Raw genomic sequence first — 57,671 nt, 5'->3', positions numbered from 1 at the left:
GGCGATACCGCATGGGTGGCCAGCGTTGCCGCACCGGCACTGACCGATGAAGTGATGCGCGTGCTGCGTGAGCGTTTCGCACAGGTAAAGATGGCGCGCACGCTATCGCAATGCGCGGGTGTCACGGTTGCCTACGCACGGCCGGAGAAGTTCGGGGTGGACCGTTTTCTTGGCTTGCTTGCGGCAGTGGAATCACGGCAACCGGTGTTGGTGGTGGGGGTGGGCACGGCGTTGACCATCGACCTGATGGATGCGGACGGGCTGCATCGCGGTGGCCGCATCGCTGCATCGCCGACGGTGATGCGCGAGGCGCTGCACGCGCGCGCAGTGCAGCTGCCCGCAATTGGCGGCGACTACACCGAATTTGCCAATGACACCGCCGATGCATTGGCATCGGGCTGCGATGGCGCAGCGGTTGCGCTGGTCGAGCGCAGCCTGCGTCAGGCCGGCGAACTGCTCGCTGCGGTGCCCCAGTTGCTGGTGCATGGCGGTGGCGCGGCACCGTTGCTGCCGCTGTTGCCGCAGGCCGAGCACCGACCCACGCTGGTGCTCGATGGCCTGGCGCGCTGGGCGGTGCACCATTGCAGCGCAGAGCGGTAGGATCACCCCATGCTGACCCGTTTCCTGATCGTCATCCTTGCCGTCCTCAACGTTGGTGTTGCGCTGTGGTGGATGACATCCCGCCCGTCCGAGCCGGCTGTTTCAGCCAAGGCCGAGCCGGGCGTGGCCACACTGGAATTGCTGCCGCCGTCGCCGGGCAAGCCTGCACCCGCCATTGCCGCCGCTACTGCGCCGGTAGCACCGCCTGAAGCACCGCCTGAAGCGCCGCTGGTTGCGGTGGATATGGACCAGAAGGCCGTGGCCGTCGTTGCGCCGCCAGAAGCGCAGCCGGAGCCGTCGCCAGCTGCTGCAGCGGTTACCCCGCCGCTGCCTGAGCAATGCAGCAGCCTGGGCCCGTATGCCGACCAGGCCAAGGCGCAGGCCGCGCTCGCGGCATTGGGCCGCGACGTGCGGCGCCAGCATCTGCGCGAAGTGCCGGGCAAGCCCGCCAGCAGTTACCGCGTGCTGATTCCACCGGCAGCCTCGCGCGAAGAGGCGCAGGCCACGGCCAAGCGCATCGTCGATGCCGGGTTCAGTGATTACTTCATCGTCCCGCAGGGCGAGGAAGCCCATGCCGTGGCGCTGGGCCAGTACCGCAATCGCGAAGGCGCCGAGCGCCGGCTGTCGACGTTGGTGGCGGCCGGCTTCCCGGCCAAGCTGGTAACCAATGGCAGCGAGACCCCGGCCAGCTGGTGGCTGGACGTCGCCAGCAGTGCCGATCCGGCCGCGCTGAAGCAGCGTGCCAGTGCCGCACAGCAACAATCGCTGAATTGCGTGCGTCTGCGCTAGAATATCCCCCGCATCGCGCGCCGCACCACCGGCCCGATGCCGGCGAGCCCAGGGCTCAGCCCGCAATACCCATGCCGCTTTAGCTCAGTTGGTAGAGCAACTGTCTTGTAAACAGTAGGTCATCCGTTCGATTCGGATAAGCGGCACCAATAACTCACTGAATTTGAATTACTTTTTGGCAACGTAGTGTCGCCAGAGGGCGGAATTTCCGGGAAAATTCCGGGGAAATTCATTCCAGAGTTCATGTTCCACGGAGCGTTGAACGCTAGCGGCATCAAGGCTTTTAGGACTTCTGGTGACTAGAAGACCAACTGTTTTTCATCGCAGCTATCGGGCATCGGGCATCGGGGATATGCGCTGGCGATTTCCCTGCGACTGCTATCGGCCAGAAGCGGAAGTTCAACTACGGAATTAAGCCGAGCCGCGAAGCGGCTTCGGCTTGAATGAACTGTTAGGCTGACTTCGGCGGGAGGGTGAGCCAAACATCCCCAACATCAGGGTCGCGTCCCAGTGCTTGCCAATACTCTACGAGGAGTTCCACTCCGCGCTCACCAGGAGCCGCCAAATCTTGCCGTGGCACCCAGCGCATAGGGAGATCCGTCCCTTGGACGGGAATTGCACCCGCCTCAATTAGCGCTCTGATGGTTGCACGGACAGCTTGCACCAATGCATCTCCAGTCAGCCCAAAATCTTGCCGCAAAGCGGGCACCACCTGCCAAAGACCAACGGCGTCGAAGGGAAGTTCCGCAGGTACCCGCACAATCCACTGACTCAACGGAGTGCTGAAGTGCCTATGTGTGGGTTCGCTTGAAGCTTGCATAAGCGGCCTAACGCCAGAATTAAGCCGCGTTGCGGAGCAACGTCGGCTTGGATGATTTGTTAGGCGGCTCACACACCAGAGCAGCCCGGAAGAGTCATTGCCACAGCAATGACCCACATTGCAAAAGCTAGCAGTGCTACAAGCAGTGCGCCAGCACCGACCAGGAAAGAGCGGTGTTTGATGGCTTGGGCAACGAAAAGCAGGAAAGCTAGAGCAATTAGAATTAGGGAGCCGAGGAAAGCATTAGGGCCATGCGCTTGGCAAAGATAGGTCCGTGCAAGGAAGACACCTGCGGCAAAAGCCAAGGCGCTTAGTCCGAGACAAGTCCAGGCTGCTCTTTTTATGGCTTGCGATGAGGTCACGAGAGCCGCCTAACTACCTAATAGACGGACCCGTGGGTCCGGTTACACGACTTATCCACAAAGCACCGTATGGCGGGCTTTCCCCTTGATACAGCTCGATCTTAGGGCCGCTGGGTCCGGCTAACAAGCCAGCGTATAACCGGACCCAGCGGTAGCCTCGGCGGCCGCATCAATGTCCGCTATGGGTCGCTTGCTGGCAATGGGTGGCTTTGGGGTAACTATCGGCAGGGGAACAAGCATCAAGCGGTGCGTGCCCAAAGCTCTCTGCCGATGGTTCCGCTAAGCAGTGCAGAAGCCAGCTCCTTTCTACCTCCCGCCATTCGCGATCCTACTTTCCACATAGTCGAGCCACCTGTCCTTCTCTGAGTGATCGTCGCCTGTGTAGTAAATCTCTTCAAAGCTCTTGTTGTGATAAGGGGTATCAATAAAAACCAGATAGGTTGCCCCAACTATGAAGGCAGGGCGGATAGCGCACGATGTGTCAAAGTTCTCGCGACCACCGTATTTGGTCCAGAAAGCAGGATCTCGATGGTCATCAAACGTCTCAATGGAAACAGGGCCTAGGAGTCGCTCTCCGAGTATTTGGAAGGCTCGAGGAGGATTTCCCTTGTAAATACGCTCCGTCTTGAGGGTGTACAAAACCCGCCAAAAAGACGAGCCAGCATCTGCACGAACTACCTTTGCCAGCACGATATTCTTCGTACGCGAAATAAGCTCATCAGGATCGGTGGTTTGTTCGGGCGGAGTCATCATGCACCCCCACGCATTGCTCGAAAGGCTCAACAGAACCAATAGGTAAATGATGCGCATAGTCTTAGTGGCAGTTGATGAACGTGGCGAAGCATAGCAAGAGCCGCCGAGTTCACTCGAGTCCATTGCCCGGGCTGAGTTCGAGAATACCCGTGCACTCGTGGCTAGTTCCAGGAGAGACCAACTTGCGGAATCATTTCCTTAGGACTTTGCAGAAGCCAAACGGCCGCTTCGGGTCGCGAGGTGTCTTACGAAAGCAAGTGGATACTTGGCGGCTAAAGAGGGTTGGGCAGGAAAATAGGCTTTTCCCACCGGGAAAATTGCCTGTTTCTTCCAAGCAGGCCAATGGTTCCACGCGATGCTGCCGGGAAAAATATTCGTCCCAAGTAACTGATTTATTGGCTAAGTCTAAAGAACTTGTAAACAGTAGGTCATCCGTTCGATTCGGATAAGCGGCACCAATAACTTACTGAACTTAAAGAATTTTCTGGCGAACTAATGCCGCCAATGCGTGGAATTTTCGGGAAAATTCCGGGGAAATTCATTCCAGAGTTCATGTTTCACGAAGCGTTGAACGCTAACAGCACCAAGGCTTTTGGGGCTTCTTGTGATTAGAAGACCAACTGTTTTTTCATCGCAACTATCGGGCATCTTGGGTATGCGCAGGCTATTGCCCTGCGACTGCTATCGGCCAGAAGCGGCCGTTCAACTCTGGAATTAAGCCGACCCGCGCAGCGGGTTCGGCTTGAATGAATTGTTAGGTTGCCGCCAACTTGCGCTCGACTGCCTTGACCACGGCATCTCGGACTTTGGCAGACAGGAAATGTGAAGGTACGCTGCCGATCCAGCCTGACGTAGAGCGGTGTGGCCTGTCGGTTGCTCGAACATACTCAAGAATCTTTTCCGCATGTGTCCGGTTCCACGCCCATAGCATCTTGCCTCGAATCGACCATTGCCACCAGGCATCCTCGGGCCACGTAAGAATGTGGATAAAGTGCTCGACACACGCCTTGCACTCAACTACGCCGCGATGAAAGAGCGGGTAGCCCTGACCGTTGCTTGGCCCGTAAGTGAGAGCTTGACTGGAGATGCCTTTGGGGGGAGCCCACGGAAACAAGTGTGGGAATCTTTCCACTACGTACCAGGCACCCCAGCGGTGCGCTGGTTTGTCGGCAGGCGCTTCGGAGCGGAAGTCAAATGGCTCCCAAAAACTCGCATACCCTCCACACCTAGGGCAGCTGACTTCCAAGTGGTCGAGACCTCTCATAGGCAACCTAACACTCTGAGTTAAGCCGCGCCGCGAAGCGGCGTCGGCTTGAATGAACTGTTAGGCGCTACTGGCCCCGGTGCCTTTCCAAAGAGCATATATCTCCCAGTTCCATGCACCATCCGAGTGGAGCTGTTCGCTGATGATAGCCATAAGTTCGTCGCTATTCCGCAGAACTGGCAAGTTCTGAAAATCGTCGCCCCAGAACAGGCAGAAGTCCCTGCCGAGCTCAATCTGCTCCAATAGAAGTTGGCCTAGGAGAGTGTCCTGAAGTTCCGCACCAGCAGCTATTGCGTCCTTCGCCGCATCTGACATTGAATCGATGCCTTCTGATTCGTCGGTCAAGCTCCAAACGAAAGGCGTTCCGAAATTGTGGGAGGCTTCCCTTGGCACCTTTCGAGCTTAGGGCGGCTGGGTCCCGCTAACAAGCCGACGTATATCCGGACCTGGCGCGGGGCTCGGCGGCTGCACCAATGTCCGCTTCGGGTCGAAACGTGCCTGACGCCACCGAACGGATACTCGTCGGGGCTAAGGAGGGTTGGGTGGAAAAATTGGCATTTCCTTCCGGGAAAATTGCCTGCTTGTTCCAAGCAGACCAATGGTTCCACGGCCGCTTGCCGGGAAAATTGTTCAACTCAAGCTATTGATCGCTCGGCTAAGTTCAAAGAACTTGTAAACAGTAGGTCATCCGTTCGATTCGGATAAGCGGCACCATCGCCTGATCCTATGGCGTCCAAGCAAGTCCCGAGCTCCCACTAAGCCCGCAGAAATGCGGGTTTTTTGTGCGTATTGGTCCGAGCTTCTCCACGGACATCCAGCATTTTTTTTTGGGGGTACAAGTGGGGTACATTTCGAAAAATGGAGTTCAGCAGGGAGGCTGTACCAGCCTCATGCTGGTGTTGCCAGAAAGCCCCACCTCGTCGGGGCTTTTTGCCATCTGGCGTCTGGTCTCCCTTGCGTGGCTTTTCAAATTTTTCGTTCGCGGGCTGGACCAGATAGTCCGAATAAGCTTCGCCGCTACAGCGGATGTCGCCAGAGTGAATGAGGCCGGTGCAAGGTGCCGCCGCGGCATAGTTCGCGCGGTCTGCATGCAGGCAAACGTTGGTCGATGAATCGCTTGGCGGCGCTCTGTGGCGCCGCTTGGCAGTGGGGCCAGTGTGCGCTGCGGTGACACGGCAAGCGGCTCTCGCCCTTCTGAGGGCGCTCGCTGTGCTGTGAATGACTTCAGCGACTGTTGTGCTGCTGGATGGCGCCGTGGGATGGGATCTTCGCCCGCATTGCGCGGCCCACGCGTGATTCGGTACGACGGTCGAGCATGCAGTCGATGTACTCGCCGGCGAGCAGCAGGCCGGGCAGATCAACGCCGCAGTGCATGCCCAGGCCGGTCAGCAGGTACACCAGTTCTTCGGTCGCAAGATTGCCGGCCGCGCCCGGAAAATACGGGTTGCCACCCAGGCCTGAGATGGAACTGTCAAATGCGCGGACCCCGTGTTCCAAGGCCTCCACGACGTTGGCATTGGCAAGCCCGAAGGTGTCGTGGAAGTGGCAGGCCAATGTGTGCATCGGCGTTTCCATCAGGCAGGTGTGCAACAACGTGCCGACCGCTTCGGGCCCGCCGCCGCCAGTGGTGTCATCAAGGCATATCTGCCGACAGCCCAGTTGCTTTAGTTGGGCGACGATGGCCGCCACCGCCCGCGGTGTGACCGGGCCTTCGAACGGACAATCAATCACTGTCGAGACACGCGCACGTACTGCGATACCCAGCGGCTTGGCGTGTTCGGTGATCTGAGCAATGCGGTGAAGGCTCTCTTCAATGTCACAACCCAGCATGGCACGGCAGAAGCTGCGCGATGCAGCGGTGGCCACGGTGATGTCGCGACAACCAGCGACATACGCCCGCTCCAACGCATGGAGGTGTGGCACCAGCACACTACGTACCTTATCGGTGGGTGGATGACCCAATGCCTCCAGTACGGGCAGTGGCGAGGTGCCCAACGACAAGCGTGATGTCGGTGCAAACGCGCCTACCTCAGTCGCAGACAGCCCCGCGATCTCCAGCAGCTCAATGAGGGTGACGCGGACCTGTGTGTCCACGGTCTCGGAAAGACCTTGCAGGCCATCACGAGCGCCTAGCTCGGTGATCTGCACGCTGTCCACCAGCTTCAATGAGGCATCCACCATGGCTTGCATTTCCCTTTGCGTCGGTGTCGATGAACATATCGACGGACCTTGTCGATGTCGGCGATGTTGATACTGGGCGTCGCTGGCGATGCAGAAATTGAAGTGCATTGCAGCGTTTCGAAAGTCAGCGTGCGTAGTGTCCAAGCAAAAAGTGCATCGCCAGTACTGGCGAATCAACCGCGAGATCGGAAACCTAGGTCTCGATGTTGCTGCAGCGAGTGGCGTCCGTGGAAGGAAGGGCTTTCGCAAACCGCATCAGTTTTTCTCGTGCACGCAGAAGAGATTCGTTCGCCATCAATGGATCCGAAAACGCCGTCACCGGCATCTGTACCCAAGCCAGTGGACCCATGGATGAGGTGACGAATTCGCCATGGCTTTTTGTTGCCTGGAAATGCGATGTGTATCGGAAAATTCAATCAGATCATTGAAGGCTGGTGACAGGAGTACGTCGCGTTCTAGCGCATGGATACCAGGCGCCATCGCGAAGCGGAAAGCGCTTCTTGTTGAACATATTGAATGGCGCAAAAAGTGCTTTTTTTCAGGCATTTCATGCCGCTGCGCACTTCCGTTCAACAATGATGGTGAGTGCGAATTCTTGACGGTGTTCATGGGTGAAGCATGCGTGAAATAAGGTGCTTAAATTTATGAAACATGGTGACCATTCTTGACAGGAAATGACCGTTTTTTTCATCACTGCGTGGATCTTCTTCCTGTGCAAAACTGTGAACTAGGTACAGTTTTTAAAGACAGTGTTTGCACGCGCAGCAAACGCCTCCCGACCGGGATCTGTTTGTACAGAATGCGTCTACGCCGGAATGCAAAGCCGCTTTTGGTGAGCCGTTTCGATCTCTTGATGTCCCTCCGTTTCGGAAAGCCATGGCCCTAACATCCCATCCCATTTCATTGGCTGAGAAGGTCGCTACAGATATCGGTCGCCAGATATTGGCCGGTGTTCTCAAAGCGGGTGACAAGCTCCCCTCGTTACGTGAGTACGCGCGTTTGAACGGCTACTCAAAGAACACCGTGATTGCCGCGTTCGATTTATTGAGTGAGCGCGCGATGGTGCATGCACAGCACGGGAAGGGTTTTTTTGTTCGGGGAATGGATGCCCAAGTCGAACGCGAAGATGACGACGAACCTGTTGGCTACGGCCGAGCGATCGATACGATCTGGCTGATGCGGCAACAGGCATTGCGCGATCCGGGGAGCTCGAACCTTGGTGAGGGTTTCCCGCCGGTGGAGTGGTTGATGGACATGCGACTGGATCGCTTCCATCGGCAGATCACGCGCTCGGGTGTGGGCAGCCTGTTCCGGTATGGCAATCGCTATGGCTATCTGCCGCTACGCCAGCATCTGGTCCGGCGCCTGGCCGGGTACGGCATCGAGGCGGGACCACGGCAATTGGTCACCACGTTTGGCGCCAACCATGCGCTTGATCTGGTCACGCGTTGCCACGTTCGACCCGGTGATTCCGTGTTGGTGGAAGACCCGGGCTACTACCCGTTGTTCGGCAAGCTGCGCATGCACGGGGCCATTCCGATCGCGATACCGCGCTTGGTGGACGGGCCGGATCTTGTCGCGCTGGAAGTGGCCATACAGCAGACCAAGGCGCGCGTGTTCTTCATGCAGTCCGCTGGGCATAACCCTACCGGCACGGATATCTCTGATGCGGTTGCGCAGCGGCTGGTGCAGCTGGCGCAAAAGTACGACCTTTTGATCGTGGAGAACGATTCACTGGCCGACTTCAAGGGAAACTCAACGCCGCGTGTATCGGCGCTCACCCAGCTCAAGAACACCATCTACATCGGCAGCTTTTCCAAATCGATTTCGGCCGCACTGCGGATTGGCTTCATCGCCGCGGAAAGCGCGCGTGCCGAAGAGCTGGCCGACGTGAAGATGCTGCTGCATTTCGGCGGCAGCGAGTATTCCGAGCGTGTGCTGGAGGCCATTCTTCGCGAAGGTAATTTCCTGAGGCACATCAAACGGCTGCAGGATCGCCTGCGCGTGGCCACGCAGGCAGGCTTGGAATCGCTACGACAATTCGATGCGACGGTGTATGCCACGCCCGAACAGAGCCTGTACCTGTGGGCACGTTTTCCTGGCGTCACCGACACACGCCTGCTCACCATCCGTATGTTGGCGCGCGGCGTGGTGTTGGCACCGGGCGCGTTCTTCCACTTGAATACCGAGCGGATTTCGCCCTGGACGCGCTTGAATGTGGCCTACCTGAGCGATCCGTTGTTCGTCAGTAGCCTGCGGCAGGAGTTGGACCAGGCGTCCAGCCATGCGGTATCACCGCTGCGCACGGGCTTGTTCACACCACCGGAGTGGGCGACCTGAGCGAGGTGCTTATGCCCACTCCGACAGCGAAAGTTTCAGCTCGGCCTCGAAGCCCTTGTCGGAACGCAACGCCACGGTGAACACATTCGGTGCCTGCTGGGCGATGCCGATGGCGGTGTTGCGAGCGACATCCAATTCTGCTTCGTTCTTGGGGCCGCCTGCCCATTGGTCATCACTCCAGACATAGCGCAACCGCCAGCTACCATCTTCGGCGGGCCGGGCGAACAGCACCAGCGTATTGCGGAACAGATGTTCACCCGGGATGTGGTTCTTGAGGAACAACGCGCCATCGACCTGGTAGCCGGCATTGGTCACGGCAAGGTTGATGGAGAAGGCGATCTCACTGCCGGACATGATCCGGCTGCTGTCCAGGAACACTGAGAACAGTACCGGTGCGCGTGCCTGTGGGCGGACGCTGCCGTCGGCGTTGAACATGTCGTTGTACTCACGGCGGATCGCACACTGGTTGGCTTCGGTGCGTGAGGTGAGCTCGTAGGTATAGGCGCCACGAGGGGCCACCGTGGCTTCGATGTAGTACGACGACTCGATCTTTTTCCCGCGCTTGCGTGCTGCTTCAATCTCAGGTGGAAATGGCAGCGCTTTGATGTCCAGCTGCGCGGTGGCGCAGGTATCGCCAAACAGGAAGCGCACCAGATTCTGGTAGCCCTCCTCGGAGTTGACGATGCCGAAGTAACCACTGTGGCTGCGGTTGACGAAGGCACGCGGCGCGCCTTCCACGTAAGCATTGGCAATGCGCACCAGGCCATCGCTCAGCGAACCCACCGCGAATGAGGACAAGCCATGCGCTGCGGCGTAGTCGCGGCTGTTGGTGCCGATCAAGCAGAACATGCGCTCCGGCGGGAAGCCTGAATCGCCCAGCGTGTTGACCTTGTCTTTGGGCACCTTCAGGTACTTGCCCATGGTGGTGCGGTTGAAGTTGTTCATGTCATTGATCGACAGTAGGTTGGGCACGTTGATGCCGCCCACGTCGATGCCGTTGTGCGGAGTAGCGTAGGTGAAGACCTTGTCCACCATCGCCCGTGTTTCGGCGGTGCCCACGTCAGGATTCTGCAGCAGGCAGCGGCAGATCAGGCCGCCCATCGAATGCGCCACCAGGTAAACGCGGAATTCCTTGCGCATGGCGGCGTTGTTGCCGCAGATGCTGTCGCGCAGTTCCAGAATACGCCGGCCCAGGCTGGCCGCTGCATCGGTGATGGAAGGGGTTTTGCCGTCACCGAATGCAGGGTCGGCCGGGTCGTAGTAACGGTGGATGACGATGCAGCGCGGCGAGATGCGACTGCGCCGCTCGGCCCCAAATTCGTACACATCGCGGTAGTTGTGGTCCTTCATCAAGCGCACCAGCGGCGACTCGAACACGAACTTCACGATGGAGCCATCCTGCGCCTGACGCATCTTGGTCGAGCCCGCCTCAAAGCCCATGAACGGCGTGGACGTGGTTTCGACAATTTCATCGCGGGTCAGCGCGTAGCCGCGGACATAGATGATCGGGAAGTACGGACGTTCGATGCGTTCCATGGCAGGGCCCTTGTGCCTATGCCGCATCTTCGCCCCATGCGCAGATGCCTGCTTTGGCTGGCAATGTGCCGATGATGCACTTCAATGGTCTTGCGGGCTGCGATCCAGTTGGCGGTAGCCGATGGCTTCAGTCAGATGACTGCGCTGGATGTCGGCGGCACCGGCAAGATCGGCGATGGTGCGCGCCACGCGCAGGATGCGGTGCATCGAGCGGGCCGAGAGCTGCAGGCGATCCATGGCCTGCTCCAGCAGGTCGTGGTCGGCCGAGGACAAGCGGCAGTCGCGCAGCGTCTGCGCCTGAGTGAGATGGGCATTGGCGGTGCCAGCGCGTTGTAGCTGCCGTGTGCGAGCCTGCGCCACCCGCTCACGCACGCAGGCGCTGCTTTCCCCGTCGGGCGCGTCGCCACGCAGCGCCGCCGGCGCCAGCCGGGGTACCTGCAGGTGCAGGTCGATGCGGTCGAGCAACGGCCCGGAAATCCTGGCGCGGTAGCGGCTGATGGCATCGAGCGAACAGCGGCACCGGCCGCTGCTGTCGCCGGCCCAGCCGCAGGGGCACGGGTTCATTGCCGCGACCAATTGGAACCGTGCCGGGAACTCGATGCTGCGTGCGGCCCGGGAAATGGTGACGGTGCCGGACTCCAGCGGCTCGCGCAGTACTTCCAATGCGTGCCTGTTCCATTCCGGCAGTTCGTCAAGAAATAGGACGCCGTTGTGCGCCAGCGAAATCTCCCCGGGGCGCGGATGCGAACCGCCCCCGACTGACAACTTTCCAAGTAGGTGCGACTGTTGCGCCCAGCTTCAACGGATTGAATGGATGGGTGCGTGTCACAGATGATGCGAACGGCCAGCAAAGAGCGTGCGACTGGATGTAGTATTCAGCTTAGTGATGCGACTGGATTCCCACGAGCCTTGCCTCCAGTACGAAAAATCGGTCTCGGGCGGCGCGCCTTGGCTGGGTTGATGCCCGGAGCCAAGCTCCCCGATGACGAAATTGCTAGGTTCGAGTCCTCTCTGGAAAGAGACTTCTTCGTCCTTCTGGAGTTCAATCCGGACGTTCAACGCTGGGATCCACAGCCTGTACGCCTACCTGTTGAGAAGACGGGGACTGACTATGTCCCGGATGTATTGGTGTCGTTCTATCCCGGCACCAATGGCGGAGATCCTCGCCGAATTCTGTATGAGGTGAAATACCGCGAGGAGCTTCGGCTGCGCTGGAATGACTATAAGCCTCGTTTTCAGGCTGCACGTCGCTATGCCAAGGAATTTGGATGGGAGTTCAAGATCATCACCGAACGCGAGATTCGAGATGGCGGGCTCCTTTGGAACGCGAAGTTCCTTCTCCCCTATATCTATGACGAACCTGATGACATCGGTACGGTGCTGCTCGAGGCGGGTCTCAGGCGACTGGGGCCTACGACACCGACGGCGTTGCTGCAGGCGAGCTCCTCTGATCGTTGGGAACAGGCGCGTCTTCTGACTACGCTGTGGAATCTGGTTGCATGCCGCTACGTGCATACCGACCTGACATGCCCGTTGAATATGAACTCCGAGATATGGCTCCATGAGTGAAGCAGCTGGCTATAACCCGATCGCTGTCGGCGCGGAAGTAACTGTCGATGGGCGAAGCTACGCTATCTTGCGATACATCGACCTCTACTCTGTCCTTGCTGTTGACTGCGATACGGGCGATCGATCTCGCTTGGCTATCTCCGCAGTACTGGATTCTCTTCAAAAGAAGAATGACGAGGTCTCCAGTAGTTCCGGATTTGAAGGATTGTCCGAGCAGGACTGGGATGTTGCCCAAACGAGAGCTGCCGAGCTTGCTCCACTGCTGCAATCAGGATCCACTAGTAGGAACGATGCAGAGGAAATAGGGATCCGCTTAGGCGTACACGTCGCGACTGTGTATCGCTGGGTCAATATGCTCAAGAACACAGGTAACGTTGCCAGCCTTGCGCCAGCAAAGAAGGATGGTGGTCGGGGGAAGTCGCGTATCGACAGCTTCACCGACGCGATCATCTCCGACGCGATTAGTGAACGATACCTCGCTAAGCAGCGAATCAGCGTCGTAATGTTGATGCGGGATATTCAGATGAGGTGTAGGCGATCCAAGCTACCCCCGCCGCATGAGAGCACTGTTCGACGCAGAATCGCCCAGCTTTCCGACAAGCTAGTCGTGGAGCGGCGGCAAGGGCGTAAAGCTGCTGATGATAAATACGCGCCGAGGCCGGGTAGATTTCCCAATGCGGACTACCCAGGGGCCGTCTGGCAGATCGACCATACGCCTTTGGATGTTGTGATCGTTGATGACGTGCATCGGCGACATGTTGGCCGCCCTTGGTTAACGGTAGCGATAGATGTCTATTCGCGATGTATCGCCGGTTTCTATCTTTCCCTGGATCCGCCGAGTGAAACGTCCGTCGGAATGTGTCTTGTTCATGCCATTCTGCCAAAGGAGGGTTGGTTGGCAGCGCTTCAGGTGGCTGCCACTTGGCCGGTATTCGGTAAGCCCAACACTGTCCATGCCGACAACGGAAAAGAGTTCCGCAGCTCAATGATTACCCGGGCGGCCGAACAGCATCGGTTTCGGGTGGAGTGGCGCAAAGTCAAGACACCGAACTGGGGTGGTCATATTGAGCGATTGATTGGCACATTCAACACTGAGATGCATGCTCTTCCAGGAACGACCTTCTCCAGCATCGCCAAGCGTGGGGAGTATGCGCCGCATCAGGAAGCTGTTCTGACATTGTCCGAGCTCGAGGTCTACCTGACCGAATACATTTGCAATGTCTATCACCAGAAGCAGCACTCAGCCATTCAGCGCCCGCCTATCCGAATGTATGAAAGTGGGCTTCTAGGCGACGGTTTTCTACCAGGCCGCGGTCTCCCACCACCTCCGGCTGACCCAGCTAAGCTGCGCCTCGACTTCATGCCGATGATTGAGCGGACGGTGCAGCAGTATGGTTTGAAGATTGACGGTATCCAGTACTACGACCCGGTGCTCGATAACCGGGTGAGGAGCAAGAATCCTGTAACCAAGAAGCCACAGAAGTTCATTATCAGACAGGATCCACGGGATATCAGCATTGTGTACTTCCTCGACCCCGATACGAAACGCTATTACCCGATCCCCTATCGCAATTTGTCGCATCCGAGCATGTCGGTATGGGAGCTGCGAGAAGTAAAGTTGCAGTTGAAGAAAGAGGGAAGGGACGAGGTGGATGAGTGTCTGATCTTTGAAACCTACGAGCTGATGAACAAGTTGGTCGAACAAGCACAGAGCACTAGCGTTAAGGCACGAAAGTCTGCACAGAAGAAGCGTCAACGAACGCGGACTAAGCAGAACGAATCTGCACAGGAGGGTGTCAGCCTGATTTCCCTGCCAACAGAACCAACGCAGTCTGACTGGGGCGACGAAGAGTTGGATCCTTTCGACATGGAAGGATCCGCATAAATGATGGAAGAGGGTACGTCCAAACTGGTTGCAATTCGCGCACTGAGTGCCCAGGAACGGTTGAGCTATATGCTTCAGCCGCGCTGGTTTGCCTATGGCGAGGCGGAGGCCATCTTGGAGAAGCTGGAGGATTTGCTTGCACATCCTCCCAGCCATCGGATGCCGGGAATACAAATCCTTGGGGATTCAAACAATGGCAAGACGGCGTTGGGCCGGGAATTTGTACGTCGCCATCCATGGGACGACAATCCGGACGGCGAGGCGGTTCGTGTGCCTGTCGTGCGCATCGAAATGCCGCCCAATCCTGATGAGATGCGTCTCTATGAGGAAATTCTGCTGAGCCTCCGACAACCGCTCCGATCTAAGGATTCTGTTGCGGAGAAGTCACGTCAGGTGCGAGCAAATTTGTCTGTCGCGCAATGTCGTATGCTTATGATCGACGAATTCCAGCACACTCTTGGGCCTCGCAATGACCGGCGCAGAATCCTGATTGATACCATCAAGTATCTCAGCAACACGCTACAGATCCCCATCGTGACGCTTGGCACCGCCGAGGCGCAGGTTGCAGTGAGCCGAGATGAGCAACTTAGCAATCGTCTCTCACCCACCTGGCTCAATCCATGGAAGAGAGACGGCGAGTACAAGCGGCTCTTGGCAAGCTTCGAGTCTGTACTTCCACTGAGAGAGAAAACGAGGCTTCAGTCTAGGGAGCTCGGAGGGCTAATCCACGATCTGTCCGAGGGACTGATCGGTGAGACGCGCGACTTGATCTGCAGGGCCGTCGGCGTGGCCCTAAAGACTGGCAAGGAGCACTTGGATGAGGAGCTCATCCGCAATTTGGATTGGATCAAGCCTTCCCGGCGCAAGGATCGCCCTATTCGAAGCTTGGTCAGGTAGGTGTGCCCTTGCACCAAACCGCAGTGGGTTGCGCATCCGCATCCACGCCGCGGCGAGATCCTTTCGTCTTGGCTCTCGCGCTGCGCTTTCGCTAATGGTCTAAGTGGTCACTGCTTCACCCAGCGTGCTTTTAGCGGTGTTCCGATATGGACCCGGGACATTGATCGCTTTGCAACCGAAAGTCTGCTGGCGGAGGCCTCAGATCAGTCACGTATAAAGCTTCGAAATCTCCGCAAGAGTGTGCTCAGATGCTATGAAGGACGCGTTTTCGCTCCGGGATATGGCGGCAGTGTCCTGCCTTGGATCACACCGGCAGGCATCTACCACCGCGTTCGCCGACATCACGGCTCGGCATATTGCCCGCTTTGTTTGGCCGAATATGGCTGCGCAATGCTGGTTTGGCGCCTGGCTTGGATGGTGCACTGCCCGCGGCATGAATTACCGCTTCGAGACGCATGTCCGCAATGCGATGCGCCCTTTGTTTTCCACCGAATCGCCCTAGGAGATCCTGGTCGATTGCCCTGCCCTGGCTGCGGTTACAACCTGCTACGTGCGGCGGCGGTGGAGTTGCCTGTCACCATGCAGGCCCGTTCTCTGCAGCGAGCTCTAACCTGCAGTAGTGCGGGGCATATTCGCATGATTGGGGGGAGGGCTCTCTCGCCACTAGAGTTCTCCCAAGGACTAAGGTTCTTGATCAGCATTCTCTATCCGAACAAGCACTTTGGCGGTCTGGCTGAAGGGGTACGATACAAGTCGAGACGCCACCTTGGGGATCCAATCGCGCCAAGTACTAAGGCATTCGAGCATTGGCGTATTAGGGATCGCGCTGTTGCGCTTTCCTATCTGGCAGAGGTGATGGATCAGTGGCCGGTTGCGTTTATTAAAGCGATTTCGCAGGGTGAGGTTTCATTTTCGAGGCCTGGGGCGACGGCTCCACCGGCCTGGATTTTGCAAGGTGGCGACAGAAATAAGCTCTAAAAGGGGACTAATTTTTCTCTATGCCATGATCATGTCAAGCAAGCGATTGACTAGACGGAACTTGAATAGTTCCCGCGTACGTTCGGGAGTGTCGCTGGGGCCTTGGTGATTCATCCGTTCAAAAGCGATTCCCATACTGTCACTCTCGCTATTCGACCAGCGACAACCAGGCGAGCTTGGGAAGCCCCCAAGCCATGTTCGGAGTCGGTACTCAGATAGTGTCGCGCCGTTCTTCATTTCAAAGGCCACGAGACGAAAGGCTTCGCTTCTGAACGTCTCCGCGTCGAGCAAGTAGATACTTCGGATGCCATTGGTCAAGCGTCCGATGATGAACCCTCTTGGGGTATCGGATTTGAAATGATTGATGTTGATCGTGCACTGACCAAAGGGAAAATCATCTTGCCAGCCTTGTCCGCGTAGCTCCGGATGCGCGCAGACCTGTGCGAGCACCTCGGCAAACAAAGGGCCGATCTCGATCTCATGAACGATCTTCTCGGGCGCTATGACTTCATCGTCCGCGGTATTGGTCTGGGATGCGGGCGGGACACCTGCTTGATCTGGAGCTGTTGGATCAACACCGGCCTGATCGACACGGACGTTGCCGTCATCTATCCAGGCTCCCTTGTGCGTTTGAATGTCTTTCGGAGGGATGACCGTCCGGACCTTCAGCGCGCTGTTACCAAACGCTAGGCCACTTACCTGCACGCTGTTAAGTGTCTCGTCAATGCCTCCGCCATACAGCTCAATGCTGTCATCGTTGAAGATGTTCTCCGTGACTTTCTGATAGATCGTTTTAAGCTCTTCAGAAATGGTTTCACCGGTGCGAAGATCGGTCTCAGTGCAGCGCTGCAAAGGTTCATACGGCACGTTGTCGTCTGACGCCAGAAGCTGGTGCACCAGAAATCGAGGATGCGCGCTTCCCAAACTACTAACCTGCTGGCAACGAACCATCCATTTGGCCGGGCCATAAAACGGGGGCATGACTGCTGGAAGTGGAATCGCTAGGGAAGTGGTGCCAAGCTGTCCGCGAATCGCGTGACTGATCTCCTTTGTCCGGGTTCGCGCTACATCGTCAAATAGAAGTCGCGCAAGACATTTTGCGGAAGATGCGGTCAGTCTGTTCTTGTGGACGATCCTTGCTCCGCCGCCGGGGAGCAAGCAGCTTGCCTGAAAGATCCAAGGTAGATGCCTGTGAGACAGTACATGCGGGTTTGTGATTGCGCCCGCCATTACAGCAGGAATCACATTACTATCAAAAAAATACCAGGCTCGCAGGATCTCCGCGACTGGTACAACCAACTCGTCGCCTTCTGTGGTTCGAACCAAGAAGCAGTAGGCAGAGCCAGCTAATCCATGTTCGGAGCTTAGGTAGTCAGGAACAAGGTCAGATAGGCGATACGGGATCCAGCGGAGTTTTTTACCACTTTGAACGGTTACCTCGAAAGGGGCCACCTCGTGACTTTGATGCCCGGAGTAGATGCCGTCCGTCCACAACGTCCCAACAGCAAGATGAGGAAATACGCCAAGCGGAAGCGTCAGGTTATGAACATTCTTAGGGTCGGCAGTATTGGCGAACTGCACTTCGATCTGAAAGTTGAGAGGGAATTCGAGCCTTCCCGAACTGATGGCGCCGTGCCAGCTGAGCCGATACTCACCAGGCCCGATCGCGGCCAACTCCATAAGCTTTGGTGCCTTTATCGATGAAGTTGCCGATGTACGCGCAAGAGCTTTAGCCAAAGCATCTTCCTTGGATTCGCTATTAAATCAGGGTGAGTGAGCCGTACATAGGTATCGGCGTGTCTAGAAGAAACTTTATGTGCGAATGCATGGTTCGGGTTTGCTACACGGCCGCTAGGGACTATCGGACAAATTTGAGAAGCACTAGCGGGTGCAACCAATCACATGGTCGATCAAATTTGTCCAAATTCAATGGCCTGCGGTGACCTCCAGCGTCAGGCGGCATGGATAGACGTACGCAGTCGTGGTAATTTCCCTTGAGCGTGTGGAAGAGTGCCTACTAGGCGTAGTCAGGAGTAAGGATTGTTTGGCTTGCCCAACCGGCACGCTGACAATTCCAAATCTTGGCTTCGGAAAAAGCAACTATCAGGACAAGAGTAATGGATGCCACTGAAGCAGCAGCAGAGATTGCGAGGCAGATTTCCGTCGAGCTTCGGAAGGACGAGCCGGACAGATTGCTTATCGCACAACTCAGCCATGAACTCTTGGATCAGGATGATTCAAGGGTACGCTTCACCGTAGATGCCACACACATTCAGCGTCTTGGGCGTGAGCTCGTGGCCAAACAAGAGACGGCGTTGGCTGAATTGGTCAAGAACTCTTATGACGCAGATGCATCTGTTGTCCTAATCGACATCGATCCCCCAAGAGGCTCATCCGAAGGGTCTATCACCATAGCCGACGACGGGGCGGGGATGGGCATGGAAGAAATCCGAAACGGTTGGATGAGGCTATCTACGGATTCCAAAGTAGATGAGGCGCGATCCACCTGGTTTCGCCGACTACGCGCTGGGCGAAAGGGCATCGGTCGATTTGCTGTTGAGCGTCTTGGGCGACGATTGGAGCTAAATACCAGGCGCAGCGGATCACCCGTTGGCTACTCAATTGTATTTGACTGGGATGAGACCTTCACCCGAGGGCTGGAGCTTTCTTTCGTTACACATGAGGTAAGTGAGTTCTCAAAAAAACCAGAAGACCACGGAACCACGCTGAAAATCGTAGGTTTGAGAGATCGTTGGAATGCTGACTCAATAAGGATGGCTTGGAAGATGCTGTTCCAACTGCAGTCTCCAGTTCTTGGTGACGACGGTAGGAGAGAATCAGGTCAGCAGGTTGATCCAGGGTTCCAAGCCTTTATTGATTCCCAGGACGCCCGTGGTGCAAAAATCAATCTTTCTTTGGAGGCGGAGTTCTCCAAACTAGCTATCGCGCATATCCAAGGCGATTTGGCGTCAGATGGTACGGTCACCTATACGCTTGACTCTTCAAAGCTCAACCATCATGAAACTGAAAGCTATGTAATTCCAGAGCTGGCGGGTCTTGGTCCGGTCAGGGTGGAAGCTCACTATCTGATCTTCGACAGCAAATCGATGCCTGGCGCGAACGTTAGACAAGCGACCAATCTCGCAAGAGAACTTGGTGGGATAAAGTTGTATAGAAATGGATTCCGCGTATCGCCGTATGGCGAGCAAGGTAACGATTGGCTCAATCTGGCTAGTGAGACCGCGCGCCGCGCGATTCTGGTCCCAGCAAACAATCCAAACTTCGTGGGACAGGTCCATGTTTCTGCTGAGAAGAATCCGGGTTTGGATGAAACCGCAAGTCGTGAAGGCCTCTTGGAAGGACCCCACTACCAAATGCTGGTCAAGTTTGTTCACGACTGCCTATGGTGGGCTGCAAAGCGAGTAGGATCCGTTCGGGAAAGGAAAGTATTTGCAGGGCAAAAAAATCATTCTGCCAAACCGTCCTCTTCGTTGCATACCCGGGTGTCGCAAATTGTCGAGCGTATTAGAGAGGCCAAGAGTGTCGCCGACTCCGATGCTGCAATCGAAGAGATCCTCTCAGTTGCCAGTGACTTTGAGGCTAAGTTTCAAGAGGAGCGCGAGGAGTCGCTGAAGTACGAGGCGATGCTACGCGTTCTTGCCTCGCTAGGGCTTTCAATTGCCGTCTTTTCCCATGAGGTATCCGCCTCGACTGCTAGCTTGGAGGCTGCAGTCGATAACTTGCTTGCCATCATTGATGAGGTCGGCGGCACCTTCCCAGCGAAAGCCCGATTAGAAGCAAGCCACGTAGCAGCAGGGAGTGGTCGGATCTCCGAACTTGGTGGATATTTAGGAAGTCTGACTAAGCAAAGTGAGTCACGGAAGCTGCGTACGTTAGTGGTCAGCACGGTTTGCGAGACCTTTGAACATCAGTTCAAGAGTTACGCCGCTGCGCGAGGAATCGAAATTGTGGTTTGTATTGCGGATGAGTTCCTTCGAACCTGCCCAATGCATCGCAGTGAATTTGATTCGATTCTTTTTAACTTCTTCTCCAATTCGATTAAGGCGATAAAACGTGCGCGGCCTGCGCAGCCGCAGATAAGTTTGAGTGCAACAGGAGAAAGGAAATTCATCGTTCTGCGCTTTCAAGATAATGGGGATGGTGTAAAAGAGGCTTATCGAGATCGAATCTTTGACGCCTTCTTCACCACCTCTGGCGGGCAGGAAGACGACGAAGAATCTGGAACGGGATTGGGACTGCGAATTGTCAGTGACATCGCCAGCTCATATGGCGGCAGTGTGCAGCTTGCCAAACCTGATGAGGGATTCTCGACGGCATTTGAGTTCCGCCTCCCTAGGTTTGACCCCGCTAAACATACGCTTTGAATGGGAGACGAGAAAGTGAAAGGAATCTATGTTGATGATCAGCCCGCGGACGTGCAGGCTTTGGTCAAAAAGCTCTCCGTTGAGGGCTTGGATATAGTAGTGGTGCCACCAGAGGAGAACATGCTTTCACTGGCAGATAAAATTATTGATGCCAGGCCGAGCTTTGTCATTCTTGATTACCGACTGGATGAGTACGCAATCGATGCGGAATCTCCCGCTGTTGGATATAGGGCGGCGCCATTGGCGCAGCAGCTGAGAGATAGATTGGATCGCCCAAATGTTATTGATTTTCCGATTGTGCTGATTTCCTCCGAGGAGAAGATCAGAAAACTTTTCAGGCCGGAGAAGACCGCGCATGATCTGTTTGATTGGAAGTTGATCAAGCCGAAGGTTGCTAAGCAAGACGATTCATCTAGAGTCCTAGCGGGGCTTGCTAAAGGCTATCAGTCACTGCAGGCAGCCGACGGAAAGTATGGCGGCGTATCGCTCTTTGGTTTGGATGCGGGGTTTGAATACCTGATTGATTGGCAGGAGCTTAAGGTCGCTTTGGAAGAAGCCGAATACCCTCACATCGTTGCTCGCTATCTCATCAATTTCGTGGTGAGGCGCCAAGGCTTGCTTATTGATCGGGATAACTTGTATGCAGTGTTGGGTCTCGCTACGCCCGATGAGCAAGCGCAGGCAGCGATCTACGCTTGGTTAGCCGCTAGTAAGTACAGTGGCGTTTTTTCGGAGTGCCGCAACTTGTGGTGGTCAGAGTTGGTCGACGCGCTATTTCGCGAGCAGTTTTCGCTTGCGCCGAACAAACTTACTGCTTTAGAGCGGTGTGAGGAGCTGAAAAAGTATCTTGGAGTAGATATTTCACCTGCTAAGGACCCCTGGACGAGCGGGAGTTCCTACAAGCCTTCATTTGCATGCGCTTGCTGCAAACAGCCAACCTCTTTGGGCCACTCGCTAGCTTGTTTCGATAGTCGCCTTCCTAGCTTCGTGAGGCGTCTGCGGATCTGCTACAGGTGCGTACAGAAAGACAGGATTCAAGAGGACAGAAGTTCGCATGATGATGACTATCCTCTTCAGGTCGATGGAGGCGACGAAGTGATTGCTAGGCGTTTGCGCTCTGGTGAGCTGCGACCGGAGGTCGCATGATTCCAACTGCTAAGCAGATGGCTGAGGCCATTCGAATCAATACAGAGAAGCTCGTGAGAGCGGAAATCCTCGAGGTTGAGTCTATGTCTGCGGCTCAGGCCCTGGCATCAGATCTGCTGAGGCAGGAGAAGCTTGGGGATGGCTGGGCAATAACTGTTGACAGGGAATATCCCTTCGCCTTTAGAACCTTAATCACAGATGGCGGGATCATTTTCCGCCCGGTTGTGTCTGTTGACAGGATCGTTATTGATTCGAAGCTAGATGAAGGATTTCAGCATCTCGATATAGCCCTTCAGTTAGCTTGCGTGGAAAATAAGTATCATGCGAGATGGCACTTTGACAAAGCAAACTTGAAGGGCAAGGGGCAATACCAAGACGGACCGCTTTACCATCTTCAATTTGGTGGGCATGTACCCAATCAGGCGAATGACTTCTGGCTCAAGGAGCCGCGATGGGCACATGCCCCCATGGACCTGATCCTTTTGCTGGAAGCCGTAGCTGCCAATTTCTACACCGACGAATGGACGGAGAAAATTCGGCGGGATCCCACTTGGTGTGAGTACGTTTCTCAGTCTGAAAGGATGTGTTTGTCCGTATACCTCGAAAAGATTCAGAAATTTCTTAACATTAGATCGGATACAGTTCTTAGCGGTCTTTGGGCGAATGCATAAAGCTACGTAATTAGCTGGTAATTTCTGTTGCCGATTGGCATCCGGGCCCTGCGGGCCGCCATCAGTTCTTCTCTGATTGCGGTGCGTTGGGCCTGTCCATAAGCTAATTTTGCATAGATGCCCACGTAGTTATCCGCGATATCCATCGCCTCTTGATTCTTGCCAGAGCGTAGCGCCATGTCGAGCAAGGTAAAAGTATCTCTGGTGTGGCTGGCATCTGGGCTATTGGGCCAGGGGATACGGATTTGCTCAACGTCTCTTGGTTCATGTTTGAGCACACCAGAGCCATATGATCTGCCGCAGATCTCAGCGTAAAGTTGTGCGTAAGAGGTTTGTAGGCAGATAGCTATCTGCTTTCTCTGAATAGCAGCTAGTCCCTGCTTGAAGAAGACTCGGTGAATGGTATTCGTGCAGTGCAGTTTCTGAGGGTTCAAGACGAGCTTGGGGCCGAGATCGCGCATGACTGGCCAGAAGGCGTCTGGCACTTCAGCTTGTATGGGGTCGTGCCACACTCGCCTCTTTTTGAAAGTGCTTACCTTGGCAATTTTTTCGCTGGGATAAGACTGTAAGTACCGTTCGATAGCGGTGTTCGGCCGGCCGGTTCCGTCCCACGAGAGTAAGAGGCACGGGCGACCTGCGCTGAGCGCAGTATGGATTTCCGGCTTTCCGAAACTGAGGCCTGGGGCCATTGCCCCTTTGGCAAAGACGGGTGTCAGTAAGTCGAGCGGGACGCCTGCATCATGTGCGCGTTGCTTTGAAAAGAGAAAGAATGCATTGTCGCCGGTGACCAAGCCTATTCTCGCAGTTAGCAAGTCACCGAGAGGGCAGGTTGGGAGCTTGTTCATCGCTTGTAGAAGTTTGCCGGCCCGAGGCTGGCAGCTCTGTTGAATATCGGTCTCGGCGCTCCAATTTGCCAAGGCCGCTGCAAGATCCTCTACGGTTTCTACGGCTCGCTCTGTGATTCCGAACTCGGCGCCTCTGTCATAAGGGATCGCGCTATAGCCCTCTGCTACCAGAACCACTGTCTCTTCATCGGCGCCGGCGGAACCAAATAAGCGTTCATGTACATGGAAAAGGGCGGATTTTGAAAAATGAGATGCGTAGATGTGCTTCACATACTTGGAATAGTCCGCTCTCATGAGGCTTCCTGGCAACACCCATGCCACGCGCCCTTCCTCTTCCAAGTAGGAGAGGGCGTGAAGAACGAAATACGCCCATAGGCTGGCCCGAGCGGAGAGTCCGGGCCAGCCGGATGTGGCCAGCGCTGCCTGATACGTTGCTCGCTTTTCACCCAGTGCCTGATAGGAAACATACGGTGGGTTGCCTAGTGCGACAGAGAATCGAGCCCCCTCCCAACTTGAGCCTGGTTGGGTGCGCAGGAAGTCGATATGAGGGAAGTGCTCCTCGGAAGGGGTTGCGTTAAAAACCTCTCTTAGGTGATCGAAGGCAGCTTTGTCGATATCGCAGCCATGAATATATTCGTGGGCATTTCGTTGGCCTAGGCTTTCCAAGCGAACTTTGGCCGCCATGAGGAACCCGCATCCGCCGAAGCCAGGTTCCAAGACCCGATCAGATGGGTCCTGAATGGCCCAGCTGGTGACAACTGCGCTTAGGTGATCGGGTGTGTAATACGCGCCCAAAGCTCGCTTAAGAGCGCGGGCATCGGTGACCTGTGTAGTCGGGCTAAACCCCTCAGATTGGGCGGTGTCGCTGTTGTTGACTTCCAAAGTCATCAAATAACTCCTTCTTCTAACATGTCTGCCAGAGCTCTAAGCAGTCGGGCAGTTGCATTCCGCTTCCCTTTAGATGCCTCATTCACAGCAGCCACCAATCCCGGGGGTATTGAAGGGGAGTTCGCACTTTGCTCTTTAACGAATTCTTGAATTTTAATGAATGATTTGGTCCATCTGGGGGGCTCAGTATTTAGGGCCCGCCATGCCGATGCTTCGCTGGTATTTGAATGATGCGCAAGGTCCGCAATCGTAAGGTTGTTTTCAGCTACGCAGCGGCGGATGTCACGCAGTGCATGCATGGCCTGGTCGTCCCCTCTTGCTGGTGGTCTGCCGCGCGCCATCGGGGCCACATTTATGAATTAATGAATGAATTATTCATCAATTTTTCGGCGCATACAACGTGCTCGTTCACAAGCCTCGGGGATTGGAGATAGATCGCTTGTTGGCCGGTTTGGAGCTCGGGGATGCCTTAACTTATCACTGCCGTTTGGCTGCCCATTACGCTGTGGTTGTGGAGTCCCCAAGGATTTCCTAGGCTGAATCGCCCAGGCTTTTGTAGACACTCTTCAGCCGTTTAGTGCGTACTGCCGTTCAAACTCTATCGGGGACAGCTCGCTATTGGAACCGTGTCGCCGTGTCGGGTTGTAAAACATCCCGGTGTACTGGAAGACATCGGCGCGTGCCTCGTCGTGATTGCTGTAGATCCGCCGCTTAATCCGTTCGCGTTTCAATAGCTGGAAGAAGCTCTCCATTGCTGCGTTGTTGTGGCAATTTCCTCGCCGGCTCATGCTGCATACGATGTCGTGCTGCGAAAGATCCGCCGGCGGCGCCCCTCAAGGTGCAGTTCAGATCCCTGCCGACAGCGAAGGCCTGCCTATAGTTCGTTGGCCGCTGAACACGCAGTCCAGCTATTCGTCTGTCTATGTCATTGGTTTGTCGTGCCATTTCCAGCGACCCTTCACTGGCGTTCAGTCGCACAGCTTTGATCCGTTCGCGTTTACTTTGAAAATTGTCACCGACCAAGGCCACCGCGCTGGCGGTGTGATGCGGAGACCGGAATGGCCGTTGTCGCCAACGTCCAGGGTCCACGCCGCGGCCGCTGACCGAGGCGATGGCGGCTGCTTCCAGGGCTTCGGTTTCGCTGGCCTCAGGCAGGATGCCTGGCAGGCGCGAGGCCAACAGCGTCTTGCCGCAGCCGGGGGAGCCGAGCAGCAACAGGTGATGGCCCCCCGCGGCTGCGATTTCCAGCGCACGGCGGGCCTGCAGCTGGCCGCGCACATCCGAAAGGTCAGGTTGGGCAAGCGCTTGCATGGGGGGCAGCTGCGCCGCCGGCAAGACCTTGTCGCCGGCCAGTGCCGCGCAGACTTCCAGCAGCGTGCGCGCCGCTTTGACGCTGGCGTGCTGCGCCAGCGCGGCTTCGCCGGCATTGGCGGCAGGGACGATCAGGGTCCGTTGTTCGGCGGCGGCTGCGATGGCGGCAGGTAGGGCACCATCGACTGCGCGCAGTTCGCCGGTGAGTGCCAATTCGCCGATGAATTCATGGCCGGCCAGGGTGGCGCGGTCAATCTGGCCGCTGGCCGCGAGGATGCCTAGGGCGATGGGTAGATCAAATCGCCCGCCTTCTTTGGGCAGGTCGGCCGGCGCGAGATTGATGGTGATGCGGCGCGCGGGGAATTCGAACTGAGCGCAAAGCAGGGCGGCACGCACGCGGTCACGCGACTCGCGCACCGCCGCTTCGGGCAGGCCGACGATCTGGGTGGACGGGAGGCCGCCGGACAGGTGAACTTCCACCTGCACCGCCGGTGCGTGCACGCCAGCACGGGCGCGGCTGTGCACCAACGCCAGACTCATGGCCTGGCTCAGGCGTTGGGCGGGGTGGTGGTGCGGTTTTCCAGAGTAGTGACGGCCTGTTCCAGCGCGTCGAGTTTTTCGCGGGTGCGCAACAGCACGGCGCGCTGCACTTCAAACTCCTCGCGGGTGACCAGGTCCAGCTTGGTCAGCCCTGCCTGGAGGGCAGTTTTGAAGGTGGCCTGCAGTTCCTCGCGGGAATCGCGCAGCCCCTGCGGCACCAGGTCGCTGAGGCGACGGGCGAGTTCATCGATGTGTTTGAGGTCGATCATGGCAGTTCTCCGCAGGGGTTGGCCGAGCCTATAAGGCCTGGCTTTTGCGGCGCATCGGTGTCCGTAATGGCGAGCCGTAAGGATAAGCCGTAACGTCAGTGCTGACACGCAACCGTGGATGCTCAGGTCAGCGTGTGTCCACGGTATCCTGCCCGCAGATTCCCAGAGGAAAACGACCGATGAAGATGATCATGGCCATCGTCAAACCGTTCAAATTGGACGACGTGCGTGAAGCGTTGGCCGAGCGCGGCGTGGCCGGCATCACTGTCACCGAGGTCAAGGGTTTTGGCCGCCAGAAGGGCCACACCGAGCTGTATCGCGGCGCTGAGTACGTGGTCGATTTCTTGCCCAAGGTGAAGATCGAAGTGGCTGTCACCGACGCCCAGGCCGACGAAGTGGTGGAAGCCATCGTCAAGGCCGCAGGCACCGGCAAGATCGGAGACGGCAAAGTGTTCGTGTACGACCTGGGCAGCGTGGTGCGCATCCGCACCGGCGAAGTGGACGCCGACGCGCTTTGATTCAACGGTCGTCGCTTGGAATGGGACCCCGGCGAGCGGGGGTCCGGCGGTTGCTTGAACCGCCCTCAGCACTCCCCTTGGCTGCGCCAAAGGGAGCAGCAGAACCGTCATCACGCGCAGATATTCCGGCGCGAAGCCTTTAAATCCTTCCTTTGGGGAAACCCAGAGAAGGGCTGGCAGAGGTAGGTTCTCCGCCTTGAGGGCAGGTCAATCCTGCCGCTTGATCTGCCGATACAGCCGCTTCCAGACGCGGCGCAGACCCTGCACCCAGCCTGGTTCGGCCAGCAGAGCCGCCTGCTCGGCAGACGGACGCTGCCCGGTCAGGCGCTGGCGCATTTTCACCAGGTTCTTCATATCGCTGCGGCGCAGCTGGCGGGTGATGGGGTTGTTGCGCAGCCAGCGCGGCCAGCGCAGCGCCGAGGTGAAATCCAGCAACACAGGCACGCCGGCGCTGACCATCACATTGGTGCCGTGCAGGTCGTTGTGGGTGATGCCGGCCGCATGCAGGCGTGCCAGTGCGCCCTGCAGCTGGTCGAAGACTTCCTGGCTGACGCCCTGGACGCTGGCGGTGAGGGTATCGCCGGGGATGTATTCCATGCCCAGCGCCAGCCCGCCCAGGGTGCCGAGCAGCGCCGGGGCATGCTTCCAGCCCTGCAGCCGGCGCAGGACTTTGGCTTCATGGCGCACCAACAGGCGCGCGATGGGGGACAGCGGGGTCCCCTGATAGCGGCGGTAGTCCTTGACCACCGCGGGACGGCCTTCAAGCTGAATGCGGTAAACATCCGGCTCGAGCAGGCGCTCACCGCGCTTGAGCAATTGATTGGCAGGAACGAGCGGCGTATCGCCGTCGAAAGTGGGCAGTGTGTTCATGAAAATCTTCCTGACGCGGCGGGCGCAGAAAGCGTCTTGAAATGCCGGTCTTGCGGTGCCCGCAGGGGGCGGGAATATGCCGCGAATTATAAAACTGAACGGTATGGCAATTGCTGAATGTAAAAAAAATGTAGGAAACTGGCGGCAGAAAGCATCGTTGCGCTGGCAACACCCTCGTTATGGCGGGTGCTGGCCCCATGTTTGTCCGCACCCCGGCGTCCATGTGTCTGCGCTCGGCCGAGGGTGCTCCCCTGTCTCCTGACTCCGGCCACGGCCGGGAGGTCGAATGATCAAGCTCGTGCTGGCAGCCCTGTTCGTGGCCTGCGTGCTTTACATCCATTTCCGTGGCAAGGTCCGCGCGCGCTGGTCGCGGCAGTTGCTGGACCATTCCAGTTTCATGGCGCCGATCAACGTGGTCATGTACCTGTTCTCAAAGGTGCCGACCACGCCGTTCCTGGACCCGGGCAAAGAGTTTCCGCAGCTGGAGCCATTACGGCAGAACTGGCAGCTGATCCGCGATGAGGCCGTGGCATTGCGCGACGCCGAGAAAATCGCCGCTGCCAGTAGCTTCAACGACGCCGGTTTCAACTCGTTTTTCCGGCGAGGCTGGAAGCGCTTTTACCTGCGCTGGTATGGCCCTTCGCACCCGTCGGCCAAGGCGTTGTGCCCGCAGACCGTGGCATTGATCGAGTCCATTCCCGAGGTGCGTGCTGCGATGTTCGCGCAGTTGCCGTCGGGCAGTGAACTGCGCCCGCATCGCGACCCGTTCGCCGGGTCGCTGCGTCTGCACCTGGGGCTGAGCACGCCTAACGATGACCGCTGTTACATCGAGGTGGATGGCATCCGCAAAAGCTGGCGCGATGGCGAATGGATGATGTTCGACGAGACTTACATCCATCACGCGCACAACGACACTGATCAGGACCGGGTGATCCTGTTCTGCGATATCGCCCGCCCGCTGCGCTTCGGCTTGCCGGCCCTGTTCAACCGCGCGGTGGCAGCCACCCTGCTGGCGGGTGGCGCCTCGCCGAACTTGCCGGGCGACCCCACGGGCGGGGTCAACAAGGCATTTGGCGGCGTGTACAAGATCCGCCTGAAGGCCAAGGCACTGCGCGCGCGCAGCGCGTTTGCGTACCACACGATCAAGTGGGGCCTGGTGGTGGCGGTAATTGCCGGCATCTGGGCGCTGTAAACGCAGCGCGTGCGGGGCTTTTCAAGCGACGCAGGCAATGCATTTACCCACGCCATGCTCCTGGCAGGTACAAAAAACCCCGCGTTTGAGCGGGGTTTTTGTTTGCAGCGAGGCGGATTTACTCGCCCAGCGCCTTGGCCACGAACGGCGGGCTGACCAGCACGCCGGTATGCAGCGGCGCGGTGTAGTACAGCGTGTCGAACGGCTTGGCGGCGGCATCTTCCTGGCGGAAGCCGAAACCGAAACCGGCCTGCTTGCTGGCCACGGTCACCGACCACCAACCGGTCGGGTAGCACGGCTGCGGGAAGGGCAGGGTCTTGAACGACTGGAAGCCAGCCTTGCCCATTTCCGAACGCATGTCCTTGATCAGGTCCAGCAGTGCCAGCGGCGATTCGCTCTGCTGCACCAGCAGGCCATCGTCTTTCAGCGCACGGAAGCAGCTCTCGAAGAACGCCTTGTTGAACAGGCCTTCGGCCGGACCGACCGGATCGGTGGAATCCACGATCACCACGTCCACGCTGCCCGGGGCGCAGTTGGCCATATAGGCCACGCCGTCGTCGAACAGCAGTTCGGCGCGCACGTCACCGTTGGATTCGCACAGCTCCGGGAAATACTTCTCGGCCATGCGCGTGACCTGCTCATCGATATCGCACTGGGTGGCGCTTTCCACGCCCGAGTGCTTGAGCACCTCGCGCAGCGTGCCGCAATCGCCGCCGCCGATGATCACCACGCGCTTGGGCGCCGGGTGGGTGAACAGCACCGGGTGGCTGATCATCTCGTGATAGAAGAAATTGTCCTTGCTGGTCAGCATCATGGCGCCGTCGATGACCATCAACTTGCCCCAGTCGGTGCTGTCGTAGATCTCGATTTTCTGGAACGGCGACTGCACTTCGTCCAGCTTGCCGGTGATGCGGAAACCAATGGACGAGCCGGTCGGTTGGAAGTGCTCGGTGAACCAGTTTTCGTTGGAGGTCATGATGATTCCTGAATGCGATGGACTTTTCCCTTCTCCCATCCGCAGGAGAAGGTGCCCCAGAGGGGCGAATGAGGGGACGGGCAAAGCCTGTCAGAACAAGGTTTCAGCCGTACTTTCACCCCAGCGACCCCTTCCGTGCGGAACGGGGGGAAGGCGCGGTCGCGGATTGTAACGGAGCCTTGCCCCGCAGGCGTTAGAATGCGCGTCCTTATTTATCCACAGCTGAGAGTTGCTACGCCGATGAGCGATTGGTCCCTCGAACAGGCCCGCAAAACCTATTCGATCCCCCACTGGTCTGATGGTTATTTCGACGTCGATGCCGCCGGGCACGTCGTGGTGCGCCCTGCCGGTGCCGAAGGGGTAGTTGTTTCGCTGCCGCAGATTGTGGATTCGGCCCGTGCGGCTGGCGCCAAACTGCCGCTGCTGGTGCGTTTCCCGGACATCCTGGGCCAGCGCCTGGGCAAACTGCAGACCGCGTTCGCGCAGGCACAGGCCGACTGGGACTATCCGGGCGGCTACACCGCCGTTTACCCGATCAAGGTGAACCAGCACCGAGGCGTGGCCGGAACCCTGGCCAGTCATCACGGCGAAGGCTTCGGCCTGGAAGCCGGTTCCAAGCCGGAACTGATGGCGGTGCTGGCGCTGAGCCGGCCGGGCGGCTTGATTGTCTGCAACGGCTACAAGGACCGCGAATACATTCGTCTGGCGCTGATCGGCCGCAAGCTCGGCCTGCAGACCTACATCGTCATCGAGAAGCCCTCCGAGCTGAAGCTGGTGCTGGAAGAGTCCAAGGCGCTGGACGTGAAGCCGGGTATCGGTGTGCGCATGCGCCTGGCATCGTTGGGCGCCGGCAAGTGGCAGAACAGTGGTGGCGACAAGGCCAAGTTCGGCTTGTCCCCGCGTCAGCTGCTGGACCTGTGGAAAGCGCTGCGTGACACCGAATACGCCGACTGCCTGAACCTGCTGCATTTCCACATGGGCAGCCAGATCAGCAACGTGCGCGACATCGCCAATGGCATGCGCGAGGCCACGCGTTATTTCGTGGAGTTGTCGCGCCTGGGCGCGAAGATCAGCCATGTCGACGTGGGCGGTGGCCTGGGCATCGATTACGAAGGCACCCGTTCGCGCAGCTACTGCTCGATCAACTACGGGCTCAATTCCTATGCCAGCAACATCGTGCAGCCACTGGCCGAAGCGTGCGAAGAGCATGCACTGACGCCGCCGCGCATCATTACCGAATGTGGCCGCGCGATGACCGCGCACCACGCGGTGCTGATCGCCAATGTGTCTGAAGTGGAGCAGGCCGCCGAAGGCCGTGTGCCCGAAGCGCATGACGACGAGCCGGCAGCGGTCCGTCATCTGCGTGAAATCCATGACGAACTGGACCAGCGCCCGGCGGTGGAGTTGTTCCAGGAAGCACAGCATTTCCATGCCGAAGGTTTGGCGGCCTACGCGCTGGGCCAGATCGATCTGCCGCAGCGTGCGCGTATTGATGACCTGTTCTATGCCATCGCAAACGCCGTGCGTGCGCGCCTGAGCTACGACGAAAAGAGCCATCGCCCGGCGCTGGACGAATTGAACGAGCGCTTGGTCGACAAGTACTTCGTCAACTTCAGTGTGTTTGAGTCCATTCCCGATGCGTGGGCGATTGATCAGGTGTTTCCGATCGTGCCGATCGAGCGCTTGAACGAACGCCCGGAGCGTCGCGGCATCATCGCCGACATGACCTGCGATTCGGATGGCATGGTCAAGACGTACGTCGAGAACGAAAGTCTGGACAGCTCGCTGCCGTTGCACGCCGTGCGTCACGGTGAGAGCTATCGCATCGGCTTCTTCCTGGTCGGTGCGTACCAGGAAATTCTCGGCGACATCCACAACCTGTTCGGCGATACCGACGCCGTGGAAGTGGTGGTCGACGCCGATGGCTATGTGATCACGCAGCAGCGTCGTGGCGACACCACCGACGTGATGCTCGATTACGTGGGCTACAGTCTGGCGGACCTGCGTAGCTCTTACCGCGAACGCGTTGCTGCGGCCGATCTGCCGGCCGAGCGTGCCGCAGAGTTGGACGCTGCACTGGAAGCAGGCCTGACCGGCTACACGTATTTGTCGGATGAGCCGCTGGCCTGACAGAGCAAGCAAAACTCAAAAGCCCCTCTCCCGTAAACGGAAGAGGGGTTGGGGTGAGGGAACTTCTGCACTGCGCATTGGCTTTAATCGGAAATAAAAACGCCGCATCGGGTAACCGACGCGGCGTTTTTCTTTGTAACTCAGAAAACGCAGTTCGCGATCTCAGCTCCGCGCCACCTGGAACCCCGCAAACGACTGGCTGGTCGGCATCAGTTCCAAACGGTTGACGTTCAAATGCGGCGGCAAGGTCGCCACCCAGAAAATCTGCTCGGCAATGTCTTCGGCCGTCATCGGATTGGCACCGCCGTAGAGCTGGTCAGATGCAACCTGGTTGCCATGCGTGCGCACCAGCGTGAACTCGGTTTCGGCCATGCCTGGCTCGATCGCGGTCACGCGCACACCGGTGCCATGCAGGTCCGAACGCAGGCCGAGTGAGAACTGGCTGACGAACGCTTTGGTGCCGCCGTAGGCATTGCCGCCGGGGTACGGATAGAGCGCGGCGGTGGAACTGATGTTGATGATGGCGCCACGACGTGCGACCAGCTGTGGCAGCAGGTGATGGGTGAGCGTCACCAACGCGGTGATGTTGGTGTCGATCATGGTGCGCCAGTCTTCCAGGCTGGCGTTCTGCGCGGCGGCAGTGCCCTGCGCGAGACCGGCGTTGTTGACCAGCAGGTCGATGTCACGGAAGGCCGGCGGCAATGCGGCAAGTGCCGATGCCATTGCAGCGGCGTCGCGGATGTCGAAGACCGCTGCATGCACCTTGTCCGCACCAAATTCTTGAATCAGCGGTTGCAGGCGCTCGGCGCGACGACCGGTGGCGATCACTTTCCAGCCAGCGGCGGCGAAACGACGGGCAGCGGCAGCGCCGAAGCCGGAGGTGGCGCCGGTGATCAGTGCGGTCTTGGACATGGACGGATTCCGTGGGGAAGGAGGGCCTGCGATTTTCGCACTGTGCGGCCGGTGAGGCACCTTCGTGCGGTGGAGAGGGCCATCGGAAGTCCGGGGGATTGGGCGTCCCTGGTTTCAAGTCTGGGGTAACGCGCTTCGATCCACCGTCAAACAACCAAAAAGAAAGCCCGGCATTGCCGGGCCTTTCTCAATCAAAACCGGCAAAGCAGTTACTGCGCCTTGATCGCCATCGCCTGCAAACCGCTGCCGTCCAACTTGGACTTGGCCTCGGCCAGTTCGATGGCGGTGCCATACGGGCCCATGCGCACGCGGTACACGGTGTTGCCGTTGATCTGCGCCGATTCCACACGGGCGGCCAAGCCCATCATGGCCAGCTTCGCTTTGGTGGCTTCGGCATCACCAGAAGCACCAAAAGCACCTGCCTGCAGGATGTAGCGCACGTTCTCGGCCGGTGCCGCCGCAGGCGTTGCTGCTGCCGGTTTGGGCGCTGGCTGGGCGCTGGCGACCTGTGTCGGAGCCGGCGTGGTTGCGGCGGGGCGCGACTGCGCGGTTTCAGTCACCGGCGCCGGTCGGCGTGCGGTTTCACTGACCGGTGCCGGCAGCGCTGCGACGGCTGCCGGAAGCGGGCGGCCTTCCAGCGCTGCCTGCGCGCGCTGGGCATCCGTTGGCGGCGTGGCTGCCGCAGCGGCACGGGCGGCTGCCGTGCGACGTTGTTCCTCGGCGCGCGCGCTGGCAGCCAGCTCGGCATCGGACATCTGCACTTCCGTGCCCGGGAGCAGGGTGTAGAAGTCGTACTGCGTGGCCGGCTTGTCCTCTGGCTTGACGCTGCCCGGTGTAGCCGGTTTGGGCGCTTCCACGCCGGCATCGATGTCGGCATCGGCTACCGGTGCCGGTTGGGCATCCGGATTGGGTTGCGGGCCAACTCGCAGGAAGCCATCCCCGTCCTTCTTGAACAGGTTGGGTGCCGCCAGGAACACCACGGCTGCGATCGCCGCACCGGCCACCAGCCACACCCAGGCGGGTGTGCCGTTGCCGCTGTTGCGTCGCGCCTGCGTTTTGCCGCGTCGTGCTGCCATGTTTACTGCGTCTCCTTGACTTACATCTTTTCCGGGGCGTTCACGCCCAGGATGCCCAAACCATTGGCCAGCGTCTGCCGCGCGGCGCAGGCCAGGGTGAGCCTGGCATTGCGCGCGCTGGCATCGTCCACCAGCACTTGCGTGCCGTGATACCACGTGTGGAAAGCGTGCGCCAATTCACGCAGATACTGCGCGACCTGGTGTGGTTCCAGCGCGATACCAGCCGCTTCCACCACTTCCGGGTAACGCGAGATTTCGTTCATCAGTTCCAGCGACGCTTCGTCGTTGAGCTGCGACAGCGACGCCAGTCCATCGGCCTGCTTGTAGTCCAGGCCTTTCTCCTGCGCCTGGCGCAGCAGCGAGCAGACACGGGCATGCGCGTACTGCACGTAGAACACCGGGTTGTCGTTGCTCTGCTGGCGGGCCAGGTCGATGTCGAAGGTCAGCTGCGAATCGGGCTTGCGCGCGATCAGGAACCAACGCACCGCATCGCTGCCCACTTCTTCGATCAGGTCGCGAAGCGTCAGGTAGCTGCCGGCACGCTTTGACAGCTTCACTTCCTCGCCCCCGCGCATCACTGTCACCATCTGGTGCAGCACATATTCCGGCCAGCCCTTGGGGATGCCCAGGTCCAGCGCCTGCAGGCCGGCGCGCACGCGCGCCAGCGAGCCGTGATGGTCGGCGCCGAGTTCGGTGATGGCGCGCTCGTAACCGCGCTGCCACTTGCTCAGGTGGTAGGCCACGTCCGGCAGGAAGTAGGTGAAGGTGCCGTCGGACTTGCGCATCACGCGGTCCTTGTCGTCACCAAAATCGGTGGAGCGCAGCCACAGCGCGCCGCCTTCCTCGTAGGTGTGGCCCGAGGTGATCAGCTGCTGCACGGTTTCGGCAACCTTGCCGTCCTTGTACAGGGAGCTTTCCAGGAAATAGATGTCGAAATCCACGCCGAACGCGGCCAGGTCCTGGTTCTGCTCGTTGCGCAGGTACGCCACGGCAAAGCGGCGGATGGAATCGATGTCCTCGGCGTCTTTGGTGCCGATCACCTGGCTGCCTTCCAGCTCGACGGTCTGGCCGGTGAGGTAGGCCTTGGCCACATCGGCGATGTATTCGCCGTTGTAGGCCTCGGTCGGCCACTGTTCGTCGCCCGGCTTGAAGCCGCGCGCACGCGCCTGCACCGACTTGGCCAGGTTTTCGATCTGCACGCCGGCGTCGTTGTAATAGAACTCGCGCTTGGCGTTCCAGCCGTTGACTTCCAGCACGCGGGCGATGCAGTCGCCGATGGCGCCAGCGCGGCCGTGGCCGACATGCAGCGGGCCGGTCGGGTTGGCCGAGACGTATTCCACACCTACGCTGCGGCCATTACCGCTCAGGTTGCGGCCGTAGTCCTCGCCTTCCTTGAGCACGCTGACCACTTCACGCTGGTAGGCGGCTGGGGCGAGTTTGAAATTGATGAAGCCCGGGCCGGCGATTTCGACATGCGTGATGTCGGCACTGGCCGGCAATGCTTCAAGCAGCGCCTGGGCCAGCGCACGCGGATTGCTGCGCGCAGCCTTGGCCAGCAGCATCGCGACGTTGGATGCGAAGTCGCCGTGTTCGCGGGTCTTGGGTCGTTCGACCACGAAATCCGGCGGCAGGGTGTCGGCAGGCAAAGTGCCGTTGGCGCGCAAGGCTTCGATGCCTTGGCCGATGAGGGCGCGGAGTTGGGCTTTCACGTGACTATTCTGCTTGAAGCGCGGAACTGACCATTTTACCTGACCAGTGGCTTGCCCGCCCCGGCTCTGCGTGGGCGCGAGTCAGGAATGTCAAAACGGGGGTTTGCCGGGGCGCGGTTGCCGTTCAGACCCAGCCGCGTGCCGCCAGCGACACCGGCGGGCCGTCGCCGACGACGAAATGGTCCAGCAGGCGTACGTCCACCAGTTCCAGTGCCTGCCGCAGGCGGGCGGTGATGGCGCGGTCGGCCGCGGAGGGTTCAGGGTTCCCGGACGGGTGGTTGTGGCCAACGATCACCGCGGCGGCATTGTGGGCGAGTGCGTGACGCACCACTTCGCGCGGGTGTACCTGGACGCTGTCGAGCGTGCCGCTGAACAGTTCCTCGAACGCCAGCGCCCGGTGCCGGGTGTCCAGGAACAAAGCCGCGAAAACCTCCTGAGGCCGGTGACGCAGGCGCTGGGCGAAGTAGCGGCCGGCCGAATCCGGATCGGTGAGGCTGGCGCCGCGTTCCAGTGCAGCAGCCAGGTGACGCTGGCCCAGTTCCAGCGCCGCTCGCAAGGCGCAGGCACGGGCTGGACCCAGGCCGGGCAGTTGCGCCAGCACCGTTGCCTCGCAGTCGAGCAGGGCGCGCAGCGGCCCGTACTGCTGCAGCAATTGGCGGGCAGTTTGCACGGCATCACAGCCGCGTAGCCCGGAGCCAAGGAAAATGGCCAGCAACTCCGCATCGGAAAGTGCGCCAGCGCCTTGTGCCAGTAGCTTTTCACGCGGGCGTTCAGCGCGTGGCCAGTCTCGTATATGCATTGCCAAAGGTTGGACGCTCATGACCAAAAGCGGCATCGGCCCTGACAAACCCTTCGGTTAAGCTAATCGTTCTTTTGCAGCTAGGAACTCCACTCGTGACCAGCGATTCCCCGACAACTCAGGCGCCCCATCGGCCGCTGGAGGGACAAAAGCTGCTGTTGTGCGTGGGCGGCGGCATCGCCGCTTACAAATCGCTGGAGCTGGTACGCCGGTTGCGGGACGCGGGCGCCCTCGTGCAGGTGGCGATGACCGCCGGCGCCCAGCAGTTCGTCACCCCGCTCAGTTTTCAGGCCCTGTCCGGCAACCCGACCCGCACCACGTTGTGGGACAGCAGTGCCGAACAGGCGATGGGCCATATCGAGCTGGCGCGCTGGGCCGACCGCATCGTGGTCGCCCCGGCCACCGCCGATCTGCTGGCGCGACTGGCCCACGGCAACGCGGATGATCTGGTGACCACATTGTGTCTGGCCACCACCGCACCGCTCACCGTGTGCCCGGCAATGAACCATCGCATGTGGCTGCACCCGGCCACCCAGGCCAACATCACCTTGCTGCGCGAGCGCGGCACGCAGGTGATCGGGCCGGAAGACGGCCCACTGGCCGAGGGTGAATCCGGCCCGGGTCGGCTGAGTGAGGTGTCCACCATCGTGGCCGCGCTGGCCGCCAATCTCGGGCCCAAGGCACCGGCCAAGCCCGGCCGGCTGAACGGCATGCGGGTGCTGATCAGCGCCGGTCCTACCTATGAAGACCTGGACCCGGTGCGCTATGTGGGCAACCGCTCCAGCGGCAAGATGGGCTACGCCATGGCCGCCGCTGCTGCCCGTCAGGGCGCGCAGGTGGTGCTGGTCAGCGGACCCGTGCAGCTGCCAACGCCAGCCGGTGTGCAGCGCATCGATGTGCGCTCGGCCGCGCAGATGCGAGAGGCGGTGCTGTCTTCGCTGCCAGCAGACATCTACATCGGTGCCGCTGCCGTGGCCGATTACACCCCGCGCCAAGTCTCCCCGCAGAAACTCAAGAAGACCGCCGGCACCCAGACCCTGACCTTGGAGCTGGTGCGTACCGCCGACATCCTGGCCGAAGTGGCCGTGCAGGAGCAGGCATTGAAGCTGGTGGTCGGGTTTGCCGCTGAAACCCACGAGGTGGAGAAGTACGCGCGCGGCAAGCTCGCCGACAAGCATCTGGACCTGATCGTCGCCAACCAGGTTGGTATTGCCGGCAACGGCTTTGAAAGTGACCAGAACGCGGCCATCGCCTACTGGGACGGCGGCCATCGCGAGTTCCCGGGCACTGCCAAGACGCAGCTGGCCGAACAGCTATTGGATTTGATCGCCGAGAGGTTGGACGCATGAGGCAGGACACCGCATTGCAGCCGTTGCAGGTAAAGCTGTTGGATCCCCGTTTTGGCGACACCTGGCCGCTGCCGGCCTACGCCACCGAAGCCAGTGCCGGCATGGATTTGCGTGCCGCCATCGAGGCGCCGTTGACCTTGGCGCCGGGTGATGCGGCGCTGCTGCCCAGCGGCATTGCCATTCATGTGGCCGACCCGGGCCTGTGCGCGGTGGTATTGCCGCGTTCGGGGCTGGGGCATCGCCACGGCATCGTGTTGGGTAATGGCACTGGCCTGATCGACGCGGATTATCAGGGCCCCTTGCTGATCAGCGTATGGAACCGTGGCCGTGACGCTTTCACCATCGAGCCGGGTGACCGCATCGCGCAATTGGTGGTGATGCCGATTGCACGCGTGAGCCTGCAGGTAGTGGATACTTTCGTGGACAGCGTCCGTGGAACGGGTGGATTCGGCCACACCGGGGTGCGCTGACAGGGGAAATCGCAATGAGCCATGGGAATGAGAGCGGGCGCCCGAGCGTCTCGCTGGGTCGTTCAACACCGTTGTTGGCGGTACTGCTGTTGTTGTTGGCGGCGTGGTTTGGCTGGAGCACGGTCAACCAGTGGCTGCAATCCGGCGCTGCCGTCGCACTGGAGCAGGCCCGCGACCAGGCGGTCGCCGACGTGCAGGGCGCGGTCAACGCGCAGGCCGCACAGTTCAGCAAGCAGCTGGCACTGGAGCCGGTAAAGGCGGCTTTGGCCAACGGCGACGCCGCTGCCACCGCCTTGGCGGTACGCGAGAAGTGGACCGGCGTGGAAGACGCGCAGGTGCTGGATGCCACGCTGGCCCCGGCCTACGCCGACCCGGCAGGCTTCGGTTATTCGCGCTTGGCCCTACTGGAGTTGGCCTTGGCCGAGAACAAGCCGGTCGCGCGCGTGGTGCGTGACAACGGCGGTCCGCGCCTGGGGTTGGCCGCACCGGTGCAGCTGCAGGGCAAGGTGGCGGTGATCTACATCCGCCAACCGCTGACCCGGTTGACCACCGTGTTCGATTCGATTGATTCCCCGTCACGCGCCTTCCTTGGCCTGCGTCAGGGCGCCTTCACCATCGTGCAGAAGGGAAACAGCGAACTCGGCAGTAGCGCCGATGCGCTGGCCAGGCCGGTCGGTGAAACCGGCCTGCGCGTGGTGGCCGAGCTTCCGAACGTGGCCGAAAGTCCATTGGGTTTGGGGTTGATCTCCGGCGCGCTGGTGACCGTGTTGCTGGCCGCCACCGCGCTGTTGCTGCTGTTCGGCCGCAAGCGACTGAGCACGCTGGCGGTGCTGCGCAAGAAGGATGACGGTGTGCAGGACAGTGGCCTGACCCTGCAGGAATCCTTGCAGCACGAGCCGCTGCCGGTCGTGACGTCGGCGCGCGCTGCTGACGACGAAGCACCGCGCCCGGAGCCGGGTGCTGAGGCCGTGGTGCCGGGCATTTTCCGCGCCTACGACATCCGTGGTGTGGTCGGTAGCGAATTGACTGCCAATGTCGCCACGCTGATCGGCCATGCCATCGGCAGCGAGATGCAGGCGCAGGGGCTGCGTGACGTGGTGGTGGGCCGTGATGGCCGGCTGTCCGGGCCGGAACTGGTCGAAGGCTTGATCGAAGGCCTGCGCCGTGCCGGTTGCGACGTCATCGACATCGGCATGGCGCCGACGCCGGTGGTGTATTTCGCCAGTTATCACCTGCGCGCGGGTAGCTGCGTGGCGGTGACTGGCAGCCACAACCCGCCGGACTACAACGGTTTCAAGATCGTCATTGGCGGCGAAACACTCTCTGGCGATGCCATCACTGATCTGTACCGGCGCATTCACGAGGGCCGCCTGCAGCACACGGACAGCCCCGGTAGCCTGCAGCAGCGCGAGGTCATTGCCGACTACGTACAGCGCATCGCCGATGACGTGCAACTGGACCGCCCGCTCAAGGTGGTGGCCGATGCGGGCAATGGCGTGGGCGGTGCGGTGGCGCAGCAGCTGCTGGAAGCCATCGGTGCAGAGGTCATTCCGTTGTACTGCGATGTGGATGGCACCTTCCCCAACCATCACCCGGACCCCAGCGATCCACACAATCTGCAGGATCTGGTGCAGACGGTGAAGCGCTTCGACGCGGACATCGGTTTGGCTTTCGATGGCGACGCCGACCGTCTTGGCGTGGTCACCAAGGAAGGCAAGATCATCTATGCCGATCGCCTGCTGATGTTGTTTGCCGCCGACGTGCTCACCCGCAACCCGGGCGCAATGGTGATCTACGACGTCAAGTGCACCGGCAAGCTGTCTGACTACATCCTGCGCAACGGCGGCAGCCCGATGATGTGGAAGACCGGGCATTCGCTGATGAAGGCGAAGATGCGCGAGACCGATGCCGAACTGGCCGGCGAAATGAGCGGCCACTTCTTCTTCAAGGAGCGTTGGTACGGTTTTGACGACGGCCTGTATGCAGCCGCACGCCTGCTGGAAATCCTGGCGCAGCGCGATGAAACACCGTCGGAAATTCTGGATGAGTTGCCCGATGCGATCTCCACCCCGGAGCTGAAGGTAGCGGTGACCGAAGGCACGCAGCATGCACAGGTGGCGTTGATTGTTGCCGCCGCCCAAGCGGAGGAATCACCGTTTGCCAGCGCCCGCATTTCCACCATTGATGGGCTGCGTGCCGACTTCAACGATGGCTGGGGCCTGGTGCGTGCTTCCAACACCACGCCGGTGTTGGTGCTGCGCTTCGAGGCCAATGATGAAGCCGCATTGGAACGCATCAAGACTGTGTTCCGCGAACAGCTGCGTCAGGTGTTGCCGGCGGAGACCGAGCTGACGTTCTGATGCGTTGATGCGGTTTGGAGTACAGAAGGCCGTCCATCGTTTGCATGGGCGGCCTTCTGTTTTAGGGAACCTGCGATGTGAATGGTGAGAAGGCGAGTACGCCGCGCTTCAAGCGCCGCCAAAGCGCAGGCCAACGCCCGGTTCGGTGAACAGGTAACGCGACTCCAGCGCCGAATCACCCAGTTTGTGGCGTAGCCGTCCGACCAGAATGCGCAGGTAATGCGTGTCATGCCGATGCGTCGGCCCCCAGATTTCCTGCAGGATCTGTGGCTGTGTCACCACTCGCCCGGCATTGCGCAACAGCAATGCGAGCAAGGCGTATTCCTTGCGGGTCAGTGCCACCGGCTCACCCTGCACGCGCACTTCGCGGCGTGCCAGGTCGATATGCAGACAACCATCATCGAACAATGGCACCTGGCCTTCGCTGTCGGTGCTGCGGTTGCGCAGCAGGGCACGCACGCGCGCCATCAACTCCTGCGTGCCGAATGGCTTGGTCACGTAATCGTTGGCACCGTTGTCCAGCGCACGCACCTTCTCCGCTTCGCCCGCGCGCACGCTGAGCATGATCACCGGCACTTGGCTCCATTGCCGCAGTTCGGCGAGCACGTCATGGCCTTCGATGTCAGGCAGGCCGATATCCAGAATCACCAGGTCGGCACTTTCTTCGGCCAGCCGCTGCAGGCCTTCGGTGCCGTTGGCGGCCTGGCTGACCGCGTAGCCCTGCGCACGCAGTGAAATATCGAGGAAGCGACGGATCTGCACTTCATCGTCAATCACCAGCACACGCGGCGGTGGAATGGCGGGTGTATCAACCATCGTCGTGCGGGGTTTCCGGTTGTGGTTGGAGCAGGGGCAAGGTCATGCGCACCAGCGTACCGCGTCCGTCGTGACCCGGCAGTGCTTCAACGTGGCCGCCGTGCGCGCCGATCATGCCTTGGCAGATGGTCAGCCCCAGCCCGGTGCCTTGGCGGCCGCGGTCACCGCGTTCCACGCTGTAGAACATGTCGAAGATGCGTGCACGCTCGGCGTCCGGAATGCCCGGGCCTTCGTCGATCACCTCAATGCACAGTTCACCCTCGTGCAGGCGTGCGCGCACTTCCACCGGGACACCGCTGGGGGAGAACTTGGTCGCGTTCTCCATCACGTTGAACACGGCCTGCTCGATCAACGCCGGGTGCACCCAGATCGGTGCCATGTCGTGCGGGATATCGAGTTTGAGCAGCACGTCGGGCTGATAGCGCTGCAGGCGCCGTGCGGCCGAGCCGATCAGTTCGTCCACACCGATCCAGTCACGGCTGAGCTTGAGGCCGTCGTGGCCGAGCCGGGTCATGTCCAGCAGGTTCTGGATGTACCGATCCAGCCGTTCGCCTTCGACCACGATGGTGTCGAGCAGGGCACGGCGGTCGTCGGCATCCATCGCGTCGGCATAGCTGGACAGACTGTCAGCCGAGCCGATCATCGCCGCCAGCGGCGAACGCAGGTCGTGCGATACCGAGGACAGCAGCGCGGAGCGTAGCCGTTCGGTTTCGTTGTGCAGGTGTGCGGTTTCCAGGTCGGCCACCAGCCGCGTGCGTAGAACGGCCTGGGCGATGTCATCGACCATCGCTTCCGCCAGCTGCCGTTGTTCCGGTGCAAGCCGTGGATGCTGGCGGCTGAACTGCATGCCGGTCACGCCGATGCCGCGACCTTCGCCATCCAGCAAGGGCAGGAACCACCAGCCGGCACCGGCCAGGGTGTCGGTGAAACGGCCCGCGGGTTGCCCGTGGCGCAAGGCCCAGTCAGCGGCGGCCAGATCGGTGTCGCCCGGCGCCGCGCTGCCGCTGGTGCTGATGTCGTGCGCCACCCGCACCCAGGCGGGCGAATCCAATGCTTGTTCGAGTGCGACTCGCCCAGCATGCGCCACCTGCGCGTTGTCCACGGCGGCGGCTAGTTGCCGTCCGAGTGCCTGGCGCAGGTTGGCGTGGCGGTTGGCCGCGCGCAGGGCCACCACCTGCATGCGCAACCGCGAGGCCAAGCGACCTGCCACCAATGCGGCGGCGAGAAACAGGAACACGGTGATCACGCCCTGACGCGCGCTGATCGCGAACGTGAAGCGCGGTGCGATGAAGAAGAAGTTGTACGCCAGGAAGCACAGCGTCGCTGCCAGCACGGCGGCGCTCATGCGCGTACGCGCCGCTACCAGCACCACCGCGACGATGAACACCATCGCCAGGTCACTCAGGCCGATCCAGTGCTCGCCCAGCCACGCCGCGACGCAGGCGATGACCGTGGCCAGTACCGCGGTTGATGCATCTTTGCTCCAACCGTCCGGTGGCAATGACAGGCCCATCCGGCGTGCTTTCGCACGTGCCTGCGGGGTGCTGATGATGGTGATTTCGTAGTGCGCGCCGCGTTGGATCAACTGCTGGGTCAGGGTCTGGTTGAACAGCCGTGCCAGCGGACGCTCGCGCGTGCGGCCCAGCACCAGCGTGGACACGGCGTTGTGTGCGGCGTAATCCAGCAGCACATCGGCAATGCCGGGGCCGTGCAGCAGCTCGGCCTCGCCACCGAGCCGGCGGGCCAGTGCGAATGCGGCATCGATTTCGCGCCGAGTGGCTTCATCGTGACGCCGGTGTTGCACGGTAACCACGGACCACGGCGCATCGCGGCGCTCGGCGATGCGTCGCGCCACACGCACCAGATACTCACTTTGCCCGCTGCCATCGATCGCGACCACCACACGCCGCTTCAGCGGCAGATTGCCTTCGCCACGTGCGGCGCGGGCTTCGCGAAGGCTGTTGTCCACGCGGTCGGCGGCCTCCTGCATGGCCAGTTCGCGCAACGCGGTGAGGTTGGCCGGTGAGAAGAAGGCCTGCAGCGCCTGCGCCGCCTGCTCGGGCACGTAGACCTTGCCCTGCTGCAGGCGTTCGATCAGCTCGCGGGGCGGCAGATCCACCAGCACGATGTCGTGCAGCCGGTCGAACACTACATCGGGCACGGTTTCGCTCACGCGCACGCCGGTGATGCGCATCACCACGTCGTTGAGGCTTTCCAGGTGCTGGATGTTGATCGTTGTCCAGACATCGATGCCGGCGTCGAGCAGCTCCATCACGTCCTGCCAGCGCCGTTCATGTCGGCTGCCGGGGGCATTGCGATGTGCCAGCTCGTCCACCAGTACGAGCACGGGATGCCGTGTGAGCACGGCATCCAGATCCATCTCTTTCAGGTGATGGCCGCGATAGTCCACCTCACGCAAGGGAATGGTTGGCAGGCCATCCAGCAGCGCGGCGGTATCGCTGCGGCCATGCGTTTCAATCAGGCCCACGGCCACGTCCACGCCGCGCCGCAGTTGTTCCTGGGCGCGGGTGAGCATGCTGAAGGTCTTGCCGACGCCGGGCGCGGCGCCGAGGAAAACCGTCAGTTTGCCGCCGGCTTCGCGTTGCAGACCTTCCACCAATGCGTTGGCCTGACGGCTGCGGGAATCGTTCATGGCCGCGATTGTGCGCTGTCGCCGGTGCATGGCGCATCAGGGTGCATGCGAGGCCTCATCAAGCGCACGGTTGAGTGCGATCACATTGATGCGTGGTTGGCCGAACACGCCCCACTGGCGGGCCTGTCGTTGTGCATCCAGCAATGTCTGCACGCGTGCCTGCGGCCAGCCGCGCGCCTGCGCTACACGCGCCACCTGCACCTGCACGGCTGCAGGCGACAGCTCCGGGTCCATGCCACTGCCCGACTGGGTGACCAGTTCACCCGGCACCTTCGACGCGTCGATGTTTTCGCGCGTGGCAACGGCCTGGGTGGCTTCGGCGACACGCTTGATCAGGTCGGGATTGCTGCGTGCCATGTTGCTACCGGCCGCGGCCATTGGGTCGTAGCTGGCGGCGGAGGGACGCGTCTGGAAATAGCCGTCGCCGGTGAACGGCTGCGCCACCAGCAGCGATGCGCGCACCGTGCCATCCGCATCGCGGACCAGACTGCCATCGGCCTGTGCCGGGAATAGCGTGCCGGCCGCGCCGGTGGCGGCCAGTGCATAGACCAGACCGGTGCCGAGCAGTCCGAACAGCGACAGGCCGATAGCCGGGCGCCACAGCGGATTACGAACGCGGGAGATGGACGTTTTCATTGAGCGGTTCATACGCCGAATACCAGAGCGAGAAGAAGGTCGATGGCCTTGATGGCCGCGAACGGCAACAGCACGCCGCCCAGCCCGTACACCAGCATGTTCCGGCGCAGCAGCGCGGTTGCCGTGGCCGGGCGGAAGCGCACACCGCGCAGTGCCAGCGGGATCAAGGCCGGAATCACCAGCGCATTGAAGATCAGCGCCGACAGCACCGCATTGCGTGGGCTGGACAGCTGCATCACATCCAGCGCCGCCATCGACGGGATGGCCGCTGCGAACAACGCCGGCAGGATCGCGAAGTACTTGGAGACGTCATTGGCCAACGAAAACGTGGTCAGCGCGCCTCGGGTAATCAGCTGTTGCTTGCCCACTTCCACCACGGCCAACAGCTTGGCCGGGTCCGAATCCAGGTCGACCATGTTGCCGGCTTCCTTGGCCGCCTGCGTGCCGGAGTTCATCGCCAAACCGATGTCGGCCTGCGCCAGTGCCGGCGCATCGTTGGTGCCGTCGCCGACCATCGCCACCAGCCGACCGTCAGCTTGCTCGGCGCGGATGCGGGCGAGCTTGTCTTCCGGCCGCGCCTGGGCGATGTAATCGTCCACGCCGGCTTCGGCAGCAATCGCGGCGGCGGTGAGCGGGTTGTCGCCGGTGATCATCACCGTGCGGATGCCCATTGCCCGCAGCTGCGCGAATTTCTCGCGCATGCCGTGCTTGACCACGTCGGCCAGTTCCACCACGCCAAGTACATGGCGGCCTTCGCTCACCACCAATGGCGTGGCGCCACCACGCGCCACCTGGTCTACGCGCGCCTGCAATTCATTGGGCACGTTGCCGCCGAGTGCGAGCACATGCGCGACGATGGCATCGGAGGCGCCCTTGCGGATGCGTCGGCCGCTGTCCAGGTCCACACCGGACATGCGGGTTTGCGCGGTGAAGGCCAGGTAATCCGCGACCTCGGGCTCTGCAGTTGAACAGCCTTGCTCACGCGCCAGGCGCACGATGGATTTGCCTTCCGGCGTCGGGTCGGCCAACGACGACAGCAGGGCGGCTTCGCGCAGTTGTGCTGCATCGATACCGGCCAGCGGATGGAACACCGTGGCCTGGCGGTCGCCGTAAGTGATGGTGCCGGTCTTGTCGAGCAGCAGCACATCCACGTCGCCGGCGACTTCCACCGCCTTGCCGGATTTGGCCAACACATTGGCGGCCAACGCGCGGTTCATGCCGGCGATGCCGATGGCCGGCAGCAGCCCGCCGATGGTGGTGGGAATCAGGCACACCAGCAGCGCGATCAACAACAGCGGGTCGAGCGAGACGCCGACAAATCCTGCGATGGTCGGCAGCGTCGCCACCACCACCAGGAAGGTCAGCGACATCGCCGCCAACAACAGCGTCAACGCGATTTCGTTAGGTGTCTTCTGCCGGTTGGCACCTTCCACCAGCGCGATCATGCGGTCCAGAAAGCTGTGACCCGGTTCGGCGGTGATACGCACGACGATTTCGTCAGACAACACCTTGGTGCCGCCGATCACACCGGAGCGGTCGGTGTCAGCTTCACGCAGCACCGGCGCGGATTCGCCAGTGACCGCAGCTTCGTTGATGGTGGCCAGGCCGCGCACGATCTCGCCATCGGCCGGTACGAACTCACCGGCGCTGACGATCACCAGGTCGCCCGGATGCAGCTCGGCGGCGGGCACCTTGTCTTCTGCGGCACCGACCAGTGCCGTCGCCAGACGGCGCGCGATCAAATCCTGGCGGGCGCGGCGCAGCGAGGCCGCCTGGCCACGGCCGCGAGCTTCCGCCACGGCTTCGGCGAAATTGCCGAACAGCACGGTCACCAGCAGGATCGCGCTGACCGCCAAGCCGAAGCCCAGCGGCGCGTGACCACTCAGCGTCAACACCAGTGCCAGCAGGGTGCCTGCCATGACGATGGCCATCACCGGGTTGTGCAACAGATGCATCGGCGCCAGCTTGCGCACCGACTCCAGCAACGCGCGACGCAGGCCGGCAGCATCAAGAAGCGCAGGGCGCCGTGAAGCGATAGGGGAAACAGAGGGATTCATGGATATCAGGCTCCCTGCAGCGTCAGGCTGAGGTGGTCGGCTACTGGGCCGAGCACCAATGCGGGCATGAACTGCAGCACGGTGAGGACGACGATCACGCAGACCAAGGTCAGGGCGAAGGTCGGGGTTTCGATCTGCAGGCTGCCCGCGCTCTGCGGTGCCTGGCGTTTTGCGGCCAGCTGTGAAGCGATGACCAGCGGAATGATCAGGATGGGGAAGCGCCCCAGGATCAGCACCAACGCGCAGCTCAGGTTCCACCACACGGTGTTGTCAGCCAGTCCTTCAAAGCCCGAACCGTTGTTGGCGTAGGCAGAGACGAACTCGTAGAACACTTGGCTGATGCCATGGAATCCGGGATTGGAGGTGCCAGCCAGCCCGGGGATGGCCAAGGTCAGCGCCGTCATGCCAAGCAGGGTGATCGGCTGCAGCAGGATCAACACCGCCAGCAGGCGAACCTGCGGTGTTTCCAGTTTGCGTCCGAACAATTCCGGCGTGCGCCCGGTCATCAGCCCGGCCAGGAACACCGACATCATGAGGTAGACGAGGAACTGCTGAAGGCCGCAACCGATGCCGCCCCAGATGGCGCCGATCAGCATGTTGACCAGGGAGACCATGCCGGTCAGCGGGCTCATCGAATCCTGCATGCCGTTGACCGAGCCGTTCTGCACCTGGGTGGTGAGGGTGGCCCACAACGCCGTGCCCTCCGCACCAAAGCGGGTTTCCTTGCCTTCCATCAACAGGGGGCTGGCCGCCGTGGCGCTGTGGCCTTCCAGCCACAGGCTGCCGAAAGTGGACAGCAATGACATGCCGAGCATGCAGCCGAACACCAAGGCGCCGAATCGACGCCGGCCGGTGAAGCTGCCGATCATGAAGATGATGGCGATCGGGATCAGCAGGATGCCGATCAGTTCCAGCGCATTGGACAGGGGCGTCGGGTTCTCCAGCGGCACGCTGCTGTTTGGCCCATACCAGCCGCCGCCGTTCGCGCCGAGCTGCTTGGCCGCGACCATCGCCGCCACCGGGCCGAGTGGAATTTTCTGCGTTTCCATGCCGGCACTGGTATCGATCGGCGTGGCCTGCGGACCGGCCGCCAATGTGGAAGGCACGCCCTGCCAGGTCAGCAACAGCGTCCACAGCAGGCACAACGGCAGCAGGAAGCGCAGGCACAGGCGCACCACATCGGCGTAGTAATTGCCGACAGTCACCCGCACCGGGGCACCACTTTCAACGGACGTGGGTGCCTTTGCGAACAACGCACGCAACGTTGCCACCGCCAGGGCCAGCCCCATCATCGGCGTAATCACCTGGAGCCCGGTGATGCCGGTCATCTGCGAGAAGTAGGACAGCTGCGCCTGGCCGCTGTAGTGCTGCTGATTGGTGTTGGTGAGGAACGACACCATCGTGTGCAGTGCGGTATCCCAACGCAGGTTGGGGATGTTGTCGGGATTGAGCGGCAACCAGGCCTGGGTCATGAACACCGTCTGGGTGAGCACGGCCAGCACCAGGTTGCTGATCAGGAACGCGAGCACATAACCGCGCCAGGACATGGAATGGTTGGGGTCCACGCCCAGCACGCGATACAGCGGTTTTTCGATCCAATGGAACAGCACGTCGATACGCATCGGCGTGCCGCGCATCAATCGCGCCAGATACAGGCCCAATGGCCAGGCCAGCGCGATGCTGGTCAGCAGGATGACAAGAGTTTCGGTCACGGCATGCTCCTCAGAACGACTCGGGTCGCAGGACCGCGTACAGCAGATAGGCGGCGGCGATCAGCACCACCACACCGCACAACAAAGAAAGCCAGCCGGGCATGGAAACCTCGATATCGGGACGGGTTCCGGCGGGGCCGGAACATCACGTCAATGGACGGGCGGGGCAGCGACGCATGCACGTCGCCAATGCCCCGATCAGGGACGGCATCGTCCTCCCGCAGGCCGTAAACGTTCGACGCCTTGGACGTGGCAATGGCGTAAAAACGCCATAAAAATGTGGATCGAGGCGTAGAAAAGGGCAGGGCGGGCAACGTGGTGGCGTTCCCTGCGAGCGGGCCGGTGGCGGTAGCGGGCGTTCCGTCATCACGGAGGTCGGACACTCCCCACTTCGTGCGCAGGAGAAGGTGGCCGAAGGGCGGAGGAGGGCGCGCCTCTGGACAGGCGCTCGTCGCCCGAACACACAAGGGGTATCCGGAACCTCATCGGTTGTCAGGGTTTCGCGATGAAATCCCCGAGTTCGCTCCGCTTGCCCAGGCTACAAAGAGCAGCAAAACCTTCGGCATCGCACAAAAAAAAACGGCCTGAAGGCCGTTTTCTAGAACCACGCGTTGTCTTGCCACTCAGCCCTTCACCGCCTCCGGCGAAGAAGGCGCAACGGCGGTACCTGCCGGGGTAATCCCCTTCAACTCACGGTACCGCGCCAGAGTTTCGGCAATCTCCACTTCCAGCGTTTGCCGCTGATGCTCAAATGCAGTCTGCAGGCGCAGCTGCGCCAATAGCTCGTTGTGACGCTGGCGGATTTCTTCGGCCTGCTTGTCACTCACCTTTTGCCCGGCCAGTTCCTTATTGCCGGCTGACAGCAACTGTGCCGCCAACGCTTCGCGCAGGCTGGTCACGTTATAGCTGGCGGTCTTGATGTTGTTGTCGACGATGGCGGTGCGCTCGTTGAACACACGGCGCAAGGCATCCTCGCTGCCATAGGTGGACAACATCGCCTGCTCGGTACGCTTGCGGGTTTCGACCGCAGCGGCGTCTACCTGCGCTTGCGCCTGGGCCAGTGCGGCATCGGCGCGTTCCTCGCTGGTGAGCGCGCGTCCCACCTCGGCGCTGCGCAGACCGCTGCGGGCATTGAACTCCTGACGCGCACTGTTCACCGCTTCTGCCGGCAACGTGTCTGAACAGATGCGTTCGCCGCGCGCGTTATCCCAGCAATACAGCTTCTTGGCGGCGGCCTCAGGCTTGTTCTGTGCGATTGCCGGCAATGCCAGCGCGGCCAGCATCAGCAGGCCCGCGGCAACCCCGGTCTTGGAAGAAATTGGCGTCATGGCAGCCCCTGCTGTCAGCCGGTTGGATTGCTCCCGTAGCGGGCGCGATAGGCCAGCAACGGTTCCCGATAACCCACAAGTTCCGGGTTCCCGGAGGCGAAAGCAAGCAGGTCGGCCAGGTTGGCCACGGCAATCACCGGGATGCCGGTTTCGGCGGCCACGGACTGGGCGGCCGAACGGCTGTCCTGCTCGGAGGCGATTTCCTGGCGATCCAACGCCACCACGATGCCGGCCGGGATGCCGTTGGCAGCACGGATGATGTCCAGCGCCTCGCGGATGGCGGTGCCGGCGGTGATCACGTCATCGACAATCAGAATGCGCTTGCCGGCCATGTCGGCGCCGATCAGGGTGCCGCCTTCGCCGTGGTCCTTGGCTTCCTTGCGGTTGAAGGTCAGCGGCAGGTCGCGGCCACGGTGCGAGAACTCGCAGGCAATGGCGGTGGCCAGCGGGATGCCCTTGTAGGCCGGGCCGAACAGTTGGTCATAGGCGATGCCGGCCGATTCGATGGCATCGGCATAGCAGTTGCCCAGCTGGGACAGCGCCAGGCCGGTGTCAAAACGGCCAGCATTGAAGAAATACGGGCTCACGCGGCCGGACTTGAGGGTGAACTGGCCAAAGCGCAGCGCGTCGGCATTCAGCGCCAGCTGCAGAAAGCGGGAACGGTGATCGCTCATGTAAATACGTTTTCTTGTCGTCTTATGAAGGCTACTAGGGTAAAGCATGGCTTCGGGGAATGCTGGCGTGGGCGGTATGCTGTGCCGATCACAGGTCTGTCAGTGGTTTTCCATGCGCATCATCAGCTTCAACGCCAACGGGATTCGTTCGGCCACCACCAAGGGTTTCAGCGAGTGGTTCCTGCAGCAGCAGGCCGACGTGCTGTGTATTCAGGAGACCAAAGCGCAGGAGTCGCAGCTGACCGATGGGCTGTTCCGGCCGGACGGCCACCATTGCTTCTACCGCGATGCCATCACCAAGAAGGGCTACAGCGGGGTGTCCATCTGGAGCCGTCGTGAGCCCGACGAAGTCCGCACCGGGCTGGGCTGGGCGCCGTTTGACGATGAAGGCCGCTACATCGAAGCCCGTTTCGGCAACCTCAGCGTGGTCTCGTTCTATATTCCCTCCGGTTCCTCGGGCGAACTGCGCCAAGGCTTCAAGTTCGAGGTCATGCAGTGGCTGCGGCCATTGTTGGACGAATGGCTGGCCAGTGGCCGCGATTACGTGCTGTGCGGGGACTGGAATATCGTCCGCAGCGCGCTGGACATCAAAAACTGGAAATCCAATCAGAAGAATTCCGGCTGCCTGCCCGAGGAGCGCGATTGGCTGAATGGGCTGTGCGCCGATCTTCCGGATCAATGCGACCCGGCGACGGGACGTGGCTGGGTGGACGCCTACCGCGCGCTGCACCCGGAAGGCCAGGACTACACCTGGTGGAGCAACCGGGGTGCGGCCCGGGCCAACAACGTTGGTTGGCGCATCGATTACCAGTTTGTCACCCCGGGCCTGCGTGAACGCCTGCGCGGTTGCTCCATCTACCGCGACCAGCGCTTTTCCGACCACGCACCGTTCACCGTGGACTACGACCTGTGACCCCAGCCATCGCGGATACCCCGCGCGGGCTGCAGCGTCTGCGGCGCCTGTTCGTCATCCTGCTGCTCGGCTTTGCTTCCGGCCTGCCGTTGGCGCTGACGGGCGGTGCGATGCAGGCGTGGTTGACGGTGGACGGCTTGGATCTGGTGACGCTGGGCTTCCTGTCGCTGATCGGTATTCCCTACACCTTCAAGTTTCTTTGGGCGCCGCTGATCGACCGCTTCGATCTGCCAGTGCTGGGCCGCCGACGCGGCTGGATCGTGCTGCTGCTGTTCGTGCTGGGTGCGGCGCTGTTGTTGATGAGTACGCTGTCGCCAGCGCGCAACCTGGCGTTGTTTGCGTCGGTGGCGGTCTTGGTGGCGTGTCTGTCGGCGACGCTGGACGTGGTGATCGATGCCTACCGGACCGATCTGCTGGAGCCGTCCGAGCGGGGATTGGGCGGTTCGCTGACGGTGCTGGGCTATCGCCTGGCGATGGTGTTGTCTGGCGGCATCACCCTGATCTGGGCCGAGCAATGGCAGAGCTGGCCGCAGGTTTACCAGGTCATGGCGGGGCTGTCGGTTGCTGTTGGCGTACTGGCATTGCTGTTGATGCCCGCGCTGCCCGAGCGCTTCAAGGCGCCGGTATCCAAGGCCGGTGGCGAGCTGCGTGGTTTCCTGGCGCTGGTAGTCGGTGTGGGCGTGGGTGCCTGGTTGGCGCACCAGTTGCTGGTGCTGCTTGGGCTGGACCCGGACAGCAGCGACCGCTGGGTGCGGCTGGTATTCGTCGTTACCCAGATTGCCGCGGCAATGCTGCTGGGCCTGAGTGTCACCCGCTGGGTGCGTTTTGAAACGCTCAACGCCTCACTGCGCAGCTACTTCAGCATGCGGGGTGCGGGGGCGTTCCTGGCCCTGGTGGTGCTGTACAAAGTGGGCGATGCGTTCGCACTGAGTCTGTCCACGCCATTTCTGCTCAAGGGCATGCATTTCAGCCAGTCGGAAGTCGGCTTGGCCAACAAGACCATTGGTCTATTGATGACGATTGTCGGGGCCATCGTCGGTGGCTTCTTCCTGCTGCGGTTGCGGTTGTCCACGGCGGTCATCGCTTTCGGCGTGCTGCAGTTGGTTTCCAATCTCGGCTTCTACCTGCTGGCACGCGAAGGCGCGGGCGCCTGGGGCACGCTGAACGTGCCGGCCTTCAGCCTGCTGATCGTGCATCTGGATACGCCTACGCCGATGGACAGCCTGCTGTTGTTCGCGCTGAGCCTGGACAACTTCGCCGGCGGCATGGGAACGGCGGCGTTCGTGGCGTTGCTTAGCGGCCTATGCGGCACGCGATTCTCGGCGACGCATTACGCGCTGCTATCGGCTTTTGCCACGCTGGGGCGAGTGTTTGTCGGCCCATTTGCCGGCGTGCTGGCTGATGCCTATGGCTGGAAGGTGTTCTTCCTGGTGTCGGTGGTCGTCGGCATTCCGGGGCTGCTGATGGCGTGGTGGTTGCGCCGTGAGGTAGACGCCACTACCCAGGTCAACCGGTCAGTCTGAATGGCAAAAGGTGGGCGCGATTGAATCCAGCGCCCACCTCACTGATCATGCGGACGGGGGATCTACCGGACAGCTGATGTGAATGACATGGCCGACGTGATCTTGCGGGACATCGACCCGCTCTTGCTTGAACGTATCCGCCGCCTTTCCGTGGCGCGTGGGTGGACGCGTGAACACACGTGCCTGATGCTGCTGGAGCAGGGCTTGTTCGCCAGTGAACACGAAGTACGCAACGGCTTCGAGAACCGCGAAGTGGACGCCCTGACCGAGGCCATCCAGGCGCTGCGCGCGCTGCCGGCGGGCGACAGCCCGTAATTAACACGCGGTGCACGGACGACGCCCTTCTCCCGCAAGCGGGAGAAGGGGCCCGAAGGGCGGAGGAGGGCGTTTTTTGCTTTTGCCTTTGAGTAGCAGCCAAAGCCCGCTGCTAAGGCCGGAGCAACCTCGATCCCGGTAATTCCCGCGCTTACGCCAGGTGAATCGCCCCTAGAATCCGCAACCCTCGCGCGCCGCTGACGCTGGGCAGGTTTCCCGGCCGTCCGGCCAGCGTTTCATGCGCCAGCCACGCAAACCCCATCGCCTCCATGTAATCCGGGTCCAGACCGTGCACGGCGCTTGAGTCAATCAAGGCGCCCGGCAAACGCGACTGCAGACGCTGCAACAGCTGCCGATTGCGTACACCTCCGCCGCACGCCAACACGCGGCGCACCTCCGGTAGATGCAGGAGCAGCGCATTGGCTACGGTCGCTGCGGTCAGCTCCAGCAACGTCGCCTGCACATCGGCCGGGGCGATCATGTCGGTACCCAGCTGCGCTTCCACCCATTCCAAGTGGAACTGCTCGCGCCCGGTGCTCTTGGGCGGGGGCAGGGCGAACCACGGTTCGGCCAGCAACCGCGCCAGCAGTGCTTCGTTCACTTGGCCGCTGGCGGCAAATGCGCCGTCGGCGTCGAAGGCATGGCCCAGGTGCCGCTGGCACCAGCCGTCGAGCAGGGCATTGGCCGGGCCGGTATCAAAACCGCGCAGGCTGCCATCGCGGCCGATCAAACTCAGGTTGGCGATACCGCCCAGGTTCAACACTGCGCGGTCTTCATCTGCACTGCCGAGCATCGCCAGGTGGAAGGCTGGCATCAGTGGCGCGCCATGGCCGCCTGCAGCCACGTCACGACGGCGGAAGTCGGCCACCGTGGTGATGCCGGTCAGCTCGGCGATGCGGTTGGCGTCCCCAATCTGCCAGGTGAATGCAGGCTCGGCCGACGGACGATGACGGATGGTCTGGCCGTGCGAACCAATCGCCTGCACCTGCGTGCGCGGCACGCCTGCTTCATCCAACAACTGGTTGGCGGCGTGGGCGAAGGCGATGCCGACCCGGGCATCCAGCTGTCCCAGCGCGTCCAGCGATTCGGGCTCGCGGCCTTGGCCGAGTGCGATCAAGGCCTGTCGCGTCGGCGCGTCCCATGCATACGTTTGCCCCTGCACGAAGCGGCACCCCCCGTGTTCTGGAAACTGCACCAGCGCCGCATCAATGCCGTCGGCGCTGGTGCCGGACATCAGGCCAAGGAACAACGGCAGCTGTGGATCGCATTGCGTCATGGGTAGGCCTGCAAAGACAACGGGCAGGGAAGCTTCATGCTCCCTGCCCGTCGCGTCAACGCATTGTGGTGTGCTCAGCCGCGCTTGTTGGCCGGTGCGGCGGCTGGCGGCGGCGTGGCGCTGGCGGTGCGCTTGTCATCTTCCGGCGCGGTACCGGCGTCGGCATAGATCAACTGCTCCATGCCCTGGATGCGAGCCATTGCCGGTGACGTCTGTGCACGGAAAGCCACCAGCTCGGCACCCTTGAGTGGCTCGGCCGGCGGCATCGTCACCGACAGCGGATTGCGGTGCTGACCGTTGACGCGGAATTCGTAGTGCAGATGCGGGCCGGTCGCCAAGCCGGTGGAGCCGACGTAGCCAATGATGTCGCCCTGATTGACGCGCTGGCCGGTGCGGTAGCCGCCAAAGCGCGACATATGCCCATACAGCGTGGAGTGGCCGCGGCCGTGGTCCAGGATCACCACATTGCCGTAACCGCGTTGCACGCCGGCAAACTGCACGCGCGCATCACCAGCGGCCATGATCGGCGTGCCGGTACGCGCGGCGTAATCCACGCCCTTGTGCATGCGCATCGTGCCCAGCACCGGATGACGACGCGAGCCAAAATTGGAACTCAACCGTGCGAACTGAATTGGCGAGCGGATGAAGCTCTTCTTCAGCGGCCGCCCATTGAGATCGAAGTATTCCGGCTTGCCATTGCGCTCGAAACGGAAGCCGGTGTACGTCTTGCCGCCAGTGGTGAACGTCGCGGCCAGCACTTTGCTGGTGTCGATGCGCTCGCCTTCACGCCAGGTCTCGTCCATCACCACGCTGAAGCGGTCGCCCTGCTTCAGGTCTTTGGAGAAGTCGATGTCGTATTTGAAGATGTCGTCGGTCATTGTCGCGATGGCCGAAGGCGACAGGCCCGCCCTACGCGCGGCGGCATAGAGCGAACTGGTGATTTCACCGCTGGTTACCACGGTGCGTGTGCTGGTGGAACGCTCCAGCACCTTTTCGCGGATTTGATCGCCCTGCAGCGCCAGCTCCACACGGTGACTGGCATCGCGGTCAAAACGGATGGTGCGCAGCGCGCCATTCACTGGCAGGTCGAAGGCGATTTCCGCGCCCGGACGGAGCTTGGTCAGCGCCTCGCGGGTGCCCGGGTGTTCCAGCACGCGGTGCATCACCGTGGCCGGCACGCCGGCCGCTTCAAACAGGTCACTCAAGGTCTGGCCGCGCTGCACCCGCAGAATCTGCCAGCTGTCGCCGGGCGTTTCGCCCATGCGCGCCAGCGACAGCGCCGGCAGCGGCAATGCCAGCGTCGAATGCGACGACGGCAGCGATGTATCAATGGCGTTGGAGAAACCGGGGACGATAGTCGCAACCAACGCGCCAATCGTCACGAACAGGCTGGCATGGATCCAGTGTTGCCGGGTCCAGCGTTCATTGAACGCAGCCGGCAGATGGTGCTTGAGCCTCCGATGCAGGGCGGTGTCGTGCAGGACGTTGAGTCGTTCCTGGAAGCGCTGCTTGCGCGCTTGGCCGTGATCGGATTGTGGCATCGGTCGGTTCTCTGGTCGGCCCGGATCGCGGGCCTAAACGCGGTTAACATAGACACCTATCAATACCGCGTCAAACCATTGAGCTGCATGGCTTTTCGATTGGTTAACGTGGTTAACTTGTACTTAACACCATTCATGTTTTTGACGGCGAAGCCGGGAGTTTTAGCGTGTCCTCGATTGATGAAGCCCTTGCTCTGATCGGCCGTGGCGCCGACGAGATTCTCAAAGCGGATGAATTGCGCCAGCGTCTGGAAAGCGGCCGCCCGCTGCGTGTGAAGGCCGGCTTCGACCCCACCGCACCCGACCTGCATCTGGGTCACACCGTGCTGCTGAACAAGCTGCGCCAGTTTCAGGATCTCGGCCACCAGGTAATTTTTCTGATCGGCGACTTCACCGGCATGATCGGTGACCCGTCCGGCAAGAGCCTCACCCGCAAGCCGCTGAGCAAGGACGACGTACTCGCCAACGCCCGTACCTATGAAGAGCAGGTATTCAATGTGCTGGACCGTGAAAAGACCGAAGTCCGCTTCAACTCCGAGTGGTTCGGCAAGATGGGCGCGGCCGACATGATCCGCCTGGCCGGTCAACACACCGTCGCACGCATGCTTGAGCGCGACGATTTCTCCAAGCGCTACGCCGCCCAGCAATCCATCGCCATCCACGAATTCCTGTACCCGCTGGTGCAGGGCTACGATTCGGTGGCGCTGGAAGCGGACGTCGAGCTCGGCGGCACCGACCAGAAGTTCAACCTGCTGATGGGCCGTGGCCTGCAGGAGCATTACGGACAGAAGCCGCAGATCGTGCTGACCATGCCGCTGCTGGAAGGCCTGGACGGCGTCAACAAAATGTCCAAGTCGTTGAACAACTACATTGGCATCAGCGAGCCGGCCATCGACATGGTCACCAAGACCATGAAGGTGGACGACACCTTGATGTGGCGCTGGATCGACCTGCTCAGCTTTGACATCTCCATTGCCGAAGCCCAGCAACTGCGCGCCGACGTGGAAGCCGGCACGATCAATCCGCGTGAGATCAAGCTGCGCCTGGCACGTGAGCTGACCACCCGTTTCCACGATGCCGCTGCAGCCGAGCAGGCCATCGCCGGCTGGAATGCCGCCGTGACCGGGCAGGGCGACATCACCCAGCTGCCGTTGCAGGAAGTCACGGTGCCGGCCGAAGGTCTGCGTATCGGCGCCCTGCTGACCGCGGCGGGCCTCACGCCCAGTAATTCCGAAGCCTCCCGCAAGCTCAAGGAGCGCGCAGTGAAGGTTGATGGCGAGGTCGTCGAAGACGCCCAGCGCATTCTGCAACCAGGTTTTGAAGGGTTGTTGCAGGTTGGCAAGCGCACGTTCGCCCGGGTAGTGCTGGTAGCAGCAAACTAAGGCGTAGCAGCAAGCCAGGAGCGCGGTCGTAAGCAAGCCAAGGCTCCTCTTCCCGTGGGGAGGAGCTGAGGTTGGATGGGGCGATCAGGTCTCAATGCCGCAGAAGGTCTGGCTGGCCAGCGGTTTGCGTGGGCATTCCGCACACTAATAAGGTGTAGCGAAGCAGCCCACAGCGCCTCCCGGCGGGCAAAGAGCGAAAGTTTGAAAAAAAACGACGAACCCCTTCACAAAGTCCTCAAAGAAGGACATACTTTCCCTCCCCCGTCGCAGGGGTCCTCCAGAGGACATCAGCGGCAGGAAGTTGAAGTTCAGCAGCCTCTCAAAAAGGTGTTGACGGAAACGAAAAGCCTGACATAATAGGCGGCTCGCTTCGACGAAAGACCTTCGGGTTTGCCGCAGAAGCAGCAGCGTCAACCGCCTCGAAATGAGGTGTTGACGAAGCGGAAAAGCCGGCT

42 protein-coding genes, 1 tRNA gene and 3 pseudogenes (1 of these 46 running past the window's edge) are annotated in these 57,671 nt (G+C 60.7%); 20 read left to right on the top strand and 26 right to left on the bottom strand.

Annotated elements, in window-relative coordinates; genetic code table 11:
* The 3 genes from PAN08_RS15315 to PAN08_RS15305 form a co-directional block, all read left to right on the top strand.
* Window positions 1-600: the 3' portion of a type III pantothenate kinase gene (locus PAN08_RS15315; RefSeq protein WP_269792382.1), read on the top strand. Its footprint begins 138 nt before the window's first position; the window shows 600 of its 738 coding nt (coding positions 139-738); its start codon lies off the left edge, out of view; it ends in the stop codon at window positions 598-600.
* A gap of 9 nt (window positions 601-609) precedes the next feature.
* Window positions 610-1,389, top strand: coding sequence for an SPOR domain-containing protein (locus PAN08_RS15310; protein ID WP_269792381.1), 780 nt, complete (start codon window positions 610-612; stop codon window positions 1,387-1,389).
* A 73-nt stretch (window positions 1,390-1,462) separates the two neighbouring features.
* Window positions 1,463-1,538, top strand: a tRNA-Thr gene (locus PAN08_RS15305).
* 1,339 nt (window positions 1,539-2,877) lie between these two features.
* Here the strand turns inward: PAN08_RS15305 and PAN08_RS15300 are convergent.
* From PAN08_RS15300 to PAN08_RS15290, 3 genes are all read right to left on the bottom strand, one after another.
* The gene (locus tag PAN08_RS15300; RefSeq protein ID WP_269792380.1) at window positions 2,878-3,324 is read right to left on the bottom strand and encodes a hypothetical protein; all 447 of its coding nucleotides are present in this window, start codon (window positions 3,322-3,324) and stop codon (window positions 2,878-2,880) included.
* Between the two features lie 1,324 nt (window positions 3,325-4,648).
* Window positions 4,649-4,933, bottom strand: a complete 285-nt coding sequence (locus tag PAN08_RS15295; RefSeq protein ID WP_269792379.1) for a hypothetical protein — start codon at window positions 4,931-4,933, stop codon at window positions 4,649-4,651.
* Window positions 4,934-5,812: 879 nt separating this feature from the next.
* On the bottom strand, window positions 5,813-6,778 hold the full coding sequence (locus PAN08_RS15290; RefSeq protein ID WP_269792378.1) for a hydroxymethylglutaryl-CoA lyase: 966 nt from the start codon (window positions 6,776-6,778) through the stop codon (window positions 5,813-5,815).
* A gap of 867 nt (window positions 6,779-7,645) precedes the next feature.
* Here PAN08_RS15290 and PAN08_RS15285 point away from each other — a divergent pair.
* A complete protein-coding gene (locus PAN08_RS15285; RefSeq protein ID WP_269792377.1) occupies window positions 7,646-9,109 on the top strand; it encodes a PLP-dependent aminotransferase family protein in 1,464 nt (487 codons plus the stop codon).
* Between the two features lie 9 nt (window positions 9,110-9,118).
* Here PAN08_RS15285 and PAN08_RS15280 read toward each other — a convergent pair whose 3' ends face one another.
* Together PAN08_RS15280 and PAN08_RS15275 are read right to left on the bottom strand one after the other, a co-directional pair.
* A complete protein-coding gene (locus tag PAN08_RS15280; RefSeq protein WP_269792376.1) occupies window positions 9,119-10,645 on the bottom strand; it encodes a hypothetical protein in 1,527 nt (508 codons plus the stop codon).
* Window positions 10,646-10,726: 81 nt separating this feature from the next.
* Window positions 10,727-11,410 (bottom strand): annotated as a pseudogene (locus PAN08_RS15275) (ATP-binding protein); the annotation flags it as partial.
* A 66-nt stretch (window positions 11,411-11,476) separates the two neighbouring features.
* Here PAN08_RS15275 and PAN08_RS15270 point away from each other — a divergent pair.
* Genes PAN08_RS15270 through PAN08_RS15260 form a run of 3 tightly spaced genes read left to right on the top strand, consistent with a single transcriptional unit; the run spans window position 11,477 to window position 14,996 of the window.
* Window positions 11,477-12,214 carry a TnsA endonuclease N-terminal domain-containing protein gene (locus PAN08_RS15270; RefSeq protein WP_269792647.1) on the top strand — a complete coding sequence of 246 codons (738 nt, stop codon included), beginning with the start codon at window positions 11,477-11,479 and terminating at the stop codon, window positions 12,212-12,214.
* Window positions 12,207-14,099, top strand: a complete 1,893-nt coding sequence (locus PAN08_RS15265) for a DDE-type integrase/transposase/recombinase (RefSeq protein ID WP_269792375.1) — start codon at window positions 12,207-12,209, stop codon at window positions 14,097-14,099. The genes PAN08_RS15270 and PAN08_RS15265 overlap by 8 nt, the downstream gene beginning before the upstream one ends.
* Window positions 14,100-14,996, top strand: coding sequence for a TniB family NTP-binding protein (locus tag PAN08_RS15260; protein WP_269792374.1), 897 nt, complete (start codon window positions 14,100-14,102; stop codon window positions 14,994-14,996).
* Window positions 14,997-15,992: 996 nt separating this feature from the next.
* Here PAN08_RS15260 and PAN08_RS15255 read toward each other — a convergent pair.
* Window positions 15,993-17,711: a hypothetical protein gene (locus PAN08_RS15255; RefSeq protein ID WP_269792373.1), complete on the bottom strand. Its 1,719-nt coding sequence runs from the start codon at window positions 17,709-17,711 to the stop codon at window positions 15,993-15,995.
* Between the two features lie 380 nt (window positions 17,712-18,091).
* Here PAN08_RS15255 and PAN08_RS15250 point away from each other — a divergent pair, with 380 nt between their 5' ends.
* The 3 genes from PAN08_RS15250 to PAN08_RS15240 are packed head-to-tail and all read left to right on the top strand — an operon-like array spanning window position 18,092 to window position 22,176.
* The gene (locus PAN08_RS15250; RefSeq protein ID WP_269792372.1) at window positions 18,092-20,359 is read left to right on the top strand and encodes a sensor histidine kinase; all 2,268 of its coding nucleotides are present in this window, start codon (window positions 18,092-18,094) and stop codon (window positions 20,357-20,359) included.
* A 15-nt stretch (window positions 20,360-20,374) separates the two neighbouring features.
* A complete protein-coding gene (locus tag PAN08_RS15245) occupies window positions 20,375-21,505 on the top strand; it encodes a hypothetical protein (protein WP_269792371.1) in 1,131 nt (376 codons plus the stop codon).
* Window positions 21,502-22,176 carry a hypothetical protein gene (locus PAN08_RS15240; protein ID WP_269792370.1) on the top strand — a complete coding sequence of 225 codons (675 nt, stop codon included), beginning with the start codon at window positions 21,502-21,504 and terminating at the stop codon, window positions 22,174-22,176. The genes PAN08_RS15245 and PAN08_RS15240 overlap by 4 nt, the downstream gene beginning before the upstream one ends.
* Window positions 22,177-22,178: 2 nt before the next feature.
* Here the strand turns inward: PAN08_RS15240 and PAN08_RS15235 are convergent, their stop codons facing one another.
* From PAN08_RS15235 to PAN08_RS15220, 4 genes and pseudogenes are all read right to left on the bottom strand, one after another.
* Window positions 22,179-23,909 (bottom strand): N-6 DNA methylase, encoded by a 1,731-nt coding sequence (locus tag PAN08_RS15235; protein ID WP_269792369.1) that lies wholly within the window; start codon window positions 23,907-23,909, stop codon window positions 22,179-22,181.
* 566 nt (window positions 23,910-24,475) lie between these two features.
* Window positions 24,476-24,715 (bottom strand): annotated as a pseudogene (locus tag PAN08_RS15230) (integrase core domain-containing protein); the annotation flags it as partial.
* Window positions 24,636-25,760: pseudogene (locus tag PAN08_RS15225) on the bottom strand (magnesium chelatase domain-containing protein); the annotation flags it as partial. The pseudogenes PAN08_RS15230 and PAN08_RS15225, both read right to left, overlap by 80 nt.
* Before the next feature lie 8 nt (window positions 25,761-25,768).
* A complete protein-coding gene (locus tag PAN08_RS15220; protein WP_269792368.1) occupies window positions 25,769-26,029 on the bottom strand; it encodes an accessory factor UbiK family protein in 261 nt (86 codons plus the stop codon).
* 179 nt (window positions 26,030-26,208) lie between these two features.
* Between PAN08_RS15220 and PAN08_RS15215 the strand changes: the two genes are divergently transcribed.
* Window positions 26,209-26,547 carry a P-II family nitrogen regulator gene (locus PAN08_RS15215; protein WP_057635941.1) on the top strand — a complete coding sequence of 113 codons (339 nt, stop codon included), beginning with the start codon at window positions 26,209-26,211 and terminating at the stop codon, window positions 26,545-26,547.
* A gap of 207 nt (window positions 26,548-26,754) precedes the next feature.
* Here the strand turns inward: PAN08_RS15215 and PAN08_RS15210 are convergent, their stop codons facing one another.
* Entirely contained in the window at window positions 26,755-27,417 is a 663-nt protein-coding gene (locus PAN08_RS15210; protein WP_269792367.1) for an RIO1 family regulatory kinase/ATPase, read from the bottom strand.
* A gap of 286 nt (window positions 27,418-27,703) precedes the next feature.
* Here PAN08_RS15210 and PAN08_RS15205 point away from each other — a divergent pair, with 286 nt between their 5' ends.
* Window positions 27,704-28,609 (top strand): aspartyl/asparaginyl beta-hydroxylase domain-containing protein, encoded by a 906-nt coding sequence (locus PAN08_RS15205; protein WP_269792366.1) that lies wholly within the window; start codon window positions 27,704-27,706, stop codon window positions 28,607-28,609.
* Window positions 28,610-28,727: 118 nt separating this feature from the next.
* Here PAN08_RS15205 and speE read toward each other — a convergent pair whose 3' ends face one another.
* Window positions 28,728-29,585 (bottom strand): polyamine aminopropyltransferase, encoded by an 858-nt coding sequence (gene speE, locus PAN08_RS15200; RefSeq protein ID WP_269792365.1) that lies wholly within the window; start codon window positions 29,583-29,585, stop codon window positions 28,728-28,730.
* Between the two features lie 240 nt (window positions 29,586-29,825).
* Between speE and speA the strand changes: the two genes are divergently transcribed.
* The gene (gene speA / locus PAN08_RS15195) at window positions 29,826-31,715 is read left to right on the top strand and encodes an arginine decarboxylase (protein ID WP_269792364.1); all 1,890 of its coding nucleotides are present in this window, start codon (window positions 29,826-29,828) and stop codon (window positions 31,713-31,715) included.
* A 162-nt stretch (window positions 31,716-31,877) separates the two neighbouring features.
* Here speA and PAN08_RS15190 read toward each other — a convergent pair whose 3' ends face one another.
* From PAN08_RS15190 to radC, 4 genes are all read right to left on the bottom strand, one after another.
* Window positions 31,878-32,627, bottom strand: coding sequence for an SDR family NAD(P)-dependent oxidoreductase (locus PAN08_RS15190; RefSeq protein ID WP_269792363.1), 750 nt, complete (start codon window positions 32,625-32,627; stop codon window positions 31,878-31,880).
* Window positions 32,628-32,836: 209 nt separating this feature from the next.
* Window positions 32,837-33,703 (bottom strand): SPOR domain-containing protein, encoded by an 867-nt coding sequence (locus tag PAN08_RS15185; RefSeq protein WP_269792362.1) that lies wholly within the window; start codon window positions 33,701-33,703, stop codon window positions 32,837-32,839.
* A 20-nt stretch (window positions 33,704-33,723) separates the two neighbouring features.
* Window positions 33,724-35,412, bottom strand: coding sequence for an arginine--tRNA ligase (gene argS / locus PAN08_RS15180; protein WP_269792361.1), 1,689 nt, complete (start codon window positions 35,410-35,412; stop codon window positions 33,724-33,726).
* A gap of 124 nt (window positions 35,413-35,536) precedes the next feature.
* Window positions 35,537-36,211, bottom strand: a complete 675-nt coding sequence (gene radC, locus PAN08_RS15175) for a DNA repair protein RadC (RefSeq protein ID WP_269792646.1) — start codon at window positions 36,209-36,211, stop codon at window positions 35,537-35,539.
* Window positions 36,212-36,306: 95 nt separating this feature from the next.
* Here radC and coaBC point away from each other — a divergent pair, with 95 nt between their 5' ends.
* Genes coaBC through PAN08_RS15160 form a run of 3 tightly spaced genes read left to right on the top strand, consistent with a single transcriptional unit; the run spans window position 36,307 to window position 40,390 of the window.
* The gene (gene coaBC, locus PAN08_RS15170; protein WP_269792360.1) at window positions 36,307-37,560 is read left to right on the top strand and encodes a bifunctional phosphopantothenoylcysteine decarboxylase/phosphopantothenate--cysteine ligase CoaBC; all 1,254 of its coding nucleotides are present in this window, start codon (window positions 36,307-36,309) and stop codon (window positions 37,558-37,560) included.
* Window positions 37,557-38,030, top strand: a complete 474-nt coding sequence (dut, locus tag PAN08_RS15165) for a dUTP diphosphatase (protein ID WP_269792359.1) — start codon at window positions 37,557-37,559, stop codon at window positions 38,028-38,030. The genes coaBC and dut overlap by 4 nt, the downstream gene beginning before the upstream one ends.
* A 14-nt stretch (window positions 38,031-38,044) precedes the next feature.
* Window positions 38,045-40,390 carry a phosphomannomutase/phosphoglucomutase gene (locus PAN08_RS15160; protein ID WP_269792358.1) on the top strand — a complete coding sequence of 782 codons (2,346 nt, stop codon included), beginning with the start codon at window positions 38,045-38,047 and terminating at the stop codon, window positions 40,388-40,390.
* A gap of 108 nt (window positions 40,391-40,498) precedes the next feature.
* Here the strand turns inward: PAN08_RS15160 and PAN08_RS15155 are convergent, their stop codons facing one another.
* The 8 genes from PAN08_RS15155 to pyrE form a co-directional block, all read right to left on the bottom strand.
* Window positions 40,499-41,206, bottom strand: a complete 708-nt coding sequence (locus PAN08_RS15155) for a response regulator transcription factor (RefSeq protein ID WP_269792357.1) — start codon at window positions 41,204-41,206, stop codon at window positions 40,499-40,501.
* Window positions 41,199-43,859 (bottom strand): sensor histidine kinase KdpD, encoded by a 2,661-nt coding sequence (locus PAN08_RS15150; RefSeq protein ID WP_269792356.1) that lies wholly within the window; start codon window positions 43,857-43,859, stop codon window positions 41,199-41,201. Before PAN08_RS15150 ends, PAN08_RS15155 begins: the two co-directional genes overlap by 8 nt.
* A 36-nt stretch (window positions 43,860-43,895) precedes the next feature.
* Entirely contained in the window at window positions 43,896-44,495 is a 600-nt protein-coding gene (kdpC, locus tag PAN08_RS15145; protein ID WP_269792355.1) for a potassium-transporting ATPase subunit KdpC, read from the bottom strand.
* A gap of 8 nt (window positions 44,496-44,503) precedes the next feature.
* Window positions 44,504-46,552, bottom strand: coding sequence for a potassium-transporting ATPase subunit KdpB (gene kdpB / locus PAN08_RS15140; protein WP_269792354.1), 2,049 nt, complete (start codon window positions 46,550-46,552; stop codon window positions 44,504-44,506).
* Between the two features lie 5 nt (window positions 46,553-46,557).
* The gene (gene kdpA, locus PAN08_RS15135; RefSeq protein ID WP_269792353.1) at window positions 46,558-48,264 is read right to left on the bottom strand and encodes a potassium-transporting ATPase subunit KdpA; all 1,707 of its coding nucleotides are present in this window, start codon (window positions 48,262-48,264) and stop codon (window positions 46,558-46,560) included.
* 10 nt (window positions 48,265-48,274) lie between these two features.
* Complete coding sequence (locus PAN08_RS15130; RefSeq protein WP_057635969.1) at window positions 48,275-48,367, bottom strand: potassium-transporting ATPase subunit F; 93 nt, start codon at window positions 48,365-48,367, stop codon at window positions 48,275-48,277.
* Between the two features lie 520 nt (window positions 48,368-48,887).
* Window positions 48,888-49,592: a hypothetical protein gene (locus PAN08_RS15125; RefSeq protein ID WP_269792352.1), complete on the bottom strand. Its 705-nt coding sequence runs from the start codon at window positions 49,590-49,592 to the stop codon at window positions 48,888-48,890.
* A gap of 14 nt (window positions 49,593-49,606) precedes the next feature.
* Window positions 49,607-50,266 carry an orotate phosphoribosyltransferase gene (pyrE, locus tag PAN08_RS15120; RefSeq protein WP_269792351.1) on the bottom strand — a complete coding sequence of 220 codons (660 nt, stop codon included), beginning with the start codon at window positions 50,264-50,266 and terminating at the stop codon, window positions 49,607-49,609.
* 112 nt (window positions 50,267-50,378) lie between these two features.
* On the opposite strand from pyrE, the gene PAN08_RS15115 reads away from it, so the two are divergent.
* The 3 genes from PAN08_RS15115 (at window position 50,379) to PAN08_RS15105 (ending at window position 53,017) form a co-directional block, all read left to right on the top strand.
* Window positions 50,379-51,179 (top strand): exodeoxyribonuclease III, encoded by an 801-nt coding sequence (locus tag PAN08_RS15115; RefSeq protein WP_269792350.1) that lies wholly within the window; start codon window positions 50,379-50,381, stop codon window positions 51,177-51,179.
* The gene (locus tag PAN08_RS15110; protein WP_269792349.1) at window positions 51,176-52,702 is read left to right on the top strand and encodes an MFS transporter; all 1,527 of its coding nucleotides are present in this window, start codon (window positions 51,176-51,178) and stop codon (window positions 52,700-52,702) included. The genes PAN08_RS15115 and PAN08_RS15110 overlap by 4 nt, the downstream gene beginning before the upstream one ends.
* Window positions 52,703-52,789: 87 nt before the next feature.
* Window positions 52,790-53,017: a hypothetical protein gene (locus PAN08_RS15105; RefSeq protein ID WP_269792348.1), complete on the top strand. Its 228-nt coding sequence runs from the start codon at window positions 52,790-52,792 to the stop codon at window positions 53,015-53,017.
* A gap of 151 nt (window positions 53,018-53,168) precedes the next feature.
* Here the strand turns inward: PAN08_RS15105 and PAN08_RS15100 are convergent, their stop codons facing one another.
* Complete coding sequence (locus tag PAN08_RS15100) at window positions 53,169-54,293, bottom strand: anhydro-N-acetylmuramic acid kinase (RefSeq protein ID WP_269792347.1); 1,125 nt, start codon at window positions 54,291-54,293, stop codon at window positions 53,169-53,171.
* A gap of 74 nt (window positions 54,294-54,367) precedes the next feature.
* A complete protein-coding gene (locus PAN08_RS15095; protein WP_269792346.1) occupies window positions 54,368-55,834 on the bottom strand; it encodes a peptidoglycan DD-metalloendopeptidase family protein in 1,467 nt (488 codons plus the stop codon).
* A 167-nt stretch (window positions 55,835-56,001) separates the two neighbouring features.
* Between PAN08_RS15095 and tyrS the strand changes: the two genes are divergently transcribed.
* Window positions 56,002-57,216 (top strand): tyrosine--tRNA ligase, encoded by a 1,215-nt coding sequence (gene tyrS, locus PAN08_RS15090; protein WP_269792345.1) that lies wholly within the window; start codon window positions 56,002-56,004, stop codon window positions 57,214-57,216.
* The last annotated feature ends 455 nt before the right edge of the window (window positions 57,217-57,671 follow it).

The sequence above is a fragment of the Stenotrophomonas sp. Iso1 genome (genome assembly GCF_027497995.1).
Lineage (GTDB): Bacteria > Pseudomonadota > Gammaproteobacteria > Xanthomonadales > Xanthomonadaceae > Stenotrophomonas.
This window is presented reverse-complemented; position numbering and strand designations above follow the sequence as displayed.

What these genes read in the sequence shown, in the direction of transcription:
- PAN08_RS15285 (WP_269792377.1), top strand. Translation starts at nt 7,646, where the DNA reads ATGGCCCTAACATCCCATCCCATTTCATTGGCTGAGAAGGTCGCTACA.
- dut (WP_269792359.1), top strand. Translation starts at nt 37,557, where the DNA reads ATGAGGCAGGACACCGCATTGCAGCCGTTGCAGGTAAAGCTGTTGGAT.
- PAN08_RS15185 (WP_269792362.1), bottom strand. Translation starts at nt 33,703, where the DNA reads ATGGCAGCACGACGCGGCAAAACGCAGGCGCGACGCAACAGCGGCAAC.
- speA (WP_269792364.1), top strand. Translation starts at nt 29,826, where the DNA reads ATGAGCGATTGGTCCCTCGAACAGGCCCGCAAAACCTATTCGATCCCC.
- PAN08_RS15310 (WP_269792381.1), top strand. Translation starts at nt 610, where the DNA reads ATGCTGACCCGTTTCCTGATCGTCATCCTTGCCGTCCTCAACGTTGGT.
- PAN08_RS15150 (WP_269792356.1), bottom strand. Translation starts at nt 43,859, where the DNA reads ATGAACGATTCCCGCAGCCGTCAGGCCAACGCATTGGTGGAAGGTCTG.
- PAN08_RS15300 (WP_269792380.1), bottom strand. Translation starts at nt 3,324, where the DNA reads ATGATGACTCCGCCCGAACAAACCACCGATCCTGATGAGCTTATTTCG.
- PAN08_RS15265 (WP_269792375.1), top strand. Translation starts at nt 12,207, where the DNA reads ATGAGTGAAGCAGCTGGCTATAACCCGATCGCTGTCGGCGCGGAAGTA.
- PAN08_RS15190 (WP_269792363.1), bottom strand. Translation starts at nt 32,627, where the DNA reads ATGTCCAAGACCGCACTGATCACCGGCGCCACCTCCGGCTTCGGCGCT.
- PAN08_RS15210 (WP_269792367.1), bottom strand. Translation starts at nt 27,417, where the DNA reads ATGAACACACTGCCCACTTTCGACGGCGATACGCCGCTCGTTCCTGCC.
- PAN08_RS15280 (WP_269792376.1), bottom strand. Translation starts at nt 10,645, where the DNA reads ATGGAACGCATCGAACGTCCGTACTTCCCGATCATCTATGTCCGCGGC.
- radC (WP_269792646.1), bottom strand. Translation starts at nt 36,211, where the DNA reads ATGCATATACGAGACTGGCCACGCGCTGAACGCCCGCGTGAAAAGCTA.
- PAN08_RS15100 (WP_269792347.1), bottom strand. Translation starts at nt 54,293, where the DNA reads ATGACGCAATGCGATCCACAGCTGCCGTTGTTCCTTGGCCTGATGTCC.
- PAN08_RS15155 (WP_269792357.1), bottom strand. Translation starts at nt 41,206, where the DNA reads ATGGTTGATACACCCGCCATTCCACCGCCGCGTGTGCTGGTGATTGAC.
- PAN08_RS15290 (WP_269792378.1), bottom strand. Translation starts at nt 6,778, where the DNA reads ATGCAAGCCATGGTGGATGCCTCATTGAAGCTGGTGGACAGCGTGCAG.
- kdpC (WP_269792355.1), bottom strand. Translation starts at nt 44,495, where the DNA reads ATGAAAACGTCCATCTCCCGCGTTCGTAATCCGCTGTGGCGCCCGGCT.
- PAN08_RS15235 (WP_269792369.1), bottom strand. Translation starts at nt 23,909, where the DNA reads ATGACTTTGGAAGTCAACAACAGCGACACCGCCCAATCTGAGGGGTTT.
- kdpB (WP_269792354.1), bottom strand. Translation starts at nt 46,552, where the DNA reads ATGAATCCCTCTGTTTCCCCTATCGCTTCACGGCGCCCTGCGCTTCTT.
- pyrE (WP_269792351.1), bottom strand. Translation starts at nt 50,266, where the DNA reads ATGAGCGATCACCGTTCCCGCTTTCTGCAGCTGGCGCTGAATGCCGAC.
- PAN08_RS15240 (WP_269792370.1), top strand. Translation starts at nt 21,502, where the DNA reads ATGATTCCAACTGCTAAGCAGATGGCTGAGGCCATTCGAATCAATACA.
- PAN08_RS15115 (WP_269792350.1), top strand. Translation starts at nt 50,379, where the DNA reads ATGCGCATCATCAGCTTCAACGCCAACGGGATTCGTTCGGCCACCACC.
- PAN08_RS15215 (WP_057635941.1), top strand. Translation starts at nt 26,209, where the DNA reads ATGAAGATGATCATGGCCATCGTCAAACCGTTCAAATTGGACGACGTG.
- speE (WP_269792365.1), bottom strand. Translation starts at nt 29,585, where the DNA reads ATGACCTCCAACGAAAACTGGTTCACCGAGCACTTCCAACCGACCGGC.
- PAN08_RS15095 (WP_269792346.1), bottom strand. Translation starts at nt 55,834, where the DNA reads ATGCCACAATCCGATCACGGCCAAGCGCGCAAGCAGCGCTTCCAGGAA.
- PAN08_RS15250 (WP_269792372.1), top strand. Translation starts at nt 18,092, where the DNA reads ATGGATGCCACTGAAGCAGCAGCAGAGATTGCGAGGCAGATTTCCGTC.
- PAN08_RS15205 (WP_269792366.1), top strand. Translation starts at nt 27,704, where the DNA reads ATGATCAAGCTCGTGCTGGCAGCCCTGTTCGTGGCCTGCGTGCTTTAC.
- PAN08_RS15260 (WP_269792374.1), top strand. Translation starts at nt 14,100, where the DNA reads ATGATGGAAGAGGGTACGTCCAAACTGGTTGCAATTCGCGCACTGAGT.
- PAN08_RS15220 (WP_269792368.1), bottom strand. Translation starts at nt 26,029, where the DNA reads ATGATCGACCTCAAACACATCGATGAACTCGCCCGTCGCCTCAGCGAC.
- PAN08_RS15270 (WP_269792647.1), top strand. Translation starts at nt 11,477, where the DNA reads ATGATGCGAACGGCCAGCAAAGAGCGTGCGACTGGATGTAGTATTCAG.
- PAN08_RS15130 (WP_057635969.1), bottom strand. Translation starts at nt 48,367, where the DNA reads ATGCCCGGCTGGCTTTCTTTGTTGTGCGGTGTGGTGGTGCTGATCGCC.
- PAN08_RS15105 (WP_269792348.1), top strand. Translation starts at nt 52,790, where the DNA reads ATGGCCGACGTGATCTTGCGGGACATCGACCCGCTCTTGCTTGAACGT.
- PAN08_RS15160 (WP_269792358.1), top strand. Translation starts at nt 38,045, where the DNA reads ATGAGCCATGGGAATGAGAGCGGGCGCCCGAGCGTCTCGCTGGGTCGT.
- PAN08_RS15125 (WP_269792352.1), bottom strand. Translation starts at nt 49,592, where the DNA reads ATGACGCCAATTTCTTCCAAGACCGGGGTTGCCGCGGGCCTGCTGATG.